Below are 46,718 nucleotides of genomic sequence, written 5' to 3'. Positions count from 1 at the left end.
ATACGAATACCTCTACTTTTTTGAAATCCCATAGCTACATTGTGGCAACTTCTATTAAAAACTTGAAACGGTTTAGCTTTATGGTGACAAGTATGTTCTGAACAAGAAATGCCCATGGATTTCCGGGTTTCCTTTAACAACAATTAACGATATTTCATACACTTCGATACGAATACCTTTACTTTTTTGAAATCCCATAGCCACATTGTGGCAACTTCTATTAAAAACTTGAAACGGTTTAGCTTTATGGTGGCAAGTATGTTCTAAACAAGAAATGCCCATGGATTTCCGGGTTTCCTTTAACAACAATTAACGATATTCCATACATCAGTACGAATACCTCTACTTTTATGAAACTTCATAGCTACATTGTGGCAGTAACTCTTGAAAACATGAAACGTTATAGCTTTATGGTGGCAACAACTCTTTAAATTTGAAACATAAACACATTAAGATCTTTTCATATAAAAAAATTTTTTTTATTTAAATTAGTGATAAAGATTGATATAAAGCCATCTTTTAAGAAAAATAACAATATCCCAATGAAATGCTATAGCTATATGATGGCAATAAGTTTTTTGAATAAATCCCTATGAATCCATATGTAACAAGGGATTAGGTGCATTTCAAGCACAATGAAACATTGATTTAAAACATGAAACGCCATAGCTATATGATGGCAACATTTTTTAAAAAACATGAAACGTATATAGCTATATGATGGCAATACTTTCTTGACGTAAAGTGACAAGAAAACGCAATATAATAACATTTATGAATAAATCCTACATATTATTTAGTCATTTCAAAACATGAAACGTTATAGCTATATGGTGGCAACAACTCTTAGCCGAAAGTACTAAAAAACCTATCATATCAAGGTTTACAGGCTGTTTCATTAATTTCAGACGCGTTTCATATTCAAAATCTCTTATAGCTTTATGGTGGCCAAAAGTTTTTTTTTGTGAAACGTTGAATCCCTTGTGCGCCTAAGGCTCAAGCGACGTTTCACATTTTAGATTTTCCTCTTAAAGGGAGACATTTCACCAACATTCGATTTGATATAATCAAAATTGAATTTTTGTATCCTATTTAGGTAAAAACTGAAACTCATAATAAGAGGAGGTGAAAAAGATGGCTAAACCTTTCGTTATAAAGAACAAACGTAGTTTAAATGGTGAAACAACAACTCCAGTATTAGTAACAATTAAAGCGTGGCAAAAATTAGTGGCAGCTTTAGAAGGCAAATACTATAGCTTTAAAGATACATATCTCGAAGATATCGTAAATTCAATGTCTTACGAGGAACGAATCGCAGACGAAGAAGGGTTTGTTGAAAAAGCCAAACCATCTTTTTCACTTCAAATGAAAAATCTCTTCACTAAAGCAAATGGTAGAAAACATAAACTATATGGCATTACTAACGCAGATCTAGAAGTATTTCTATTTCTACATAAAAAATGTAATACCTATGGTGAACTTTCTCATGTTTCCATTCACATGCTTTGGGAGGACTACAAAAATTATAAAGAAGCATTTGCACATATTCATCATTCACAATTCTATGTTGCGTTGAAAAAGCTTAGCTTACACAACATCATTAAAATTGAAAATGAATACAGTGGTAAATATAAAATTACATTAACTGATTTTATGAACAAGGAAACGAATAAAGCGAATCCTTACACGTTTATCAGTCCAATTGTATTTACAAAAGAGTTCTTCGATTTATCCATTGCTGCTAAAAAGCTATTCATTGATATCGCAATGCAGCAAAAACGAGAAACTACTTTGAAACGTTCACTTTATAAGTTGGATGAACAAGGACAACAGACTCATTTTGGCGGTATGTATAGCTTCCTACATAAGAAATACCCACATCAGATACGTTCTGTAATGGCTGAATTAACAACTAAATCAACTGCTACTGGATCTTCTTTGTTTAAAATTTGCAAATTAGAAAAAGGGAAAAAGAATAAAAAGCAGTATACGACACTGTATTTATCTGTACACCCTGATTTCTTGTGTAATAAGGAAGTAGGGGAAGCGTATCGCGATCCATTTACACCAAGACTTACATATAAACGTAAAGCTAAGTTCATTGAAGAATCTTTAGTTGAAATGAATATTGCAGAATTTACAAAAGATATAAACCAATTTGTAAATGTCTTAAAACATTCCTGTCATCGTCAAATCCGCCAAGTAATTCGTGGATTACGCGAAATGATTGATAGACAAGAGGGTTTCCCTAAAAATCTTGTTTATACACTTAGCAAATTATTAAAGCAGTCTTCTCAATATCGCGTATTAGATACGGCTGCTAAAACAGGTATTTATTCTCTGATTACACATAATGTACCGAAAGAAAAACAAGAAGATGCGTTATTTAAATTTGGTACTCACTTTGCTATTTATTCATTGCAAAATGTTAAGAAGTTATTCTGTAAAGCGCATGATCTCCTTCATGCTACATATGCGGTTCCTGTAACTGAAGAAGCATACCATCGTAATTATATGCAGTATCAAGAAGAAACTCTATTTAGGAAGTATGCTTTTGAGCAAGGAGTAAATGTAAACGCATATATTGCATTAGAAATTAAAATTCGTGAATTATTAAAATCTCATGGCCATAAAGAACGTCATATTCCAAGTGATATTCGCGAACTGTTCATTGAAAAAATAGATAGATTGCCTAAGGAAAAAATCCGCGTAATTGAAGTTCCAAAAGACTTTAATTTAATCGATTTTCTTCAATCCTTAGAAGCTTTTTACCGTAAAACTAGTGAAACACCACACACGGTAGATCAGCTGCTTCCTGCAATGTAAAATTACATGCTCTCCTTTTTTGAAAAATCAAAGACGGAGGGCTATTCGTGCTGAAATTAAAAATTATATTCGTACTATCTATACAAGAAAGAGAGAGATTCTTAAATTTGAGTTAGAATACCTCTCTTTTTTTATACACTTCCATACAAAATTCCTAAAATATAATCAGTAATTCACAATTTCATTTTACTTTTTCTGAATATTCGTTCTTTTGTTGGGGTTTAATCTACTAAAAATCGTAAATATATATATAAATTCAGTGGATATCTTAATAATATTGTATAAATGTGTACAATATTATAGCTTAAAACTCCATTTATAAGCGTTTTATATATAAATCTACTTAAAATCAGAATGTTTTTTGTTAATTATGTTAATTTACTGAATTATGTCTATAAATTACTTCAAAATGTTAATAAAATGTGGATTATTTTATAGCATATGTGGAGATCATGTTATTAATTTAAGCTAGACTAGCATTGATCTTAAATACACTTTTATGCATCAAAATGATGTCGATTATATGTAGGTTAAGTGATTCAACTTTATGATATTTTGTATTTTTAGAGTGACGTAAAACGCAATAAATTCACTTCCAATAAATGTTTTTTTCGATTTTTTATGGTTCTATAACTTGAAAAACACTGTTATTGCTGGATTTGTAAGCCATTTTTCATAAGTATAATAGTTTTATCTTTATATTCTTTTTATATAAAAGATATATATTATATTAGGTTTTAACGTACTATCCGAAAAATACGCATCTCTTAATTATTTAAAAGGTAATAGTCTTTCACTAAATAAAAAATAAATTTAAATACTTGGAAATACTAATGGTATGATTTAAAAGAAGGTGTGTACTCAGTATGAAAAGGATGATTAATTCAAATAGAAGAATTATCAAAGCTAAGCTAGAACAAATTCAGAACGGCATGTCTTATGATGATATAGTTACAATTATCGGTGGCGACGGTGAACTTTGTTCTGAAGCCACTGCTGGAGGATATAAGACAAGTCTTTATACGTGGGAAGGTCAACGTTGGAATGGTTCTAACGCTAAAGTAACATTCAAAAATGGTAAAATAATGACTAAGGCTCAATTCGGTATAAAGTGGGACGATAGAAATAGCGTTCTTTTTATATTATATCTAATGCTATATAATGTAATATATTAAGATTGGGGGGGATTTCCATGAAAGAACAGCTTCAGAAAGCATGGAATGAGGGATATGATTTACAAAAAGCAATAACAGCAAGTAGGGGTTCTGTTTTTGAAGAAAAAACAACATTTACTAAAATGCTGGACGCTGTGGAAGTTGGTAACGGTATAAAATGTGCTGGATTTATAACAATAATGTGCATGCAATATGGAGTACGTTTCCCAAGTGAAATAAGAACTATCTCCGAATGTAGAGACAATTGGAAAGCTGTAGCAAAGTCTTATATTTTTGGTATCATGGGTGAGAATAGAGTAGAAGAACTGGACGCTAAATAAGGTGTCTTGTTTTATGTCCTAAAACGGTGCGTAATTGCAAGTACCTAACTGACAAGACAAATTCAGAAGGGTACTGCCAGCAATGAGGAAAAGAAATCAATTACAATAAACGTAACAGTAATCAATAAACCATCAAATGAAGCTATTATGTATATGGCAAAGATTTTAAAGACTCTAGGTATTTCTGCTTAGAGTCTTATTTATTTAAAGTAATCCCTAAAAACCGGACAAAGAGAAGGGGGAAAAGTGAAGTAAGCATCAAATAACTCCAAATTTAACTTTTGTCGTATATTTTGGAGTTACTTGACGGGAATATCCTACAAAAAAATAGAAAAATCATTAATACCTGCATATGGTACTTGATTCTTGATCTTGTCTTCTAAACTATGTAAGGTGTATTTTTGCCATTCTTCTAAATTATTCATATCCCATTTTTTTATGAATAATTGATACAAATAAATCTCTCTAATTTTTAAGAAAGTAGGAATTTGTATAATTATATCCTTATGAAGCAGATTTTCTGTTTTATATCCTGCAAAAAAATTACTCATAAATATATCACAAAAAGAATGTGTATTGCCGTTGAAGGAGCTATGCTGCCAATAAGCATGATAGAAAGCTACTGCAATATCTTGAGCATACCAATTAAATGCGCATTCATCAAAGTCAATTGTAGTTATACATCCTTCCTCATTAATAATGAAGTTTCCTAGATGATAGTCATTATGAATAAGTCCGAAAGTATCAGGGCTAATAATATATGAAGTTAGACTGCATACCAACTTTTCATATTTCTCCCTAATCCATGGATCTAAATCTCTTCTAATATCAAAGACATCAGGATTTTTAATTTTCCATTCAGGACGTTGTATTGCTTGTAATTTAAAATCTTTGGATAGTGCATGCATTCTCCCCAAATTTTTACCAAGTTTTTTAAAAGTTGTTTTATTCCAGTGGGATTTATTTGTAACATCAATTTGATTGCCCTTAATAAATTCAAAATATGTTTTAACACGTTCTTCCTCACACTCTAAAGGAATTACTGGCTTAGGTACAAGTACACCTTTTTCATATAAAAAATTCATCCACTCTATTTCTTGTAAAACCATCTCTTTTGTTTTACTCTTTTCAGAAATTCTAACTACCCTTTCTTTCTCTTTGATATAAAAAACGTCGTTATTAAATCCTCCATTCAACCTGATACGATTTTCTTGCATTCTGTTTTCCCCTTTAACTCTCAATTTACAAGAACACTACTATTTGAACAGTAGCATAGTAACTTCTTTGTCTCCTCATTCACTAACCTGCATCGTTAATTTAATAGAACAATTTCTTGTTTTCCCCAAATTATCCACCCCTTCATAAAGCTTAAAAAATAGAATCTATTACTATTAGAGCCGCAATCTCTATTACGTATTATACGATATGCGTTAATATTAGAAGAGACTATAACAAAAATCATCTTAAATCAACAAACAACTCATGAAGAGTCAATAAACCTATATTAAATTAAAAAGACAATTTATTTTGTCGAGCAAGTCTGTCCAAAGTCAAAAACACTTTATAAATAAAGTGTTAGGTTTAAATTCATATGCTAGAAATTCACAGGATTCTTTTTGTATATTGAAAATATGCTAAGCTTCCTGAAAAAATGACAAAAAATATAGAATACTATATTTAATAAATCTTGTTTTAGAAATTAAAATAAATAAAAACATTAGAATAAATTTTTGACCTTTCACACTTACTATAGCAAGCTATTTAAGATTTAAGCTTAGTAAATTTCAAAGTTAATCCATTGGTAAATAAATGAATATTCAGTATCTATTAAGTGTGATTTCTATAGTAGATTTAAAAAGAAACTGATAACCGTTCACAGAAAACGAGCACGTGTTTTGAAGAATTTCGTGTTTAAAATACTAAGATTATAGAAAACTATAAGGGGTCACCATACATGCCTATCAAGCTAAGCTTGGGTATTCTATGAACTTCCGTTCTTGATGCCCACATGCTTGATATTTTGTTTATTTGTTTTTAAAAATACGCATTCCAAATAAACCTTGATTAGGTGTATTTTTTAAGATTATGCAGTTTTCCGCTTTAGATTGGATACAGTGCACTGATAAACAATGCCTAAAATATCAAAGACTGTCTTTTTCTCATATCGATGGGATTTCCGTCCGTTTTTCTGTAATAGGTCAAGCAAACGAAGGAATATTTTTGATACTTCTTGGGTGTCTTGTTGGATAGCTTCATATACTAAGTAAAGATGATCTTGAATCATATAAATTGCTTTATATTCACTTAATTCTTTTTGTTTTTTTGTAGTAACAACTGTCGCATTTTGAACATAGTGGAAGAACAAAGAAAAATAGCGATTAACTGTCCATAAAGATGACATTCTAGACGCTCTCGCTTAATATTGTGACAATGATTGATACCAAAAAGAGACTTCCATGTTTTAAATACAATTTCTATTTGCCAACGTAGTGAGTAGATATCATGGACCTGTTCCATCGGAACAATTTCCCATGGTATGTTGGTAACATAAACGTTGATTTCTGTTAATCGTTTACTTTTTTCAGAGTATGTGACTCCTTTTTTCTTTTCAACATAAGATTGCTGTTTCCTACGTTTATGAATTTGAGTTGATGTAAGTCTGTATATCACAACTCGTGAGGGTAATTTTTGTTGTCCAACATAGGCATTCCGAATCTCATAAGTATCTCCTGATTTTATCTGATGCATGATATCTTCAAGGTCAAGTAAAACATATAAAGATTGCTTTTTAACTGTCCCATCCCGAAAGAATTCTGGCGATTCATTTTTTACATATACTCTATTATTTAATTTCAACCGTGAGACATAGAATACCCCTCGTTGATCCATCTGGTCTAAATCTTTTAGAGAAAAGTATCCTAAATCTCGAATACATAAATCTCCTGGACATAAGGTATCTAAACACTCGGTACCAAAGGTTTTATCATTATTTTTACTTGGTTCCATTTGAAAATTGAGGAATTTCCCACTATGTAAATCATACTCTAGTTGAATCTTAATACCGGCTGTTTGTGCACATCCTCCTGAACCAGGATAAATAGGAGCTAAATGATTGGGTACTTGAAAAATAGTAGCATCTAAAATACGTATACGTTGAAAATAAGAAGTATATTGGTTTTGGATTTGAGACGAATCGTTTAGTTGGCTTTTGACTAAAAGAGAGAATATACGCTGTAGAAATAAAACAGCGCATCGGTTAAAACGTTGATTAAGTCCTTCTGGACTCATGAGTGTAGCTGTATTTGCATAAAGCTGACTACATAATCGAGTGAGAGAATCGCTTGCTATCCGTTGACTAATCCAGATACATAAGGCAGCCAAATCTCGTGCGCCATACTTACTTTTACGTTTTACAAAACCTGTCTCCTGTGCGAGTTGTTGAAGAATATGTGGAGAAAGATATCGCTGTAGTTCTTGGGCAAACAAATAAAACTCATCTTGAATCGAAAGGTTCATACAAAAACGCCATCCTTTCTTTATATTTCTATAAAAAGAATAGCGTATTTTCATTGTTTTTGGGATTAATTTCTTAAGTTTCATAGAAATGTATTTATAAACCCAAAATATGGTTGACATTTCAAGATTACATTTGTAATATATAGAATATAGATTACAAATGTAATACTGGGGGGAATTTTAAATAATGAAAGAATTACCTAAAATATCGGAAGCTGAATTAGAAGTTATGAAAGTTCTTTGGTCAAAATCTCCTCAAACGGCAAATGAAGTGATTGAAGCGCTAGAGGTAACGATGGACTGGAAACCGAAAACCATTCGAACGCTTATTAATCGATTAGTCCAAAAAGAAGCTGTTTCTTACCATCAAGATAAAGGGCGTATGTATGCCTATTATCCTTTAGTGTCGCAAGATAGTTATCTACAAGTAGAAACAAAATCGCTTCTCAAACGTTTCTATGGTGCAGCATTTAAACCTTTACTTGTGAATTTTTTAAAAGAAGAAAAGCTGTCTACAGAGGATATTAACGAACTCAAACGTATTTTAGATAAGAAGAATGAGGAAAATCAGAGGAAGGATAGATCATAATGATAGATATGTTTGTAAACGTCTATCTACCTCGCTTTTTTGATTGGGTGATAGAAACCTCCATTATGGCAAGTATATTAGTTGGCATAATTTTATGTGTCAAAATCTTGCTTAGAAATAAGTTAACCCCGCGATGGCAGTACATGTTATGGATGATATTAATTGTAAGGCTTTTATTGCCATGGTCACCAGATAGTTCCTACAGTATCTATTCTATTCTTTCGTACAGTAATGGAACTTCAGTTATCTTTCACCAAGCTCCTGTAGATCGTATACAAGGATTTACAGATATAGGTGATACAAAGGTAATCACAAAAGAAGATACCTATGCATCTAGTTCAACACAAACAGCTGAGGAAAGTAAAAAACAAACGTACAATAATGAAAAGCAAGATGATAAGACGTTTTCATTTTATACAATCTCCATATATATTTGGCTTGCTGGGGTTATCATTCTGAGCTTTACTACCATCATTATGAATAGGCGTTTATTACTCTACATAAAAAAACAACCTGTTATTACGGATGAGAGGATTGTACGAATTTTTGAAAACTGTAAGAAATCTATGTCTGTTCGACAGGATATCCCACTACTTTTAGCGGGAAAGATTTCAAGTCCAACTGTGTTCGGATTCATTCGACCAAAGGTGTTATTGTCAAGTGTACATATGAAAGTACTAGATGAGCAACAGTTACGATACATTTTTCATCATGAATTAGCTCACATCAAACGAAGAGATGTTGGTGTGAATTGGCTTATGCATGGCTTACTGATTCTAAATTGGTTTAACCCGATTCTTTGGTATGCCTACTCATGTATGCGGGAAGATCAGGAACTGGCGTGCGATGCGTTTGCTCTTACATTTATAGATTCAGAGGAAAACCTTGCATATGGTCATACCATTATTACCCTCTTAGAACACTACTCAAGTTATTATCAAGTACCAAGCCTAGCGAACTTAAGTAGAAATAAAAGAACATTAAAAAGGAGAATTCTTATGATTAAAAAGTTCAAAAAGAACTCTTATCGTTGGTCTGCATTTGGAGTTGTTGCTATTATTGCTGTTTCATCTCTATCCTTACTAAATGCACGTGCAGATGGAATAAATGCACACCAAAAAGAGAAAACAACAGGAAAGGCTACAATGAAAGAAGTAAAGAAACAATCTGGTGACTCTCTTCAAAACGCTGTAGAAAAAACACTAGGTACACCAGAAAATGCAAAGAAAGATCTGGGAATGTCAAAAGAGTCCTATAAAAGGGCTACGGATTATTTGTATTTGGCTGAAAAACATTTGACAAAAGAGGAATTTGAACAGTATATCCAATTTTATAAGGAGATTCGTTCTATTCAGAAAAAGGCGATGGTTTCAAAAGAGGTACCCGAGAATTATGAAGGGGATGTAAAATGGTTTAAGGAAGAACTGTTGAGTCAAGCGGATAATAAAAAATTAAATGATCTCTATAATCAATCACAATCATTAAGCGACAAAATTGACAGCCATTTACGGTACAACCTAGAAGAGGCACAAAAGGTTGTTGATTTTCAAATCAACAAACCAACTTATACAGTTGAGGGCTACACACTAAAGAGAGAAAGAGCTGGCTCATTCCTTACAAGAAAGCCAGAAATACTTGTTGAATTAGAATATGTAAAGGGGAAATATGGTTATATAATTTGTCAGTCACCACTTTTAGAACCGAAAAAAGATCCGTTTAATTGGGATGGCAATGACAATATAGAAACTTATGAATTAGAAGGAAATCAGGTATTCTATGGTACTTATGAAAACTTACAAAGTATGAAGATGATTGTTCCCGCAAAAGGAAAGAATAGTGCATATCAGATAGTCATTATAAATCGCGGCTTAGACTATCGAGCGGAAACAGTGCTTGATAGGAATGTAAACAAAGCGGAACTGGAAAAAATAATGCTTTCCATGTTGAAATAATAAAAAGGTGTTTTGAAGAGTTATATCTTTAGAACACCTTTTATGGTTTCGATGCAAAGATCATTTGATAGCTCTTCTATTCGAATGAATTTTCCTTTTCCACCCCATTCATATACTCTTTTTAGAGTAATAGTATTGGTATGTTCAAGATTTACAGATCCATTGCAATTATCCTGAAGTTTTTGCACCAGAATCATTTACTTAGTGATGATGAATAATATATAAAGGAGCTCAACTCTCAATGGCAAGAAAGTTATTAACACAAAGATTTCCTTTTTTAATTCCTATTAGAATCGGACAACGTAGGCTGTTTAAAAAAATAAGTGACCGTCTTAAAGGTTATAAATTTTCAAAAACATTTGAGCAAAATCCATTACCTTACAGGATTTATAAACATAAATCTTTACTTATTAGAAAATTAGGTGATACGGATATACAGCTACAATATAACAAAATCACCAATCTAAAGCTAGCCATCTGCAAAATAAACCAGGTTGTAATTAAACCGGGAGAAACATTTTCATTTTGGCATCTTGTTGGTAATTCCAGTGAAAAGGCTGGATATAAAGAAGGAATTATTCTAATGAATGGCGAAGCGATAAAGGGAATAGGCGGTGGTCTCTGCCAGTTAGGGAATCTTCTCTACTGGATGTTTCTTCATTCGGAATTGGAAACAGCGGAAAGATATCGACATAGTTTCGACCCATTCCCTGACTATGGACGTGTGATTCCATTTGGAACAGGCGCCACTTTGATGAATGGTATTATTGATCTCAAATTGATAAATAATTCGAATATTTCCTATCAAGTCAATCTACATATTGACGACGAATACATCTACGGAGAAATTAGGGCATCCCAGTATCCTCCATGTACGTATTCTATCGTTGAAGAAGATCATCGTTTTGTAAAAAAAATAGATGGGCAAGTATACAGACAAAATAAAGTTTATAAAAAAATAGTTGATCGTGTCACAGGTAACTTACTTGACATAGAACTAGTCATGGAAAATGATTGCTTAGTAAAATATGAAGTAGATGATGAGAAAATTGTGGGTTCTTTATAGACAAGGATTTTCACTCATCTAAAGATATTTGAAAAAACTGCGTAGATAATTTTAAAATAAAATCTTCCAAGGAAAAAAATATGGCTGAAGTGGATTTATTTTATAAAAATACTAAGTCGATTGTAAGCAGTATTTCACACATCGTAATAGAAAAGGCCCTAGGGTAGAATTGTGAAGTCATCTATCCTAGGGCTTTGCTTATTGTGTTTTTGAACAAGTAGTTGGTAAATCAAGAAGCCCGTAGAAGTAGTTTTGCAATTGTAATTGGGTCATTTAGGTCATCATGCGGCATTTGTTCAAGCATGTACTTCAGTATTCATATGGTATCAGCCCGTTTTCATTAAAAGAAAAAGAGGATGACCTGGGATATGTACTAATTAAAATATAGACGCTCAGTTATCAACAAAGAAGAAAAAAGATTATATATTGGTGTAATTGTAAAGCTAGATAATGATTTGAATGCATGTATACCGTTTCGCTCACCTTAATTTCATTGATGTGATGCTATAATCATCAATTTAAATATATTACTCTCTATAATCATGGGGCTAAATTTTTTGTACAATAATTTTATTTTGGGGGTAACCAGTTTCGTTAGCTTGATAGCGATGTGGCGATACCCCAATTTTGAGTCATAACAAATTATTACAGAGTAGAGTGTTTATTTTTATTTTTTACCATATCTAATATATCCCTTATTACATCAACAACAACTTGAGGTTGATCAATATGTATTGCGTGTCCAGCATCTTCAACAATAATATGTTTTTTATTAGTCGACAAGTTAGCAAGCTCTCCCTGGAATTTCATCCAAGTAGCCATAGACTCCACTGTATGAAAAGGCTGCAGCCCCCCTGTTACAACAATGAGTGGAATGTTTCCAAGTGATTTAGAAGTACGAACTTGTTCTAAGCTTTCTTCCACTTCATTAAGAGAACCTTCCAAAATAAACTGATTATAATAAGCCTCCTGAACTTCTTTTGTAAATAAAGAGGGCAATATTTTGTTTTGATCCTCGTGAGTTGAGTCTAAGAGAACGACTCCTACTACTTCCTCTGGATATGTGCTTGCAAATAATCTTGTATTTAATCCTCCAAATGAGTGTCCGACTAATACATATGGAGGTTTTATACCTGCTTTATTAAGTAATATACGTAGATTTTCGACACTTTGCTGACTATGACGAGGCCTTTCATTCATTTCGCTTTTTCCAATACCAGCTCTATCATAAATAAACATTTTTGAGAACTTTAAAATGTCATCTTTAATAGGATTCCAGCTTTCTAAAGTATCTCCATATCCAGCATCAAAAACTAGGGTTGGACCTTCATTATTTCCCCCTAACAATTCATAGTATAATTCAATACCACCTATATCTAATTTTTTTCCTGTTTCATTCCCCATAAATTCACTCATATTCAATTCTCCCTTTTTATTGTTATCCATTGAAAATTCCAATTAAATTAAATGAGTTCAATTTAATTGAACTTATCGTAACATGCACTAATTTTCTTTTCAATCAAAAGTTTAATATAATTGAACTAATAGACTGAATTACAAAGGATGTTGAAAATGAATGAAATAGGAAAACGAATAAATAAATTAAGAGTAGAAAAAGGTATGACACTTGTAGAGTTAGCTGGTAATAAAATGTCAAAAGGGATGTTAAGCATGATTGAAAATGGGCATTCGAATCCTTCGATGGATAGTTTGAAATTTATCGCGCACCAATTGGGCTGCGATCCTCAATATTTGTTAGGGAGCCCTACATCCGATGAGCTAAAGCACTTATTTAATAAAGTAGAGGAAGCGTTTGAAGAAAATAATGATGAACTGATAATTAATTTGACACAAGACATTTTGGACCAACAGTTTCCCATTTCATTTGAATCTGCTAGGATATTAGAGATTTCTGGAAGGGTAGTTATGAAGTCCGATCAAAAACGTGGGAAAATGTTGATAGAACGAGCAGTAGCAATCTATGAGCGGTTATCCCTTTATAGCCACTGCGTGGCTGTTAAAGTACATATGGTAGAATACCGTGCAAAAGAGGGGGATTACCATGATGCTCTGATAATGTTACGAAATGTCAGAAAAGAGTATCATGAAAAAACAACAGTGATTGATATGGTCGTTGAAATAGAAGCGAATTACGTTGAAATGGTCTTACTCTTCGGGATAAGTGACTATAAATCAGGAAAGAGTAAGCTTAATCAATTAATCGAACTATCTAAGAGAAAAAGGGTCTTTTATAAGATGGATAATATTTTCCGAATTGCAGCGTTTCAAGCCCTTCTTCATAACAATGAAAATGATTATGCTTATTTTATCAAGAAGTCAGAACAGTTTGCTGTTTTTAGTGAAAATGATGAATCTCTAGCTTTTACACTGTTACTTCAAGCACATTATCATAATCAAACATCAGAGGATTATGAACAGGCCCTTTATTACTTAGATAGGTTTGCTACCCTAGTAAAGGGGAATCTCGGAAGTGACTATTATTATCTTGAAAAAGGTAAAGTATTATTAGGAAAAGGACATGTAAAAGAAGCCCTTGAAGCATTTGAACAATTTAAGATGCCAAATACGACTATTTACCCACTTGAATTATGTATTCTCTACACTGCAGATGCATATAGAGCACATTGTCTTTTACAACTAGGAAGAATAGAGGAAGCACTTACCTATGCGCAGAGAGCAGTTAGTAAAATAGATTCGCTACCCCAAACGCCTTATCAAAGTTTTATAAGAAACACCTTAGAGTTAGTGAATAAAACCTATAATAGTATTTTCGATAGAAAAAATGAATAGCTTATAGGGAATAAAGAAGAGAATGTCAATTTAAGAAAAGCAACTACCCCAAAACGATAGAATTAACATTTCTAAATCGAGAATGAACCAATCTTTCGTTTTGGGGGTTATCTATTTTCTTAGCTTGATGGGTATGGGGTCACCATATCATTTAGGGAAAACTGTACGTTTAGACACAATTCGGACACATTTTAATCAGTTCTCTGTGCGCTAAATTAAAATGAATAATCTGTGAAGTCGTGAGAGGATATTTAGGGATAGAGGTGTGAATTTTTTATTTATATGTCGTAGTTAATTTTAAATTAAATGGCGTGCTATTTAATTTAAAAAGAAGCTAATTTCCTTTGAAATAGAGAGATCAGCTTCTTTTTTTAGAGTGGTTAGTAAATCTATTTTCTACGTTTGGAAATTTTGTACCTACTATATAGTAAGTATATGGTCTTATATTAATCATGTTTTAAAGATTTAGCACTGTGAATAAAATCTTCTATATGACCAATTATTTTATCTGCAGCTTTAATTGTTGTTGAAATATCCCCTTTAATCTCTAAACTATGATTTGCATTAGGTATAACAATTGTATGCACTAAATTATTATTATGCAGAGAATCAATTCGTTCTTTAATAAAATGAGGGTCTTGATCACCTATCACACAAAGAGACGGCCATTTTGTATATAGAAGTGCATTATATACATTGTCATCCTTTATAAGAGGTGTTAACCATATTCCATATGCACTTCGAACGAAACTCTTTTGTTTCCATTCATATGCCATAGGTATAGTCCCAATGGATTTACTTAGAATGAAATACCGTTCATACGCTGTATCTTTTAATACATCGTAAACAACAGTTTTGACATCTTCATATATCCAATGATCTTGTTCTGTGCTAGTAAGCTTTGTGAAATGTTCATTCCTTATGTAGTTGTAATCTATATGAAGGATATCGACATTATTGTTCATGCATGTATTTGTTGCATAATGAAAAAGTGGGCGTTGTGTTGTATATCCTGATCCTGGAAGCATGATACAAATATCTTTGTTTTCACTTTTGCCACGAATCCATGTATAAGGGATAATAGAATTTTTGTTTCTAACTACTTTTTTTTCAATAAATTCATACATGTTTGATTCTCCTTTCTGGTTGGTTACTTGGGTATGTTGCAGGAAGAGGATTATTATAATCCCAACTAATAATTGTTGCGCTATCCCGACCAAAATTCTTATGAACATGCTGTAGTACATGTTGTACACTACCTTCTATATCTGAAGAAACAGGAGCAGCGTAGCAATCTGTATATAAGTGAACAGGATTTTCGTAATATCTTTCACCACATTCCAATACTCCATCTGTAACCATAATAATGCGATTATGGCCTGTTCTTAATTCCTTAATGCCAGAAGAATAACAAGGGATAGGTAATGAGAACGTATTAACATCACCAATCCACTCATAAAAATGACGTTGATTTAGGGCGTATTGGCCCAATTTATGTAATTCCTCATGCAACAGATAAATTAAGCAGTCACCAATTGATAGCCACCATACATAGTTGGCTTTTCTCACACAAATGAGACAGGCTGTCTCACCTTGTACTTGCTTACATGACTCAAAAAAATCTTGGGATTGAAATACAGATATAATATGTGTTTTAACTAATTGAAGAGCAACTTCTACAGACATATCTAACATAGATACAATTGTATTCCATTCATTTTCAATTGTGTTCACTACTAAGTGGACGCTTTCCGGAGTGTTGTGGCCATCTAAAATCATAGCAAATTCCCAGTCATTTCCCTTTCCAGTCATAGCACCATCTTCATTTTTATAGGCGCCCGCTTGCTTGTTACCACCATATCTTCCTATAACTATCTCATTATATGTATCCAATTTAATCTGATGGATGGCCGGATTTTTTTCTCCTATCCATAGAAACTTCTGATAAGTAGTGCCACCTGATTCAATACATTCTTTTCTATTCACCTAAATATCCCTCCTATGGTTTATCGAGTTTTAGCTGTGAAAAATTATATAATTCTTCTTTGCACAAGATATCCTGTATGATGAAACAAAAAAGCCTATCGTCTCTACTTATAAGAGACGATAGGCTTTGCCTTCCGCGGTACCACTCTTGTTAATTCAAAATTTAATTGAATTCACTTTTCTACCCATTTACGAAGGTAAACCGTTAAGACCTAATACATATTCGGCCATACCGCTCCCAGGTGAGTTCAGGCGACTCCTTGTCTGCGTTTCACCAACCCGCAGCTCTCTAAGCAATTCATCACTCCTTACTACTCCTGTTCATTGCGTTATATGTATAAAATTAATGAAATTGTACTATTTATTTTTCGTAATATTAAAACTATTTCAGATTAGAGTCAATAAATAATTAGTAAAAATATTACTTTTAATAAGTGCATTATGTATATTTTTCTGAATTCTCATTAATAAAAGAAAGAACTGTTCAGAAAATTTTATATTTTTGGACGCGATAATATTGAACAAAAAATCATAGGATTTCTCCTTTTTGTGTTCAAAAATATGGGGGCTTTTTTACTACGACACACAATAATTTCACGTGCCGTAATGAGTAATAAAAAATAAAACAATACCAAAAAAGAATTCCATAAACGGTAAGTAATATTTCGTATGGTACTTTGTTTTTATTAATGAGTTTGGGATATACAATTTCAAAACTTGTCTGTACAGAAATAATAAAGTTGTTTAAAAAACGCTGGTCATGCTATTCAACAATTGGACCATTTAATGGAATAAAGCTTATTGAGTTAACCGGGACAGGTTGGTTAATAAGAAAAGGAAATGAAACCAGTTTTATAGAATTAATTAGGTAATTCATTTTCCTGGAGGGATAACTGAATGGCTGAATTGATTTATCATGTTGCAGTTTCACTAGATAACTTTATTGCAGATCAAGGTATGATAGATGGAAATATTAATAATTCTAGCTTTTTATTTGATGGGGATCATGTCCCAGATTTTTTATCAGATATTCATCAATACGATGCCGTATTGATGGGTGGAAAAACATATGAGTTTGGATTTCAATTCGGTGCTAAACCAGGTGAACCTGGCTATAAGGGCATAAAACATTACATATTTTCAAACTCCATGCAGTTTGAGTCAAACGAAGAGGTCGAACTTATCAAAGGTGATGCTATAGGATTTATTAAGAATCTCAAGCAGCAAGGGAAGGGTAAAATTTGGCTATGTGGAGGCGGAGAATTAGCTGGGTCGTTGATTAAACATAAACTCATTGATCAATTGGTGCTGAAGGTTAACCCAATTATAGTCGGTGAAGGTATTTCTCTATTCGGAAGCGTAAAGCCACGTCTTAACTTAAAGTTAGTGGACATGAAACAGTACTCTAGTGGAGTTGTCAAACCGACTTACAATATTATTTATACTTAGGATTATCCTAGAGAACACCTGTCTTTAATTAATTTTTAACAATAAAATTTCAACCAATTGCTCAATAAAAGGGCGCTATTGTTGAACAAACCTTAAATTATTAAACGACTTTATTGTTATATTTTTTGAGTACAGTGAAGTATCTTATATCGAAAATTAAACAACTATATTTTAACCCCGTCCTAAATTTAGAACGGGGTTATGCTTGTTTTAGGTTTTAAAATTAAATAGCTTTATTGTCTTTTTACATTGTCTTTGTAAATAAACCTTGCTACCGTCTCCAATTCATAAACTTTAATGATACAATTTAAGAGGAATTTTAAATCAATTCAGAAAATAGAGGGGGATACAACTATGTCACGTTTACAGCAACATTTTGAAGAAAGAAGAGAATACATCTTTAATCGTCTTAAACAACCAGAATACATGGAAAGAAGTATAGAAAAAGTTCAACAAGCTCAAAAAGAGATTAAAAATACAGTACGAACGATTAAAGATTTGTTACTCTTAGACAAAACAACTGATCCTTGTTTACCAGAAGTCGTTCAATTTTCTCTTCAACATATTATTAATTCCGAGTCTTTTGAGAATGTCAAAAACCTTGTTCCATCCTCTATGAAAAAGTTAAGTGAAGAAGAACGTGCAAAAGTGTTAGATGAAATATTAAGCATAGCAAACAACATCATGAATCTAGAACGTACCGTTTTTATCATGATGTTTAACGAAAAAGAGAAAATCCTTATGGATTCTTATAAGAACAAGCGTAGATCACAAACAGAACTTCATTATGATATTGCTGACAAAGAAGGGTTCGACAAAACGTTTTATGAAAAGCGTATTGATTCATTACAAAATGATATTCGTGTGATATCTTTTAAAAAGCTATGTGATAATGAACCCGCACCAGAGGACATAGAACTATTCAAAGAACGTTATGAAACAGTTATTTTACCGAAGGTACAGCAAATTATTTCCCTAATTGAACCAAGTCTAATAGATATAGAGATATTTTTAAGTCTAGTAATCGAATACGGTGTAGGAGAAATCACTTTAGATGAAATGATTCAAAAATTACACGAATACCTTTCTTTATTTCACAAATTATCAAAGGTTGAATATTGCCCAACGGTTGAGCTAACAGTAAAAGAATATTTATTATTAGAAGTCATGAACCGTTCCAAAAAAGGAGAGGGGTTGCAACCATCTAAATGATGTATACCACTCTACCCTAATCACCGAGTTTGATACTCTTGAGAAAGATTTTGTATCTTAAGGATAAAGGGTTTGTCTTTATTTATTATTATGGAAAGTGATTTAGAGGAATAAACATACTCGGTGATTAGGGGATAGGTAACTATTTCAAACATTTGAAAGCTCGGTAATTGGGTAAATAACAAATGCTCCCTCATTCTCCCTGTAAGGAGGCATGAGGAGGGCCTCTATTAGGAAAGGGATGGTGCGCTTATATATTTTAAAAAGACATCCTAAGGTGCCTTCCTCCGACTTGATAACCACTTTAATTTTAATAACATTGGATTCCCATCCGAATACTATTTTACCACGTTAAGTAATGTTGGTCATTGAGAAAGTCAAATACGTAGTGTTCATATATAGTGACCCTAGGAGCATGCAAGATTTAATACAGTTTTTTGGTTGATCCAACAACAATCGAGAAACCTAAAACCGCACCAGAATAGGAATGTATAAAAAAATGCATAGGTCCATTGAACGAAAAAAGGAGGTTCCCTTGGGAGAGTGGGGTTCCTCCTTTTCCTTGCTACTGATAATAGGACGTTATGTTAACTCAATATGTATAAAGTATACAAAACTAAAAATATAAAACTAGTTTATAAAAAGGTGATTTATATATAACATGCTTCATAAAAATAATATAACGTTTTTTTATTACTTTTATTTTGTTTATTTCATGCATTTATTAGTTAGGATAAAAGTTTTTGGAGGTGAATCATGTTTAATAAAAAGAAATGGGATGGTCTTATACCGGATGATTTATTAAATGCCCCTGCATTAGATCTAAATTTGATTGGTCCTACAGTACCATCTATTCCTTCTTTTACTTTGCCAACAGGACCGACAGAAACAACAGGAGATACTGGTCCAACCGGGCCATCTGGAGGGCCACCAGAACCGACGGAACCAACAAGAGACACCGGACCTACGAGAAACACTGGGCCTACTGGACTATTATCTACCAATCGAATTTATGTATCAAATATAGGAAATAATGACATATCGGTAATTAATGGAACAACTAATACTAGAATTGTTACCATTCCTGTTGGATTTGGCCCAAGAGGAATAGGCATTAATACATCTACCAATCAAATTTATGTAGCAAATGGAAACAGCAACAGCGTTTCTGTAATTGATGGACTAACAAATAGTGTAATTACTACTATTCCTGTTGGAACTTTACCAACAGTAGTGGGAATCAATATATCTACCAACCTCATTTATGTAGTAAATGCACTCACCAATAATGTTTCTGTAATTAATGGAGCAACTAATACCGTGATTACTACAATTTCTGTTGGGATTTTTCCACAAGGGGTAGGAGTTAATCCATTAACTAATCGAATTTATGTAACAAATTTTTCAAACAACAATATTTCTGTGATAAATGGAATAACTAATACCGTAATTACTACAATTTCTGTTGGAATTGGTCCAGAACAAATAGGAATAAATCCATTAACTAACCAAATTTATGTAACAAATTCTGGGAGCAACAATGTTTCTGTAATTGATGGAGGAACCAATACAGTAGTTACTACAATTTCTGTTGGAAATTCTCCAATCTTTTTAGGAGTTAATACATCTACCAACCTCATTTATGTAGTAAATGCATTCACCAACAATGTTTCTGTAATTAGTGGAGCAACTAATACAGTAATTACCACTATTATTGTAGGAAATTCTCCAAAAGGAATTGGAATTAATCCATTAACTAATCGAATTTACGCAGCAAATTTTGAAAGCAACAATATTTCTTTAATAAATGGAATAACTAATACTGTAATTACTACAATTCCAGGATTTCTCGCACCATTTGGTGTAGGAGTAAATCCTTAAAAATATGTTGAGTTGCTTTATCTATTCCATCTTTAAGACTACAACACATAAAGGACGTTATGTTAACCTGACATGTATACGATATACATTCAAAATTGAATTTAAGTAGGCTACTAGGCATACATCCAATCTAAGCTTTGACCCTAAGCATAAAATTAGTTATAAGTCTAATTTCAATAAGGAGTGAACCTCGAATCATGGTATATATACGACAAATGCCACTCTATGCCCAGAGTCCTTGGGGTCTTCAAAATTGTATATTTCGGTTCACATATCTGTCGCTTAGAAACGGAGACAATTTCTGGTTTTTTTTGACGACTGTTGGGCACGAAAGAGTTTATGGCTATAGGTTTTTCGGCGGGAGATGGAATCATTATTCAGTTGCTATAAACGATATTGTTTCTTTCCATTGTTCTCCTCCGACTCCAACTCCAACTCTATATTAAAACACTACGCCTGGCCTTCATAATCTGAACTAACTTATTAGATTTCCATCCCGAACATAAAGTGTAGAACTTCCGAGAACGATAATTATGTAAATAAGCTGTCCATATGGGCAGCTTACTGTATTTTGTGCTTAGCGTGGTTTTTTCCGACCATCGCCATCAAGCTAGGGGTGTGCAAGGAAAACTTCAGAAGAAAAGCAAGCCCACTCTTTATATACAAATAGATAAGGAGTGGGCTTGCTTTGGCTATCGATAATGATAGGTTAGGTTAATTTTACATGTATATGAGATTTATCATTATTCATCATGAACCTTTTTTGATGGTATTTATATATATATTTACTCATAAGAATAGAACTAACTTAGTATTTACTGGGGGGATTGAGAATGAATAGGGATGAAACCTCATTACATCCTGATACGGGTGTTACGTCTGTAATGTTTGTTGAACGATCATTAAATGAAATTCGTTTTTGGTCTAGAATCATGAAGGAGCATTCTCTTTTTCTTCGATTGGGGTTTAGATGTGAGGATACCCAACTAATCGAAGAAGCTAATCAATTTTACCGATTGTTTGAACATATCGAACAAATAGCGTATTCCTATACAAATGAAACAGATCCTGGGCAAATAAAAAGATTTAATTCAGAAGTACAACAAGCTGCAACTAATATTTGGGGATTTAAACGAAAAATTCTAGGATTAATTCTCACATGTAAATTGCCAGGGCAAAATAATTTTCCACTGTTAGTTGACCATACAAGTAGGGAAGCTGATTATTTTAGAAAACGTTTAATTGAATTAAATGAAGGGAAATTAGATGCCCTTCCTGATGCTATTATTAAAGAAAATGTTTTCTTTTTAAGAATTATGGCAGACCATGCTAAATTTATTGGTCATCTTCTTGATCCATCGGAAAGAAAGCTTGTAGATACAGCACGGAATTTTAGCAATGATTTTGATGAATTAATGTATCAAGCAATTGACTGAGAATCTATGAAACCACAATCTCAAACAGTTCCTCTTTTGGATCAATTTTTAGATCAAAATCGTGTGTCAGTCACATCTCTTCGGGATTTTAAGAAAACGGCACGTGATTTAATTGAGCAATGTAAAATAAAGAGTATTATTCATCCATTATTAGCAGACCATGTATTTCGTGAAGCAGATAGATTTCTTGAAATAATTGATATGTTTGATGCTCATCTTACCAATATTAAATCACAACCTAGATATTAAAAAATAAGGAAAGATACTATTTTGCTTTAAGCTGAGAGGTTAACAATTTATTGTTAGCTCCTTTTCCTTATATACCTGATTAACTAGAAATTAAATCTCGTTATTAATAAAAGATAAAAAGCAAAACTCTCTTTACCATTTGTAAAAAAGAAAGTATTGATATATTGCCGTAAAAAAGACACCCATATAAGAGTGTCTTTTCCCATAGTTTTTTAGCAGATTCAAGAAGCTCCAATGATTATTAATAAAATAAGTAATACAACTATTAAAGCAAATCCTCCAGCAAAACCGCAACCTCCGCCGCAACTACCACCAAATCCCATAATAGATCCTCTTTTAGATAAGAGGGGAAAACAAGGGTCATTCATGTATTTTAATGAGTTCACTTTACCTTATGTTTTTAAGGATGAATTGAGCAGGTCCTTTTGAAAATAAAGAAAAGACACCCTAAGGTGCCTTCCTCCGATTTGATAACCACTTTAATTTTAATAATATGAGTGTTGGACTCCCATCCAAATATTATTTTATCATACATCCCAAGTATTGAAAACGCATTCGTTAACTTACTTAATTATTTTATCCATAACTTCTTTATATTTATTAAACTCATTATCTTTCATTTGTCCATTCATCGGTAAAAGATATTTCCCCTTAGCGTATGTATGCGAGAAAAGCATCGGAGCGTTGTTTCCTAATTCATTATAGTCATTTATTCAATATTATAGATGGACGCTATAGAAAAGAACTCCCTCCCTTATATACAAGTAATCTACAACTTAAAGAACTACAGAATCAAGTAGGGAAGCGTTCATATGATTGAATGGTTGAAACAAGCCTTACGGTTGAAAATAAAGCGGAAAGCTATAGAAGAGAGATTGCTAAGCAACGTCTTCAAAGATTCATAGAGGCGTAAAAGGGGGATGTGAAATTGTTAAATTATGGAGCTCCGTCTAAATCATATTGTGATATTTGCGGTGCAGCGATTGATACCATCGATATTCACGAAGTGCATATTGAAAAAAGAAACGAGAATTCAACTCGAATCAGAATTAGAAAGTGTTAATTCAGATATAAGCAACATGAAACTACATTTAAATATGTTAGGGCTTAAGAAAAAGAAAACAGAAGGAAATTTAGATGATCTACTTACACGTAAGAGACAAATTGAAAGTTCATTAAAAGGAGCGTAACAGAATGAATGTAAGAGTAAAGATTAAGCGAGTGAAAGATAAGCTTGGCCGGGTAGGCCCAGTAGGGAACTGAAAAGGCTGCATAGGTGGAAGTGTAGGTCCAATCGAACCAGGGTTTAATGCAGCAGAAGATAAAAACTCATCCAATATAATTCCCCTCTAAAAATTCGTATTCCTAATAGTAAATGCAGCACCAATTAGATTATCTGGAGAAAGCAGAGAAGATGGGAGCGATTTGTTTCTTCCTTATTGAGTTCAGTAAGGACAAGTCAGTATTCGTGGTGCCACTATCAGTCATTCAATCTTATGTAGGGATGTCTCATCAACCAAAGGGCAAGAAGTCTATACCAAGAGCAGACCTTGATATTTATGGATACTTAATAGAACAGACAGAACGAGCGCCAGTTGATTACTTACAATACGTAGATGAAGCAGTGACTCCAGTTATGTTCGATGGAATGATTCAATTTGATCAGGACCATCAAAAGGTAGCAAAGAACATTGAAGCAGTGAAAGAGAAGATGGTTAACAAGAAACGTAAGTTATCAAAGGCTTAATGGATAACGGAACCATGCAGAGTAGAATGGTGGGGGCTACTTTACTAAGCATGTTTTCCTTATTCAACAAAGAGATAGTAAAATTTCACGTACCTGATGTAAATGTAAAAACCAAAATTCGAAATAGGGGGATTCCTTCATGGAAAGACAATTAACTTTATTACGGGCTATCGATGATAAGAAAGTACAAAAGGAAGTAGTAAGTGTATTAAAGGAATACAGAGCACTTAAGATGCGATTCAGTAATGATGTAGAGCAGGAAGGAATTAGTTTATTCCCTGAGTTACGTGATTCTAGAAACATGAGTAAATGGAAGGTGCAACAGGTTGAGAAGGCCCTTAACAATTTATTAGATGAGGATGAGCGTAAAATCGTTGAGTGTAAGTTTCTGACGAACGAGAGAGTAAAAGATTCAGATGTTTATCACGATCTATTACTCAAGAAGACTTATTTCTATGAGAAGAAGCAGAGTGCGGTTAAATTGATTGCTACAGCACTTGGAATCATCTAAAAATAGCGAACAAAACGCGAACTTTTCGGGGGATTAAATAAAATGCTAAAAATTATAAATTATATGTACAAGCCCTTTGACAACCGCATATCGAAGAGGATTAGTACACCTATAAGTGAAACGTTCTTATGCGAGAATGTCACGGTAACGTATACCGCATAGTAGGGCGGGCAAGGCGGTACGGGTGCTTTTTTCTTTGTTATATAGAAATTACACATTAATAAACAAACTGGATACTTAAAAAGAAATTGGGTATAAGCACATTTATCTTAGAGACACATATTATATATCATGAAAAACTTCTTTGTTTTTCAAATAACGAACCTTATGATGTGAACGAAACTCGCAGAACTAGTTACATAAAAAGTTCGCCTTAATTGGTGAACTTTTTATTTTGAATAAAATGGACAATTGAAAAGAAGGATGATATATATTGATGAGAAGTGTTTCTTTAGCGATTACTTTATTCAAGGGGAACATTATCCGATGCGAAAGAAAGAGTTAATAAGATAATGGAAAGCAGATTTACAAGAGATTGCTAAACAAAAGGAACGAGAGAGAAAAATAGAAAGAAGCGGAAGAGATATTATATTCCGGGTAGCTCGTTTCACTTCATGACTAGCAAGGATATCTATCACAAAAAGAATGGGGTATGGAAGCAAGGAAATAAGTAAAAATGAGAGTAAATATGATTTGATTAAATTTATAACTACTATTGTAGGCGCTGCCTTTATCTGGGTGGCGTCTTGTTTGTTGTTAAGGAAAGATAAGGAGTAGCAAAACAAACGTACACAACGAACGAAAAAGAAAAGCAAGAATCAAATGATTCCTGCCTGATGGAGAACTGTAATTAGTCCGCCAATAGCAATAATAAACTCTGATGAAATATTAATCTTTAACTTAATGTTCATGATTCTGCTCCTTTTATCTAGTGTCTTACATGGGTATATACAGGCTAGAAGGAAGTTAGTAACAGAAATTGAACTACCCCCACTTTCACTTCTAAACGAAGTGAAAGTGGGGGTAGTTCAAGCCTAGTTATTTTGTTTGGCCTCATTTTTTTGTAGATGAAATAAAAGAAGGTGTTGTTATTGTTTATGATTCTTCAATCGCAAGAGAACAGGCATTCCCAGAACAACCTATTGAAAAAATGGTAGATATTTACCGAGCATTAGGAGAGCCTTCAAGGCTGCAAATTTTGAGAATATTACAAGAGCGTTCATTAACAACACAATCTTTGGCACAAATTTGTCATTTAAGCGAGGGCGCAGCTTCTAGACACCTTCAGGTACTAAAAAAAGAAAAATTAGTTATCAGTAGAAAAGATGGAAATATGTATTATATAAAAGTCAACAAAATATTATTCAAATTCTTTCAAAGTTAGTTACTGAAGCGACGGTAACCTAATAGAACACAATATTACTTGTGTTCTATTAGGTGCTATAGGGGTATCGTTCAATGCCATCAAGTTAAGAATTCAGTATTATGTATAATCATGACAAGAAAAAGAGCACCCTTAACATGTAAGGATGCTCTTTATTTTACTTAAGAACGGAAGGTGAAGTCTTTTCTAACCATAGAATGCCATCATATTGTTCGATAGGAATCATGATTTCTTCTCGCTTTTTGATCCCCCAGTAACTTGCAGCAGTTGGGGTAAACATCCATGACGTTTCTGGTCGTTTACTTTCTCCCTTTAAGTTTACAAAGACATTTGGACTTCTGACAGTGCTGATAATTTTTTCAACACTTTGTTCTTCATGTTCGTTATGTACAGGAACAACTTCGTCATGTTGATTATTCCAACTGCTCCCACTATACGCAAACACTCCAATTGTGTACATTTGGTTTTTAATGCGCTGCGGAAGATAATCCATCATATTTGGGCCTACATAATTGTATTGCTGCGCCTTCGTCCAATCTAATATCATTTTTGAATTTTGTTTTCGAATATGATAATTATGCCCCCACACAATGATTTTTTGGTTTTTATACTGCATTTCAGTGAGCCATGCTAAGTTTTGTGCCATTTTTTGATCTCGGATATAAGAAGCGTAGTCTTTAAGGTTAGGGGAGTAGATACCACCTTTAAATTTCATTTCAGCATCTAAATGCGTTTTAATCGCATCAATCCGTATATTAATTGATTTCTCCAGAAAGTCTACATCATACGTGGCATGAGGTGCAACTTGAGACAATTCAGATTTATGATTCTGAATAAACGTTCTAACCTTTTCAAACTTGTTGATTACGGGCTGTATTTCAATTTTAAATTGATCATAGGGATATGCCTCATATCCATTGTAATACCTATCCAGTTTAATCAACTCTGTTACTGCTGCATCAAATTCAGACGCCATTTCAGGACTTAATTTTTGCAACCAGTCTTTCGCATAGGAGTGGAATGAAGATTTATAAAACAAATTCATATCAAAACCAGCTAATGTGATTGGCTTTCCTTTTTCTTTTTGTTCTTTCATATAGATAAACAATTGTTCAATTTCCTCTGTTTGCCATACACCTTCTAATGATTGCCTCATTGCTTCCGTAGCGGTTAAGCGGTCAAAATTTTGCTGAACAGCTGATGCTTCCGCAAGCCCTGATTCAAATGCAATCACATCATATCCCATTTCCTCATGTAAGTACTTAATTATTCGTATTTTGGATTGATTGATTGATTTCTTTCGCACCATGTGTACTTTCGCCAAGTACAACAATCCTCTTGTCTTTTACCTCCTCTTTAAGAAATGATAAATCTTCTGTTGTTTGGGAAGTGGGTTCATGTAATATTTTTGCATGTCCGTTTAACCACTCCTCCCATTTGGGTTGGTCGACTGGTTTTTCTGCTGCAAATGCAACAGATGTAAAGGTTGTACAGGCAAGAAGAGAACTCATTAGCCCGATTTTCCATTTTTTACGCACAACAACGCCTCCAAGACTCATATTTTTAGAGATTGAATAGAATTAATATAAAAAATTTACTAATATACCATTATTTATAATAATACATATGTAGATCCTAAACAATATTAATATTATGAAAATTAAAAATACCCTTCATGCATAAAGATGAAATCTTCGATATACTCATAGTGCTTTTAAATAGTAGAGACGGATTATTCGCTATTTGGATTAATACCAAAAGCTAAGATAGAAATTCACCTAGAGAATAAATTTATATTTTAAGTGGCATGAGAGGAATATTTTTAAAGCGAAATAGTATAATATTAAACTTTAAGGGTAGGAAGAGCATAAGAGAGATGAATTGGGTTATCCAGTAAAGGAGAATGCTACATGTATAACTGTAATCAATGTGGGACAGAAATGATTATGCAATTACAAGATAGATATAGAGAATACTGTCCAAAATGTGAAGAACTTAAACCAAATAGCTTGGTATACTATAATTTATACGAATTACTAGATTATATGGAAGCTAATAATTACATGAATAAGAAAAATATGCTACATAATTTTCTAAAATGGGAGTTTGATTTAACGAAAGGAAATATATTTAAGTTATATTTAGACGTAAATAGATATGATCAGGAATTTACAAAACAATTAGAGGCCTATATGAAGGGAATTCGATCAAAATTAAATGTTAAGTATGAAGATGATTATATCTGGATTAAGATTAATTAGATGAGATTCTACATATAATGAGTTTTTCTGATATATAAAATTTTGTTTATATTTTAGTTTTGCAACAAAATAATATAAAAGTATAAAATGAGGAGGGTGTATTAATTTTCTTAATGTATCATACTACGTAGCTGAAAAGGTTATATAATGGTTATGATATAATAAAATTCAAGTATACTAAGGGGGATTAATTTAATGATTTTTCAAAGCATGATAACAGCTATTATAGAAAAATTACAAGAGACGGTGAATCCCTATTGGATAATTGTGTTTGGATCAACGGCTGAGAACAGAGAACGAGAAGATAGTGATATTGATATAGCTTATGTAAGTGACACAACTTTAGGGAACTATGAACGTTTTTTATTAGCACAAGAGTTAGCTAACATTGTTCATAAAGATGTTGATTTAGTTGATTTATCCGAAGCTTCTACAGTTTTTCAAGCTCAGATTATACATACAGGAAAGACGATATTTTGTTCGGATGAAGAACGTAAGGCTATTTTTGAAATGAAAACCTTAAAAATGTATTCAAAATTGAATGAGGAACGCCAGATAGTATTTGATGATATAAAGAAAAGAGGTTCTATATATGAAGAATGAGGTTATTTTAAATAAAATTTCTACAATAGAGCGTTGTATAAAAAGAATCCAAGATGTGTATGGAAATGACCCTGAAAATTTAGAGGACTTTACAAAGCAAGATTCAATAATATTGAATATACAAAGAGCTTGTGAAGCGAGTATTGATTTAGCGATGCATATTGTTGCTGGGAAAAAATTAGGACTACCTCAATCTAGTCGAGAGGCTTTTGATTTATTGGTTACAGCAGGATTACTTAGCGCAGAGCTAGCAAATAAGTTAAAGGCGATGGTTGGATTTCGTAATATTGCTGTTCATGATTATCAAAGTGTAAATTTAGATATTGTTCGTCAAATTATTGAAAAGCATTTAACCGATTTTAAACTATTTACGAAGGAAGTTATGGGGATATTGGAATTTTAGGGGAAAGAACAGAATAATAAAGCTGAGGAAGAAAGTGATTCTATGACTCCCGAACCACCTATGGAAACAAACACTTATTTTCGTAAGAAGAAACGCGATTAAAAGGATGAGTTTGTCCAAAATCTCTGGATTGAAATGGTTGAATATCGTTTGTCTAATGAAGGGGAGGTTTGTTCGTGTTATGTTGGTGCTTTGCACGAGATGCGTGTAGATAATGTTAGGAACAATACTATATACAATTTTATATCTAGCAATTTAAAAAAATTAAAATATAGAATAAAAATGAGGGACCTATTGAATAGGTTCCCTTTTTTGTTTTACGAAAGTAAACTTTTTATCATTTTAGCCAATTCATCTCCCACCTACTCACTTCGCGTTCCTTGAGGAAGGAGTCTTCTTGGCTAAAATGATAAAAACTATATTTGACACAACAAAGTAGCTAGCTCAATTAACTAATTACTTATTGTACAAAAGAAATTAGGCCCTACATGTAATGATGTGTAACTTTAAGTTGCAGTTGTAGTGTAAACAATATTGGACAAGTTATACGGAAGTGAACTTTTTGAACTATCCCCACTTTCGCTTCGTTTAGAAGTGGGGGTAGTTCAAGTAGTTGCGCAGGTATAGATAAGAAAAGCATCCAAAACGGGTAATTTTTCTTTGTTGTATAGAAATTACACATTAAACCAGTGAACATTCTAATAAGACAATCATATGATGAATCGTGGGACGAGTTATCATATGAGGTGAGACTTGGAGCGCCATACTTATTTGTTGAAGGGTACCTAATGACAGGTACTCTTTTTATATTGCAACATTTAATAAGGACAAGCATATATTGGAGTATAGGGTAGTCCCCCCTTTCATATATTTGAGCACCTGCAATCGTAAGGTGCTATTTTTTTGTCCAAAATGGACGTTTGGATTAAATGATTATATAAATGAATAGAATCTGATTAATTCATATTTTAATCCAAGGGGTACAAATTCGATGCGACGTGAAAAGGATTTGTTGAAACAATGGAAGGCGGATTTGCAAGCTGTTCAAGAAGAGAAAAGGTTGAAGAAGAAGGCAAAGAAAAAGAATAAGAGATATAGCATTCCTGGTAATACAGCTGACTTTATGAGTGGAAAAAATACTTATCGTAAAGAGAATGGGGTATGGAAGCAAAGAAATACATGACGTGAGGGTAAATAAATGAATTAAACCAATAGTAATTATCGTAGGCGCTGCCGTGATCTTGGTGGCGTCTTGTTTGTTGTTAAGGAAAGATAACAAAACAAACGAACTCAATCGATGAAGGTACAAGCATCAGTCAATTAACTAATATTTGTACCAATTTCATAAGGACATATAGGATTTGAAGTGAAATAGAGAAGAATCTATTTTGAAAACAGGTATTCCGTATTCGTTTTTACGAAATAATTGGTATTTGAAAAATGAAATCGGAAGCATAAAAGCCGCGATGGTAGGAGCACCTTGGATGACATCTGCTGGGCACTTCGACATGATTTTGCGGAGGCCGGCAGCAAATATATTAACTGGAGAAGGACACGAGAACATAGTTTACGTACTTTTCGGTAAGTTAATGATGAATGATGCAAGAGGAACTAGTATCTGTTCTTGGAGATGTATTTGGGAAAGAAATACTTGTACAGCAAGCCGATGATGATACTTATGCCAACACCAACATGATGAGGGTAGCAGGGGTTCCAGAAGCTTACATTCCTATGTACGTAAACATACAAAAGGGTATTCGAGAAGGTGGATTAGAAGTAGAGAGCAATGATTTAGAAAAATTACTTGGTCGCCCTACTATATCAATAAAAGAGGCTTTGAACCAAATTGTTAGTCAGAGCTCCCAAACATGAAATTAAGTTTAATCAAAAAACGACCTTCACATTTGTAATAGAGGTCGTTTTTTATATAAAAAGACTAAGAGAAGGAGTTTAGTCTAAAGGAAACCTGATACAATTCTATATGCAAATAAAATTGTATTGATAAAATGTAAGCGATTACCATGATGAGGACATACAGATAAATCAAATCTTAGTAGCAACAAAGGGGAGGAAGGAATATGGAAGTCGCAATGGCAGTTTTAAAATTTTTAGATGGAATAATTCCGTTAGTTCAAGAACTTTTAAAAGCATTTATGTAAGTTTATTAACTAGCAATCATTATCATATATTAATATAAAAAAAGAACAGAGTTATTTTTCTTGAAATTAAGAAAAATTAAAGAAGTTATCGAAAGCGATGAGCGAGGTAAAAGGAAGAGGCAAGAAGAATTGTACGGTCATGATGGTTGGATAATATACGATGGTGAATGGGTTGAAGTGGCAAGCAATAAAAGAACAGCTAGCAAAAGTTAACTCCTCCGTTTTAAAGGGGAAATCAATTGTTACAGACTGGCGTATTCAAAGTATGAACAGTATTCGGGGATTTATTCAAAAAAACGAATAAGAGCACTTTTAATTAGTGCTCTTATTAAGTGGGTCCCTGAGAGAGAGAGGTGTAGCACTCATAATAATATATGTGAGTCATTCATTGGGGTGCAAATATCTCATACCAACTTTATTTGGCACAACAAAGCAGTCAGCTTAATTTGCTAACCACTTTGTTGCACAAAAGAAATTAGGCCCTACAAATACGGATATGTAACTTGAAGTTACAGTTATAGTATAATACGTGGTTGAAAATGTTATACACAAATGAAAAGGAATGTAATGAAAATTTCTTTTCAAACAAGAGAGCAGCTAGCAAAAGCTAACTGCTCATCCAAGGAAAAAGATTACCATGTGTATACATTATATACGTAATATTGAGTTTTATTCGGTCAAGTCAAAGGAAAGAACTGTATGTTATATCTCTTCGGACAAGCCTCTTATAGTAACAGTTACTGATGTTATGTGTAAGAACTATACGTGTATCTTTAAAATAATGATTATTTATCCAAATGTGAACTACTCGCCACTTAGCAAAGCTTGAAGTGGGAGCTTCTCAGTTCCGCGACGAAAGTAACCTTTCGTCTCCCTGAGCGTTACTTTGGGGTGTTCCACCCCTAGATGTCCAACGCATGGTCGCTCTTTTAGTACGGTTGATATTTTACGCAGGAACCGAATGGCTTGGTTTTCGCACGCTATTTTCTTCCTGCAACCTTCTATATCAAGTTATCAAAGAACTTCATATGGCTAATTTATCAAAAGTGTTTGGCTGTGCCAAACCGAAATTCATCTCCCACTATCGTTGGGCTACGCCCTTCACACGCTTGAGGAAGGAGAATTCTTTCGGGGAATACGTTAAACTTATATTGGGATTTTAAAATATTCTTCCTTACGATTTTTAAAATCTCTCCTGATTTTTTCAGTTTTTTTAATGTATAGTAACTTGAATAATTTTCTATTTTCCCTCCTGATAATTCTGTAATATGAATCCACAAACTTCGAATCATTAAGTATTCTTTTACTAATATGTATAAAGAGCATACTGGAATAAGCAATGTTATGAGGTTGATTCCCCCAATCATTTAGATGTATAGAAGCATATAAAATAAGACAAGAGTTTTAGAAATAGTGAGGGATATGAAAAATGATATTGAAGAAGTGTGTGGAATGTAATGGATAAAAATAAAATTTATGACTTTTTTCCTATTGTTGCTAAACAGAATTCTCAATTTAGAAATACGAACCAGAGTATAAACCCTATATATTTTGGACAGCCCGATAAATACTTAATTTCGATCATAATTAATGTATCATGGGGAAATCAATACGTTTTAGAATTATTGGAGATTATGAAAAATTACAACTGCAAATTCACGTTTTTTTTAGAAGGGCTTTGGATTCATAAATATCCTCATTTAGCTCGAAAGATAAGGGATGAGGGACATGAGATTGGAAGTCATGCGTATTCACATCTTGATATGAGAGGATTAACGGATGATTATATTAAATGGGAATTAAAAAGTACAAATGAAATCCTTTTTAAAGAACTTAAAGTTACACCTAAGTTCTTTACTCCTCCATATGCCGCATGTAATGAAAGAATAGTAGAGATAGCTTCTCAAGAAGGTATGACAACAATTATTAGTTCATTAGATACTCTAGATTGGAATACAAATCATGCAGATGAAATTATAGATAAAGTAAATTCTAACTTGAAAAATGGATCCATTATTCTGATCCATCCAACTGAAGTAACGGTTAAGGCATTACCGAATATATTAAAATTGATTTTAAATCGTAATTTTAATATATGTACGGTAAGTAAGCTGCTTTCATTATAGCTATAGTTTTGCGGTATTCTCCATTGTTTTTTTACTTATAGTAAGCGAGGAGGTTATTTAAAACTTTAATTTTTAAATAACAAGGATAGGAGGATTAAAAAATGAAAACAGAACAGATAGAGATTTATGTAGATGGGAAAATGGTGCTAACAACTTATTATATTCAAGATGGTTATGTTATGGTTCCAGTTTTGTTTTTAAAACACGCAGGCATTTTAGTTGATTATAATAGTAAAAACCATTCTATTGTTTTGAAAAAGGATAAATTTTTGCTCACATTATTTAAGAACCAGTGTAAAAGTGATGTTTTTATAGAAGGAAGCAAAACTGTTTTACATGATTCTCTTTTGACTGCACCTATTGAAATAAATGATACAATATATATTCCATTTTTTTACGTTGTTCAAAAACTTGAGTTAGTTGTTTGGTCCAATATGGAAATTCCTCGAATATACTTGATCACGAATTCCTTACCTAAATGGAATTCGAATGTTTATTATAGAGGAGCCGCAGCTGGGAATAAGATAGCTTTAACATTTGACGATGGTCCTGATGATTATTACACTCCTAAAATTTTAGATCTTCTAGAAAACAAAAAAGTTCCAGCTACTTTTTTTGTTGTGGGGCAACAAATTCAGTGGTGTCCGAGTGTGTTAAAGCGTATTGTGAACGAAGGACATACGTTAGGAAACCATAGTTGGAGCCATCCTAAATTCACGAATTTAACCACTTCGCAAATAAATGAAGAAATATCTCGTACAGAAAATGAAATTACTATATTAACTGGAGAAAGAAAAACAACATTGTTTCGTCCACCATATGGTGAATTTACTAATGCAGATCTAAATTTTATCAGTGAATTAGGTTACAAATTAATCATGTGGTCAGTTGACACGTTAGATTGGACAGGATTGTCTGCTGAAGAAATCATTGCGATTGTGAGACAGGACTTATCACCAGGAGCCATAGTATTACAGCATTCTCTTAAAATGTCCCCTGGAATCTTGGATGGGACAGTCAAGGCGTTACCAATTTTAATAGATGAATTAATCGCAAAAGGATACGAATTTGTAACAATAGATCGTTTGTTGGAGAGGAATTAAAAATATGTAAACTACTCGCCACTTAGCAAAGCATGAAGTGGGAGCTTCTCAGTTCCACGACGAAAGTAACCTTTCGTCTCCCTGAGCGTTACTTTGGGGTGTTCCACCCCTAGATGTCCAACGCATGGAGGCTCTTTTGGTACGGTTGATATTTTACGCAGGAACCGAATGGCTTGGTTTTCGCACGCTATTTTCTTCCTGCAACCTTCTATATCAAGTTATCAAAGAACTTCATATAGCTAGTTTATTAAAAGTTTCTGGCTATGCCAAACCGAAATTCATCTCCCACCTATCGTTGGGCTACGCCCTTCACACGCCTCTGGAAGGAGAATTCTTTCGGGGAATACGTTAAAAATATCACATTTTTGAGGTGAGAAAATATGCGAATTTTATTTTTAGAGAGCCATCCAATGTGGATTCATGGTTTACCAAACGGGTTTCGTGATGCTGGACATAAAGTAAAGATTTCAGGCCCTTTAGATAAACATACTATTTACAAGCTTATAGATGATTTTGTACCAGATTTAGTTATAACAATGGGATGGGGGCCAGAAAATTCATCTAAGTTCAAACAACAATTGATTTTTGAATGTACGAAAAAATTTAATATTCCACATGTTTACTGGGCAACGGAAGATCCAACTTCTACAGAGATTTTTACATTACCTTATATACAGAGAACACGCCCAGATTTTGTATTTACAATTTGCTCGGATATGGTAGAAGTTTACAAAGAGAAGGGGATTCCTGCCGAACACTTAGACTTCGGCTATCATCCAATTGTCCATCACCCAATGGATAGAGACCCGAGATATTATGCCCCAGTTGCACTTGTTGCAAACGGATATCCTAAAAAATTGAGTTATCTTCCAGAGCATTTTCGCCATCAATCATTAAACACATTAATCAAACCTTTGTTAGAAAATAATATTAGAATAGATTTTTATGGTAGGTACTGGGATGAAATGAAGGATATTTTAGGTGTCGATATTCCAAGGGAGTGGATTCATGGATATATTGATTACACAGATGCAAATAAAGTTTACAGCTCATCCGATATTATTATCGGGCTTCAAAATCTTCCTACGCAGCTTACGCAACGTACGTATGAAATACTTGGCTCTGGAGGCCTTCTCTTAACAAACGATATTCCTGAAATTCATCGTGTATTCAAAGCGGGAAAAGACCTTATAACATCGTCTTCACCCGAGGAAACTGTTAAATTAGTTAATTATTACCTCCAGCATGCTGAAATGAGAGAAAAGATTAGAAAAAATGGAAGAAAAGCAGTTGAAAAATATTCTTATGAGAAACGTGCAGAGTATATGATTGATATTTTAAAAGAGTACGGGATATTTAGAGGGAAAAGAAGTAATTATGTTTTTGGAAATGAAAAGAACAAGACATATAAACAGGGAGAGTTTGAGATTTATAATGTACGCAATGGCGATACATTAGTTAGCATAGCAAATGAACTAGGGATAACTGTCAGTTCAATGAAACAATTAAACAACCTTACTTCCGATCAAATTGATGCTGGAAGACCGTTGAAAATAAGAAAAATAAATGAAAATGAGCTTACAAATTATAATTATTATACCATTTGTCATGGAGAAACTTTAGGAAGTATTTCAAAAAGGTTTGATATCTCAGTAGAAAAAATTAAGTTAGATAATGAATTGGATTCAGACTATATTCTTGCAGGTCAATTAATTAAAATTGATACAAGTGATTCTAAATTGAAGGTTTTCCCATCTGTACTGATTTCAAAAGGATTAAATACTAAAAAAATGATTTCATTAACTTACGATGCAGGTGCTGATGCAGATAAGACTGAAGAAATTTTAAACGTATTAAAAAAACATGATATCCAAACTACGATGTTTTTAACAGGTGCATGGGTAGAAAAATTTCCAAGTCTCGCTAAACGTATTGTGAAAGAAGGGCATGAAATTGCAAATCATTCATACAGTCATCCGGATTTGACGAAGTTATCATCTAGGGACATTATGAAGGAATTTAAGAAAACAACTAGGTGTTTTGAAAAAATTATAGAGACGAAAGGAAGTCCGTTATTTCGGCCCCCCTTTGGAAATTGGAATAAAGAAATTCTAGAGATTGCTGGTAAACTCGGTTTTCCCTACACAATTCATTGGAATATAGATTCAATTGATTGGAAAGAACCTTCAGTTGAAACTATAGTTAATAGAGTACTGGGAAAGCTTAAAGGTGGGGATATTGTATTATTTCATTTAAATGGAAAACCAACAGCTGTTGCTACAGATATTATAATCTCCGAATTGAAAAAACAAGGATACCAAATAGTAAAAGTAAGTGAAATGCTCGTGTAGTCTTTTTTAGTACCTTAAAAATTAAGATGTATTGTAAGAAATTTGAAATAATTGCGTGGGTTAAGGAGTGAAATGAAATGCGTATTCTTTTCTTAGAGAGTAGCCATATATGGAAGAATAACTTACCGAGAGGATTTCAAGCAAATGGGCATGATGTTTTAATTTCGGGTCCGTTAACAAAAAATCTTTCGCAAATGTTGGAAGAATTTAATCCGGATTTGGTGATCTCAATTGGTTGGGGGCAAGAACAAACAAAAATAAAGCAAGATTTAATAAGAGAATGTATGAAGAAAACAACAATACCCCTTATATATTGGGCGGTGGAAGATCCTGCTTATACAGACATTTGGTCTATACCATTAGTTAAAAGAATGAAACCAGATTTTGTGTTTACAATATGTCCAAAAACAGTTAAAGTCTATCGGCAATTAGGAGTCCCAGCTGCTCATTTGGACTTTGGCTTTGAAGAAACAGCACACTACAAATCTCCTAAATCCCCAGAATACAATTGTTCAATTGCAGTTGTTGCAAATGCATATCCTCATATTTTAGAAAAATACCCTGATCATTTTAGAAGCCATGCCCTTAATGTCCTAATTCGACCGCTTTTGGAAAAAAATATTCGTATTGATTTTTGGGGGAATAAATGGGATGAAATGGATCGTTTTTTTGGCATGGATATACCAAAAGACTGGATTCATGGTCCTATGCACTATTTAGAGACATATAAGGTGTATAACTCGGCAGATATTATAATAGGGTTACAAAATTATCAAGAGCTAATTACCCAAAGAACGTATGAAATTTTAGGATCAGGTGGATTTCTTCTTACGCTAGATACTCCAGGTGTTAAGAAGATATTTAGACCAGGGAAAGATTTAGTTACGGTTTCATCATCAAAAGAAACACTTGAAGCAATACGCTATTTTTTGAATCATCCAAAAAAGAAAGCGAAAATTCAAGAACGGGGGCGAATAACAGTACAGGAGCATACTTATCAAGCTCGTGCTAAACAAATTATAGATACACTAATTGAGCATAATATATTAATAGAAAGAGAAAAAACAAGTAAGCAAATAGGGAAAATGATGTATGTTACTGATTTAGAAGAAGACTATGAAATGTATACAATTGAAAAAGGAGATACGTTACACGGGATTTCAAAGAAATTCGGAGTATCTATTGAATCTTTAAAAAAATTAAATCATTTAACATCTAATATAATAGTAGAAAACGAAAGATTAGCAATAAAAAAGAAGAATATCGAATGAAATTTTTAAATTGCATATAACGAACTTTAAGAATTCTTAAGATTTGATTTTTATAGATTTCACCCCAGACCATGGGCATTTTTAAAAAGCGTCTGTCTGGGGTTATACATTATATACGCATTTCACTTCCTTTTACAAAGAACCTAATAAGATGGGATGGATGAGGAGCAAAGATTTGGTTCATCACCGTAACATGGGGTTGATATTTTGCAAATAAATCAATTTTAGTACACTCCATTCTAAGTGTCCACTCAGAATGGAGTGTACATCTATCCAAATATTACCCTGTCTTTTGGTGATGAACTAAAGATTTACATATTTTCTTTAGCGTAGAATCCTTACAGTTGAATTTGTCTATATGACTTTTTCACTACAAGTAGCCATAATAGTTGGAGAACCCCTGTTTCAACTGCTCTGTATTTAAATAAAGAGGATGCATACCATATATATCGTCCATATTCAGGATACTTAAAGCATTCCAATCAGGTTTGTCTAAGTTAGAGAAGAAAGGACAAATATCTAAAGAGGTGAAATGGATGCAAATCCTACTAATTCGTCATGGAGAATCCGAAGATGATTTTTTAGAAGAGGGGTATAAAGGATCTACTGATCTACAGTTAACAAAAAGGGGATTGGAACAAGTTGAAAAAATGTCTAGTTATATATCAAAGGAACTCTCTCCAGAACTGATTTGGTCGAGTACTCTATTAAGAGCAACTCAATCTACTGAAATTTTGAATAATGCTGTTAACTGCCCTGTAGAGTATCTAATTGAGTTACGTGAAATGCAGAATGGGGAGAGTAAACTAGACTTTAGATTACGTGCTGAGAACATCCTTTCAGTTGTTAGAGAAAGAAGCAAACAGTACAAACGAATTGCAATTGTTTCCCATGGAGGAGTGATTACAAAAATTATAGATAGCTTCCTTCAGTTACCGAAAGAACATGATGTGTGGTTCCATACTGACAACACAGGCATACATCTACTTGAATACCAGTCAAATTTCCGTATTATTAGATTTAGTAACAATACCAATCATTTAAACATTTCTTGAGTTTGTTGTGCTGCATCTATATATAATTGTTGTGCTTGCTTATTATCAGTATCAAGAACAAATCCTTCTAGGCATGCTTGAGCACTCTTTAATCCAGCAATAGTTTGTTTAAGTTTAGTGATTACTGTCATGTAATATTCCTCCTTGTAAATGTACTTCAAAACATGGAATGCCTCTTTTATTATCATAGTACAATCTCCAATTTTAGAGTTATGCGAATAGGAAATTTTACAGTTAATCATTCAAAGAAGGATTTTTTAGCTAATAAATGCATGGAATAGCTTTGTCCCAATAACAAAAGAAAAAGAGTACATATTTAATATGTACTCTTGAAAAAGAACGTCTATAAACGTGATAGAATATTATATGTTTGTCGCGTTTAAAAGTTCAAGGAATCAATAAAAAAATTGTTATTTAGTAATACATAGAAAGAACTCATGTATTCAGCTCATGTTAAAATATGTACTTTCATATAAAGGGTAAGAAGAAAAAATAATTATGAAGCAAATATCATACACCCTCACTTTATAAATAAAGAGTACTTTAAAAGGTAATCAACAACTAATACTGAGGTGACTATGATTATTATATGTACGTTTCCAATGAATGAGCATTATATTTAAAACCTTAAATTCATAATGTTTAAATAAATAAACGTCGATTGAGATTACACCTTATAACTAATCATAGTAAAAATGACGAGTTCACATTATACAGAAAGGTAATAATTATAGTTTTTCGAAACATGAGATTAGCGAATGGGTTTAGATAAAATTTAAAAAATATAAAGAGATCCTAGTGGTCTGAAATCAAAAGCAAAATATTATCTTTAAAGAGAAAGTAACATCTTGATATGAAATTGTTTTTAAAAATCCTGATACAAAAAAATGACAGAAATAGTTATTCAATTAAAAATACATACTGGTCTAGGTTACATATGGAAGTGATGAATCATAGAATGTGTGATGAGACTACTGCAAAATCAAGAAATACTTATTAAGGAGATAAAAAATGAACAAATACTTTAATAAAAGAACAATAAGTAGAAAAGATTTAGTGGAATATAAGCTCATTGGAGACGGAAAAGATGGAGAAGTATACCAATTAAGCCATGATAAATGCGTAAAAATATTTTTCCTGGAAGAAACTCAAAAAAAAGAGTTGAGAGCTCTAGTAATTGGGCAATCATCACCTATTATTCCAAGACTTTATGGATATGGAGAAAATTATATTATCATGGAATATATACAAGGAATTTCACTTGCACGTCACTTAAAAAAAGAAAAACAAATTACAGAAGAACTAACTGAAAGGATATTAATAATGTTGGATGAATTAAAAAGGATTGGATTTACTAGGTGGGACACGGAAGTAAGACATGTGTTAATAAATGAAGAAGGTCAATTGAAAGTCATTGATCATAAAAGAGCTTTCACTTCAAATAGTGAGGTTCCTACGAAGTTGTTAAAAGGGTTTAAGAAATTTGGACTATCACAAGATTTTCTGAACTATGTGAAAAATATACGTTCTTCTGTTTATAATAGATGGGTGGAGCATCGATAAAAAACAAATTATCTTGTGTATAACGTTTTTATATTAAAACTTTCATTTGGCTTCTTAATTATTCCCTTCTAAAATTCATTATAAAAATAAACAAATATACATGTAAATCTTAATACAAGATTATTTTCTCTCTCTTTTTGCGGGCAGGATCCCCATCGTCATCAAGCTAATAAAGGCAAACACCCCAAAAATAAGAAAAATGGCATATAAGGTTCTATATTTCATGTTGCAAGCAAAGTAAAAGAATCCTACACAAAGCCGGATTCTCTTACAAATATATTCGTTTATAAAATGCTTCACTAAAGGAATTGAGTCTGAACCACTCAATTCCTTTTTTATGTTATAACAAATGAATAAAAATTTTCAATAAAGGAAATTCCTTTTTGTCTTAAACTTAATTACAAATTGAAATTTTGAAGCAGAAGAATAACAAAACCACTCAAGGTGTTTTCTTAATCTCGCATTGCCCCTGCCTCTTGGGAAGTCATTGCCCCTTGTCCTTCACTTACATCTTTTTGAATTTCTTGTTTTACTTTGTTTGCATCAGTTCCAACAAAATCAGGTTTCAAAATAGAACCCGAATTTTCTTTAGCTTTGTTATGATTTAGCATACAAGTCCTCCTCAATTTCTCGTTTAACAATCTTATTATTTACAAAATTCATTTGATATATCCCGAATAGTTGAGCGAATTTTACGTAAAGTAAATGTCATCGTTATAAGAAGATGACCGTCTTTGATATTCTAGGGATTGTGTATAAAACGACGGTGAAGCATAGACAAGCTTCCTAGCGAAAGAATCACGTTTTAATAGGCTTCTTTAGCATGCCTACTTTTCTATCAATTGCTAGTTTTAAAACAAGGATCGTTTCATATCTAGTAATTTACTCGATTAGCTTGATGGGCATGGGTTAGTACCCCTTATATCATAAAATTGTTGGGGAAGTAAAGAAATTAGGGCGGAGAAAGACTGGAAAGGGTATGAAAAGATGGCAAACAATGGAGAGGTATTTCCGCTAATGCCAGTTTCTTTTTGTAGCATCATTCATACATTAGGTCGTATAGGGAGGGATAATTGTTATGAGAGAGTGTGTTTTAGTTATTGGTGCTCACCCCGATGATGAGTTATTAGGATCTGGAGGGACTTTAAAAAGATTAGTGGAAAATGGGCATCGGGTTATTTCAATAATTATTGCTTCAGGAAGAAGGGAGGAAGCGGATCGAATACATCAACTAGGCAGGCATGCAAATAAAGAAATTGGTATTGAAGAAGTGATATTCCTCGATTATGCTAATTTAGAATTGGAATTAATTCCGTTGCATCAATTAACGAAAGAAATAGAACAATTAATACAGAAATATAAACCAAGTAAAATTTTCACTCACCATTATGGAGATGTCAACATTGATCATCTAATTACCTTTCAAGCGGTTTTGACCGCAACGAGACCTCTACCTAAGCGAGATCCGATAGAATTAATTACGTTTGAAACAGTTTCCTCTAGTGAGTGGAATGTCTATACAAATGATAAAGTTTTCAAACCTAATTATTTTGTTAATATTACAGATCAAATGGATTCAAAGATTGCGGCGCTCAAACATTATGATGTAGAAATGAGAGATTTTCCTCATCCTCGTTCGTATGAAGGCGTTCAGCATTTAGGAAGGGTTAGGGGCATGACGATAGGCGTATCATACGCTGAAGCGTTCGAAGTGATAAGGAGGATCTGGCAATGAGAAAGGAAAGTATGTTTCCGTATTCCTATTTAATTGAAGCGATAGATAAATATTATGGAATGCCTTCATCTTCATCATCCAAAAAGAAAAGTGCAACGAGAGAACGATATGTAGATGCAAAGCCAAAGGTGAATTCAAAGAAAAGAAGACTTTCTATATTAATTGCTACGTTTTGGGACTATCCTCATACAGGTGGGTTATCTAATTATATTACAGCACTTAGTGAAGGTTTAAAAAAATTAGGCCATAAAGTCGATATTATATCTCCTAATCAATTTCTTACGAGCGAAGTAAGAACCCTGCGTAAAAGGGTTGTTCCAGAATTGAGAAATTTCTTTTATGCACGTTATGGAAGCTATAATACCACGATTGTGAGAAATTGCAGACATATGTATATCTACGAAATGATGCTGCTTAAAAATATCAACTTAAAAAAATATGATGTTTTTCATGCGCAAGATTTGTTTACAGCCAATATATTGGGAAAAATCAATCGACTGTATAAGAAACCTTTGCTATTTACACCCCATGGGATGTTTACTTTTAACCGGGTGAAATTTGGTATATTTGAAAAAGATTCACTAGAAGAAGCCTATTATAAAACAATAGAAAGTAAAGCTATTGAATTTGCCAATCAGCTTATTATTCTCAGTGATTCATTTCGTCAACCGTTAATGCAACTGGGGGCAAAGCAAGAGAAAATGACAACTGTGCTTACGGGTATTGATTATCCTGAGAAGTATGATGTGAAAAATTCATTGGCACAGAATAAAATCGTTATTACATGTGTGGCGAGATTAGGACCCAGAAAAGGTCATAAAGTATTATTTGATGCACTATCACAGATGGAAAGGAAATATACTGAAAACATTAAGGTGCTTATTGTCGGAGATGGCGAGATGAGAGATGCGTTAGAAAAGCAAGTTGCTTCTTTGAATCTTTCCATGGTGGAGTTTTTAGGGGAAAGAGATGATGTACCAAACATTTTAAGTAAAACCGATATTTTTGTACTTCCTACTCTAAATGATAGTCTGCCTATTTCTATTATTGAGGCCATGCATAGTGGAGCTTGTGTCATTTCGACAACATCGGGAGGAATACCTGAATTAGTACATCACGAGAAGACAGGTATTCTAGTAGATGTAGGAGATGTAAATAAACTAAAACAAGCATTAAAGTTTGTTATTGAAAACCAGAAAGATCGGGAGCAGTTAGGTGAAAATGCAAGAAACTTCGCTAAAAAATATTTAACTAGAGAAACCATGGTAGCTCATATCGAAAAAATCTACAAAGATATTTAAGTGAGGAAGGATTCTATGTATCATGAACACAGTGCAGTTGTACTGGACTTAAGTGCCAATGGAGTTGGAATTATTAGAAGTTTAGCGAGAAAAGGAATTAAAGTTTATGCCTTTGATGTAGAGGGACCTTATAAGATAGGGAGATCACGTCTTGCTTCATGCGGAGTATGTCCAAGTCCTTTATCGGAAGAAAAAGAATTATTAACTTTTTTAATCCACTTGGCTAAAGAATTAAAATTGAAACCAGTTTTGTATACAGGTGCGGATGATTATGTGGTATTTATTTCAAAATATCGAGCGGAGCTGTCTAACTACTATTTATTTTTGTTTCCTGAGCATTCATTAATTGAAACAATACTAGATAAACATAAAATGTATGAACTGGCTGTGAAGCATAATATTCCATGTCCAAAAACATATGTGATTGAACATAAAGAACAGCTAGAAGAAGCAATATTGAACCTCGGTTTTCCATGTATATTAAAGCCGACCTTGGGGCATAAGTTTCGAAAAAAAATAAATAAAAAGGCTATATTTATAAAAAATCCAGATCAACTAAGAAATGAGTATGAATTATACCGACAGCATGGAAAGCTCATGGCTCAAGAAATCATTCCTGGAGACAATCAGCATTTTTATAAAGTGGCTACTTTTTATGACGACAATATGGAGTTATTAGCATTATTTTCCTTGCAAAAGAACCATCAATTTCCAGCTGACTTTGGAACAGGAGCTCATATTGTTAGTAAACAGATTCCAGAACTAGTGGATGTATGTTTACCTCTTTTTAAAGAAATACAACTTAAAGGTATTGGCATGGCAGAGTTTAAAAAGGACCCACGAGATGATGTTTATAAGTTTATTGAAATCAACCCCCGTTTTTGGTTAACTCATAGCTTAACAGAATCTGCAGGCATTGATTTTGTTTATATGTATTATTTATATTTAACCAAGCAAAACCCAGCGCCAAGACTTAAACAAAGAGATGGTATCAAATGGATTTATCTTGTGCGGTATTATTTAACGTTCCGTGACAAGAAAAAAAGAGCTGAAATGACATGGAAAGATTTTTATGAAGGCTTGCGAGGAAAAAAAGAGTTCGCTCTTTTTGCATGGGACGATCCGATGCCATTTATTAGAAGCGCATGGTCTCATTTGAGGAATGCATGGAAACAAAAAGGAAAGGAATGAAATCATTGTATGAAGTGACGGAATTAGCCTATTATTTAAAGAAGTTTAGAATTTCAGATAAAATCTCTTATTCAATGGGGCAAAGGGTATCAATAGATTCTACTAACATTGAATGCCTAAAATCAACAGCAAGAACTAGTATCTACAAATTATTTCTTCGAAAAAAAATGAAAAACTATCCCATTATTTTAAAAGTATATAATTCAACAAGCTATAGAAATGAAGTAGAGATTCAAGTATATAAAAGAGCGTATCCTATATTAAAAGAGTTTCTTCCTCAAATATATTATATTGAAAAAAAAGGAACTGAAACCTGGGTATTCATGGAGTTTGTCCAGCAAGTACGCGGCCAGATTACTTTCTCCCCAAAACATTTAGAACATATTATCCCCACTGTTGCCAAACTTCACGCATACACATTTGAAGACAATTTGAAAAAATATAAAAATACTTGGAATGAATGGCTCCCCATTTATGAATCAAGCAAAATGAGAAGTGGTCGATCTAAATACATTGGAAGAACGATTACTTTTCTTGATGACGCAGTGAAAGACGATAGGTTAAGGGAGACCATTAAACCCTATCATCAATCGCTAATAAAACTGCTTCAGAAGGGACCAGATTTTTTTCCAGAACTATTTGAAAACGGTTCATCTATAACACATGGAGACCTTCATATGCAAAATATATGTAGTAATAATGTGGCACTAGATGCTCCATGGAATATTCAGTTTATCGATTGGGAGTCTATTAAATACGGACCCGTCTGGTTTGATATGGTTGTTTTAGTCGAAATATTATTAGGCTTTAGAAAAGATTGGCAGAGCAATGCAGAAGAGATTCGCACACATTGTGTGAATTTATATACAAAGCAAATGCAGAAGTATGGGATTGAATTTAAAACAGCTCCAATTGATCTATATAAAATGGCGTATTTACAGAGAACATTAGAAAAGGGGCTGCATACTCAGTTACGAAGAATATTCAATAACCGTTCTGATTGCGAATTATTAACATATCATCTTGAAAAAGTTTCAATTTGGGGAGAAGAATTTGGTTTATAGACGATAAATCTCCCTTGTATCATTAGAAGAGTTAGGATGTGATACTGCTGATTGCAATAAAGGAAGAGTAAAATAAATATATCAAATATAGAATCGCAATTTGGATTTGGCAGGAGGCACATCTATAGATTTAGAAAAAGACGTTTATAATAGGACGAATTTGAAATGATAATGGGCTATAGAGCTCTAATCCCTTATAATAAATTAAAAAATTACCGTAGGGAATCTTTTCCGATGGTAATTTTTTTCGATGGCTCATATTGCAAAGGGAAATTTTTCAGGTGCATTTAGTTTATTAATCGATTCGTATCCGTAGATAAGATAAATGATAGTAAATTTGTATTTTAATAGAAATAGTAAATATAAAGTGAATGATCTAATTATTTATATTAAACCTCATGTTTATCATTTTAGCCAAGAAG

At 33.0% G+C, this 46,718-nt stretch carries 36 protein-coding genes, 8 pseudogenes and 1 other annotated feature; of the genes and pseudogenes, 33 read left to right on the top strand and 11 right to left on the bottom strand.

Going from position 1 to position 46,718, the window contains the following annotated elements:
* The first annotated feature begins 1,134 nt into the window (after positions 1-1,134).
* From ACYVEC_RS28590 to ACYVEC_RS28580, 3 genes are all read left to right on the top strand, one after another.
* Positions 1,135-2,826: a hypothetical protein gene (locus ACYVEC_RS28590; RefSeq protein ID WP_063223205.1), complete on the top strand. Its 1,692-nt coding sequence runs from the start codon at positions 1,135-1,137 to the stop codon at positions 2,824-2,826.
* Between the two features lie 866 nt (positions 2,827-3,692).
* Positions 3,693-4,001, top strand: coding sequence for a DUF3862 domain-containing protein (locus tag ACYVEC_RS28585; RefSeq protein ID WP_064774807.1), 309 nt, complete (start codon positions 3,693-3,695; stop codon positions 3,999-4,001).
* A gap of 17 nt (positions 4,002-4,018) precedes the next feature.
* A complete protein-coding gene (locus ACYVEC_RS28580; protein ID WP_063223206.1) occupies positions 4,019-4,321 on the top strand; it encodes a hypothetical protein in 303 nt (100 codons plus the stop codon).
* A gap of 317 nt (positions 4,322-4,638) precedes the next feature.
* Here ACYVEC_RS28580 and ACYVEC_RS28575 read toward each other — a convergent pair whose 3' ends face one another.
* Positions 4,639-5,538: a phosphotransferase enzyme family protein gene (locus ACYVEC_RS28575; protein WP_275718733.1), complete on the bottom strand. Its 900-nt coding sequence runs from the start codon at positions 5,536-5,538 to the stop codon at positions 4,639-4,641.
* Between the two features lie 866 nt (positions 5,539-6,404).
* Positions 6,405-7,837: pseudogene (locus tag ACYVEC_RS28570) on the bottom strand (IS4 family transposase).
* A gap of 184 nt (positions 7,838-8,021) precedes the next feature.
* Between ACYVEC_RS28570 and ACYVEC_RS28565 the strand changes: the two are divergent.
* The 3 genes from ACYVEC_RS28565 to ACYVEC_RS28555 all read left to right on the top strand — a co-directional run bounded on the left by ACYVEC_RS28565 (position 8,022) and on the right by ACYVEC_RS28555 (position 11,444).
* Positions 8,022-8,426 carry a BlaI/MecI/CopY family transcriptional regulator gene (locus ACYVEC_RS28565; RefSeq protein ID WP_098555768.1) on the top strand — a complete coding sequence of 135 codons (405 nt, stop codon included), beginning with the start codon at positions 8,022-8,024 and terminating at the stop codon, positions 8,424-8,426.
* Positions 8,426-10,378, top strand: coding sequence for a M56 family metallopeptidase (locus ACYVEC_RS28560; RefSeq protein WP_098555767.1), 1,953 nt, complete (start codon positions 8,426-8,428; stop codon positions 10,376-10,378). The genes ACYVEC_RS28565 and ACYVEC_RS28560 overlap by 1 nt, the downstream gene beginning before the upstream one ends.
* A 241-nt stretch (positions 10,379-10,619) precedes the next feature.
* Positions 10,620-11,444 (top strand): VanW family protein, encoded by an 825-nt coding sequence (locus ACYVEC_RS28555; RefSeq protein ID WP_098555765.1) that lies wholly within the window; start codon positions 10,620-10,622, stop codon positions 11,442-11,444.
* A 645-nt stretch (positions 11,445-12,089) separates the two neighbouring features.
* Here ACYVEC_RS28555 and ACYVEC_RS28550 read toward each other — a convergent pair.
* Entirely contained in the window at positions 12,090-12,860 is a 771-nt protein-coding gene (locus ACYVEC_RS28550; RefSeq protein ID WP_098555764.1) for an alpha/beta fold hydrolase, read from the bottom strand.
* A 156-nt stretch (positions 12,861-13,016) separates the two neighbouring features.
* On the opposite strand from ACYVEC_RS28550, the gene ACYVEC_RS28545 reads away from it, so the two are divergent.
* Entirely contained in the window at positions 13,017-14,255 is a 1,239-nt protein-coding gene (locus tag ACYVEC_RS28545) for a helix-turn-helix domain-containing protein (RefSeq protein WP_460509402.1), read from the top strand.
* A gap of 446 nt (positions 14,256-14,701) precedes the next feature.
* Here the strand turns inward: ACYVEC_RS28545 and ACYVEC_RS28540 are convergent, their stop codons facing one another.
* Entirely contained in the window at positions 14,702-15,382 is a 681-nt protein-coding gene (locus ACYVEC_RS28540; protein WP_098555760.1) for an alpha/beta family hydrolase, read from the bottom strand.
* On the bottom strand, positions 15,375-16,241 hold the full coding sequence (locus tag ACYVEC_RS28535; protein WP_460509400.1) for a protein phosphatase 2C domain-containing protein: 867 nt from the start codon (positions 16,239-16,241) through the stop codon (positions 15,375-15,377). The genes ACYVEC_RS28540 and ACYVEC_RS28535 overlap by 8 nt, the downstream gene beginning before the upstream one ends.
* A 110-nt stretch (positions 16,242-16,351) precedes the next feature.
* Positions 16,352-16,575 (bottom strand) — a binding site (T-box leader).
* A gap of 563 nt (positions 16,576-17,138) precedes the next feature.
* Between ACYVEC_RS28535 and ACYVEC_RS28530 the strand changes: the two genes are divergently transcribed.
* The 4 genes and pseudogenes from ACYVEC_RS28530 (at position 17,139) to ACYVEC_RS28515 (ending at position 22,468) form a co-directional block, all read left to right on the top strand.
* Positions 17,139-17,690 carry a dihydrofolate reductase family protein gene (locus tag ACYVEC_RS28530; RefSeq protein WP_053445898.1) on the top strand — a complete coding sequence of 184 codons (552 nt, stop codon included), beginning with the start codon at positions 17,139-17,141 and terminating at the stop codon, positions 17,688-17,690.
* Between the two features lie 354 nt (positions 17,691-18,044).
* Positions 18,045-18,902: a hypothetical protein gene (locus ACYVEC_RS28525; protein WP_460509397.1), complete on the top strand. Its 858-nt coding sequence runs from the start codon at positions 18,045-18,047 to the stop codon at positions 18,900-18,902.
* A 756-nt stretch (positions 18,903-19,658) separates the two neighbouring features.
* Positions 19,659-20,783: an exosporium leader peptide-containing protein gene (locus ACYVEC_RS28520; RefSeq protein WP_063224303.1), complete on the top strand. Its 1,125-nt coding sequence runs from the start codon at positions 19,659-19,661 to the stop codon at positions 20,781-20,783.
* Between the two features lie 833 nt (positions 20,784-21,616).
* A pseudogene (locus ACYVEC_RS28515) lies at positions 21,617-22,468 on the top strand (DUF2935 domain-containing protein).
* Between the two features lie 221 nt (positions 22,469-22,689).
* Here the strand turns inward: ACYVEC_RS28515 and ACYVEC_RS28510 are convergent.
* Positions 22,690-22,791 carry a YjcZ family sporulation protein gene (locus ACYVEC_RS28510; RefSeq protein ID WP_098555757.1) on the bottom strand — a complete coding sequence of 34 codons (102 nt, stop codon included), beginning with the start codon at positions 22,789-22,791 and terminating at the stop codon, positions 22,690-22,692.
* A 240-nt stretch (positions 22,792-23,031) separates the two neighbouring features.
* Positions 23,032-23,172: pseudogene (locus ACYVEC_RS28505) on the bottom strand (stress protein); the annotation flags it as partial.
* 5 nt (positions 23,173-23,177) lie between these two features.
* Between ACYVEC_RS28505 and ACYVEC_RS28500 the strand changes: the two are divergent.
* Together ACYVEC_RS28500 and ACYVEC_RS28495 are read left to right on the top strand one after the other, a co-directional pair.
* A pseudogene (locus ACYVEC_RS28500) lies at positions 23,178-23,381 on the top strand (ATP-binding protein); the annotation flags it as partial.
* 25 nt (positions 23,382-23,406) lie between these two features.
* Complete coding sequence (locus ACYVEC_RS28495) at positions 23,407-23,658, top strand: hypothetical protein (protein ID WP_063224304.1); 252 nt, start codon at positions 23,407-23,409, stop codon at positions 23,656-23,658.
* 51 nt (positions 23,659-23,709) lie between these two features.
* On the opposite strand, the pseudogene ACYVEC_RS28490 reads toward ACYVEC_RS28495, so the two are convergent.
* Positions 23,710-23,805: pseudogene (locus ACYVEC_RS28490) on the bottom strand (exosporium leader peptide-containing protein); the annotation flags it as partial.
* Positions 23,806-23,846: 41 nt separating this feature from the next.
* Here ACYVEC_RS28490 and ACYVEC_RS28485 point away from each other — a divergent pair.
* The 3 genes and pseudogenes from ACYVEC_RS28485 to ACYVEC_RS28475 all read left to right on the top strand — a co-directional run.
* Positions 23,847-24,215: pseudogene (locus ACYVEC_RS28485) on the top strand (Holliday junction resolvase RecU); the annotation flags it as partial.
* A 139-nt stretch (positions 24,216-24,354) separates the two neighbouring features.
* On the top strand, positions 24,355-24,726 hold the full coding sequence (locus ACYVEC_RS28480; RefSeq protein WP_098555755.1) for an ArpU family phage packaging/lysis transcriptional regulator: 372 nt from the start codon (positions 24,355-24,357) through the stop codon (positions 24,724-24,726).
* Positions 24,727-25,876: 1,150 nt separating this feature from the next.
* Entirely contained in the window at positions 25,877-26,110 is a 234-nt protein-coding gene (locus tag ACYVEC_RS28475; RefSeq protein WP_460509393.1) for an ArsR/SmtB family transcription factor, read from the top strand.
* Positions 26,111-26,267: 157 nt separating this feature from the next.
* On the opposite strand, the pseudogene ACYVEC_RS28470 reads toward ACYVEC_RS28475, so the two are convergent.
* Positions 26,268-27,648, bottom strand: a pseudogene (locus ACYVEC_RS28470) (erythromycin esterase family protein).
* A gap of 180 nt (positions 27,649-27,828) precedes the next feature.
* On the opposite strand from ACYVEC_RS28470, the pseudogene ACYVEC_RS28465 reads away from it, so the two are divergent.
* The 12 genes and pseudogenes from ACYVEC_RS28465 to ACYVEC_RS28410 form a co-directional block, all read left to right on the top strand.
* Positions 27,829-27,946 (top strand): annotated as a pseudogene (locus ACYVEC_RS28465) (HNH endonuclease); the annotation flags it as partial.
* Positions 27,947-28,020: 74 nt separating this feature from the next.
* Positions 28,021-28,371 (top strand): hypothetical protein, encoded by a 351-nt coding sequence (locus ACYVEC_RS28460; RefSeq protein ID WP_275719084.1) that lies wholly within the window; start codon positions 28,021-28,023, stop codon positions 28,369-28,371.
* Between the two features lie 195 nt (positions 28,372-28,566).
* Positions 28,567-28,974 (top strand): type VII toxin-antitoxin system MntA family adenylyltransferase antitoxin, encoded by a 408-nt coding sequence (gene mntA, locus ACYVEC_RS28455; protein ID WP_063224309.1) that lies wholly within the window; start codon positions 28,567-28,569, stop codon positions 28,972-28,974.
* Positions 28,964-29,377, top strand: a complete 414-nt coding sequence (hepT, locus tag ACYVEC_RS28450; RefSeq protein ID WP_061139844.1) for a type VII toxin-antitoxin system HepT family RNase toxin — start codon at positions 28,964-28,966, stop codon at positions 29,375-29,377. Before mntA ends, hepT begins: the two co-directional genes overlap by 11 nt.
* 991 nt (positions 29,378-30,368) lie before the next feature.
* Complete coding sequence (locus tag ACYVEC_RS28445; protein WP_063224311.1) at positions 30,369-30,560, top strand: hypothetical protein; 192 nt, start codon at positions 30,369-30,371, stop codon at positions 30,558-30,560.
* A 413-nt stretch (positions 30,561-30,973) separates the two neighbouring features.
* Positions 30,974-31,249, top strand: a complete 276-nt coding sequence (locus ACYVEC_RS28440; protein ID WP_063224312.1) for a Rossmann-fold NAD(P)-binding domain-containing protein — start codon at positions 30,974-30,976, stop codon at positions 31,247-31,249.
* A gap of 447 nt (positions 31,250-31,696) precedes the next feature.
* Complete coding sequence (locus ACYVEC_RS28435) at positions 31,697-31,840, top strand: hypothetical protein (RefSeq protein ID WP_460509389.1); 144 nt, start codon at positions 31,697-31,699, stop codon at positions 31,838-31,840.
* 1,153 nt (positions 31,841-32,993) lie between these two features.
* Positions 32,994-33,662: a polysaccharide deacetylase family protein gene (locus ACYVEC_RS28430; protein WP_063224314.1), complete on the top strand. Its 669-nt coding sequence runs from the start codon at positions 32,994-32,996 to the stop codon at positions 33,660-33,662.
* A gap of 101 nt (positions 33,663-33,763) precedes the next feature.
* Complete coding sequence (locus tag ACYVEC_RS28425; protein WP_063224315.1) at positions 33,764-34,765, top strand: polysaccharide deacetylase family protein; 1,002 nt, start codon at positions 33,764-33,766, stop codon at positions 34,763-34,765.
* A gap of 380 nt (positions 34,766-35,145) precedes the next feature.
* Positions 35,146-37,116 carry a polysaccharide deacetylase family protein gene (locus ACYVEC_RS28420; protein WP_460509386.1) on the top strand — a complete coding sequence of 657 codons (1,971 nt, stop codon included), beginning with the start codon at positions 35,146-35,148 and terminating at the stop codon, positions 37,114-37,116.
* Between the two features lie 77 nt (positions 37,117-37,193).
* Positions 37,194-38,387, top strand: a complete 1,194-nt coding sequence (locus tag ACYVEC_RS28415) for a glycosyltransferase family protein (protein ID WP_098556740.1) — start codon at positions 37,194-37,196, stop codon at positions 38,385-38,387.
* 536 nt (positions 38,388-38,923) lie between these two features.
* Entirely contained in the window at positions 38,924-39,442 is a 519-nt protein-coding gene (locus ACYVEC_RS28410) for a histidine phosphatase family protein (RefSeq protein ID WP_460509383.1), read from the top strand.
* Here the strand turns inward: ACYVEC_RS28410 and ACYVEC_RS28405 are convergent.
* Positions 39,424-39,573, bottom strand: coding sequence for a DUF1657 domain-containing protein (locus ACYVEC_RS28405; RefSeq protein WP_063224319.1), 150 nt, complete (start codon positions 39,571-39,573; stop codon positions 39,424-39,426). The genes ACYVEC_RS28410 and ACYVEC_RS28405 overlap by 19 nt on opposite strands.
* A gap of 880 nt (positions 39,574-40,453) precedes the next feature.
* Between ACYVEC_RS28405 and ACYVEC_RS28400 the strand changes: the two genes are divergently transcribed.
* Positions 40,454-41,005: an AarF/UbiB family protein gene (locus ACYVEC_RS28400; protein WP_063224320.1), complete on the top strand. Its 552-nt coding sequence runs from the start codon at positions 40,454-40,456 to the stop codon at positions 41,003-41,005.
* A 452-nt stretch (positions 41,006-41,457) separates the two neighbouring features.
* Here the strand turns inward: ACYVEC_RS28400 and ACYVEC_RS28395 are convergent, their stop codons facing one another.
* On the bottom strand, positions 41,458-41,616 hold the full coding sequence (locus ACYVEC_RS28395) for a hypothetical protein (RefSeq protein WP_162840211.1): 159 nt from the start codon (positions 41,614-41,616) through the stop codon (positions 41,458-41,460).
* A 467-nt stretch (positions 41,617-42,083) separates the two neighbouring features.
* On the opposite strand from ACYVEC_RS28395, the gene ACYVEC_RS28390 reads away from it, so the two are divergent.
* From ACYVEC_RS28390 to ACYVEC_RS28375, 4 genes are read left to right on the top strand one after another with little or no spacing between them, the layout of a single operon-like run.
* A complete protein-coding gene (locus ACYVEC_RS28390; RefSeq protein WP_063224321.1) occupies positions 42,084-42,740 on the top strand; it encodes a PIG-L deacetylase family protein in 657 nt (218 codons plus the stop codon).
* Positions 42,737-44,041, top strand: a complete 1,305-nt coding sequence (locus ACYVEC_RS28385; protein WP_098556741.1) for a glycosyltransferase family 4 protein — start codon at positions 42,737-42,739, stop codon at positions 44,039-44,041. The genes ACYVEC_RS28390 and ACYVEC_RS28385 overlap by 4 nt, the downstream gene beginning before the upstream one ends.
* A gap of 15 nt (positions 44,042-44,056) precedes the next feature.
* Positions 44,057-45,232 (top strand): carboxylate--amine ligase, encoded by a 1,176-nt coding sequence (locus tag ACYVEC_RS28380; RefSeq protein WP_063224323.1) that lies wholly within the window; start codon positions 44,057-44,059, stop codon positions 45,230-45,232.
* Positions 45,229-46,296, top strand: coding sequence for a phosphotransferase (locus ACYVEC_RS28375; protein ID WP_098556743.1), 1,068 nt, complete (start codon positions 45,229-45,231; stop codon positions 46,294-46,296). The genes ACYVEC_RS28380 and ACYVEC_RS28375 overlap by 4 nt, the downstream gene beginning before the upstream one ends.
* The last annotated feature ends 422 nt before the right edge of the window (positions 46,297-46,718 follow it).

It is taken from the genome of Bacillus sp. MN7755 (assembly GCF_054771475.1).
The sequence above is the reverse complement of the archived record's forward strand: the minus strand, read 5'-3'. Positions and strand labels throughout refer to the sequence as shown.

Coding starts and splice junctions, on each gene's coding strand:
- ACYVEC_RS28555 (WP_098555765.1), top strand. CDS start 10,620: ATGGCAAGAAAGTTATTAACACAAAGATTTCCTTTTTTAATTCCTATT.
- ACYVEC_RS28390 (WP_063224321.1), top strand. CDS start 42,084: ATGAGAGAGTGTGTTTTAGTTATTGGTGCTCACCCCGATGATGAGTTA.
- ACYVEC_RS28460 (WP_275719084.1), top strand. CDS start 28,021: ATGTATAACTGTAATCAATGTGGGACAGAAATGATTATGCAATTACAA.
- ACYVEC_RS28475 (WP_460509393.1), top strand. CDS start 25,877: ATGGTAGATATTTACCGAGCATTAGGAGAGCCTTCAAGGCTGCAAATT.
- ACYVEC_RS28400 (WP_063224320.1), top strand. CDS start 40,454: ATGAACAAATACTTTAATAAAAGAACAATAAGTAGAAAAGATTTAGTG.
- ACYVEC_RS28495 (WP_063224304.1), top strand. CDS start 23,407: ATGGAGCTCCGTCTAAATCATATTGTGATATTTGCGGTGCAGCGATTG.
- ACYVEC_RS28415 (WP_098556740.1), top strand. CDS start 37,194: ATGCGTATTCTTTTCTTAGAGAGTAGCCATATATGGAAGAATAACTTA.
- ACYVEC_RS28525 (WP_460509397.1), top strand. CDS start 18,045: ATGTCACGTTTACAGCAACATTTTGAAGAAAGAAGAGAATACATCTTT.
- ACYVEC_RS28580 (WP_063223206.1), top strand. CDS start 4,019: ATGAAAGAACAGCTTCAGAAAGCATGGAATGAGGGATATGATTTACAA.
- ACYVEC_RS28560 (WP_098555767.1), top strand. CDS start 8,426: ATGATAGATATGTTTGTAAACGTCTATCTACCTCGCTTTTTTGATTGG.
- ACYVEC_RS28445 (WP_063224311.1), top strand. CDS start 30,369: ATGCGACGTGAAAAGGATTTGTTGAAACAATGGAAGGCGGATTTGCAA.
- ACYVEC_RS28375 (WP_098556743.1), top strand. CDS start 45,229: ATGAAATCATTGTATGAAGTGACGGAATTAGCCTATTATTTAAAGAAG.
- ACYVEC_RS28385 (WP_098556741.1), top strand. CDS start 42,737: ATGAGAAAGGAAAGTATGTTTCCGTATTCCTATTTAATTGAAGCGATA.
- ACYVEC_RS28550 (WP_098555764.1), bottom strand. CDS start 12,860: ATGAGTGAATTTATGGGGAATGAAACAGGAAAAAAATTAGATATAGGT.
- ACYVEC_RS28480 (WP_098555755.1), top strand. CDS start 24,355: ATGGAAAGACAATTAACTTTATTACGGGCTATCGATGATAAGAAAGTA.
- ACYVEC_RS28530 (WP_053445898.1), top strand. CDS start 17,139: ATGGCTGAATTGATTTATCATGTTGCAGTTTCACTAGATAACTTTATT.
- ACYVEC_RS28545 (WP_460509402.1), top strand. CDS start 13,017: ATGAATGAAATAGGAAAACGAATAAATAAATTAAGAGTAGAAAAAGGT.
- ACYVEC_RS28410 (WP_460509383.1), top strand. CDS start 38,924: ATGCAAATCCTACTAATTCGTCATGGAGAATCCGAAGATGATTTTTTA.
- mntA (WP_063224309.1), top strand. CDS start 28,567: ATGATTTTTCAAAGCATGATAACAGCTATTATAGAAAAATTACAAGAG.
- ACYVEC_RS28395 (WP_162840211.1), bottom strand. CDS start 41,616: ATGCTAAATCATAACAAAGCTAAAGAAAATTCGGGTTCTATTTTGAAA.
- ACYVEC_RS28585 (WP_064774807.1), top strand. CDS start 3,693: ATGAAAAGGATGATTAATTCAAATAGAAGAATTATCAAAGCTAAGCTA.
- ACYVEC_RS28435 (WP_460509389.1), top strand. CDS start 31,697: ATGGTGAATGGGTTGAAGTGGCAAGCAATAAAAGAACAGCTAGCAAAA.
- ACYVEC_RS28440 (WP_063224312.1), top strand. CDS start 30,974: ATGATGCAAGAGGAACTAGTATCTGTTCTTGGAGATGTATTTGGGAAA.
- ACYVEC_RS28425 (WP_063224315.1), top strand. CDS start 33,764: ATGAAAACAGAACAGATAGAGATTTATGTAGATGGGAAAATGGTGCTA.
- ACYVEC_RS28405 (WP_063224319.1), bottom strand. CDS start 39,573: ATGACAGTAATCACTAAACTTAAACAAACTATTGCTGGATTAAAGAGT.
- ACYVEC_RS28575 (WP_275718733.1), bottom strand. CDS start 5,538: ATGCAAGAAAATCGTATCAGGTTGAATGGAGGATTTAATAACGACGTT.
- ACYVEC_RS28540 (WP_098555760.1), bottom strand. CDS start 15,382: ATGTATGAATTTATTGAAAAAAAAGTAGTTAGAAACAAAAATTCTATT.
- ACYVEC_RS28520 (WP_063224303.1), top strand. CDS start 19,659: ATGTTTAATAAAAAGAAATGGGATGGTCTTATACCGGATGATTTATTA.
- ACYVEC_RS28590 (WP_063223205.1), top strand. CDS start 1,135: ATGGCTAAACCTTTCGTTATAAAGAACAAACGTAGTTTAAATGGTGAA.
- ACYVEC_RS28380 (WP_063224323.1), top strand. CDS start 44,057: ATGTATCATGAACACAGTGCAGTTGTACTGGACTTAAGTGCCAATGGA.
- ACYVEC_RS28420 (WP_460509386.1), top strand. CDS start 35,146: ATGCGAATTTTATTTTTAGAGAGCCATCCAATGTGGATTCATGGTTTA.
- ACYVEC_RS28510 (WP_098555757.1), bottom strand. CDS start 22,791: ATGGGATTTGGTGGTAGTTGCGGCGGAGGTTGCGGTTTTGCTGGAGGA.
- ACYVEC_RS28430 (WP_063224314.1), top strand. CDS start 32,994: ATGGATAAAAATAAAATTTATGACTTTTTTCCTATTGTTGCTAAACAG.
- hepT (WP_061139844.1), top strand. CDS start 28,964: ATGAAGAATGAGGTTATTTTAAATAAAATTTCTACAATAGAGCGTTGT.